Origin of the sequence: Streptomyces sp. NPDC047880 (assembly GCF_040706515.1) — a bacterium.
Classification (GTDB): domain Bacteria; phylum Actinomycetota; class Actinomycetes; order Streptomycetales; family Streptomycetaceae; genus Streptomyces.
Genome location: NZ_JBEZOK010000004.1, coordinates 166,812 through 223,618 on the forward strand (window position 1 = coordinate 166,812; position 56,807 = coordinate 223,618).

The 56,807-nt window shown below is 71.7% G+C and carries 48 protein-coding genes, 1 pseudogene and 1 riboswitch (1 of these 50 only partly in view); of the genes and pseudogenes, 25 read left to right on the top strand and 24 right to left on the bottom strand.

Annotated features, from left to right (window positions below):
- From AB0937_RS08645 to AB0937_RS08655, 3 genes are all read right to left on the bottom strand, one after another.
- The coding region (locus tag AB0937_RS08645) for an NADH-quinone oxidoreductase subunit C (RefSeq protein WP_366710435.1) at positions 1 to 858 on the bottom strand (858 nt) is incomplete at its 3' end.
- Positions 855 to 1,469 (bottom strand): NADH-quinone oxidoreductase subunit B family protein, encoded by a 615-nt coding sequence (locus tag AB0937_RS08650; RefSeq protein ID WP_366710437.1) that lies wholly within the window; start codon positions 1,467 to 1,469, stop codon positions 855 to 857. The genes AB0937_RS08650 and AB0937_RS08645, both read right to left, overlap by 4 nt.
- Positions 1,460 to 1,867, bottom strand: coding sequence for an NADH-quinone oxidoreductase subunit A (locus tag AB0937_RS08655; RefSeq protein WP_104785621.1), 408 nt, complete (start codon positions 1,865 to 1,867; stop codon positions 1,460 to 1,462). The genes AB0937_RS08650 and AB0937_RS08655 overlap by 10 nt, the downstream gene beginning before the upstream one ends.
- A gap of 223 nt (positions 1,868 to 2,090) precedes the next feature.
- On the opposite strand from AB0937_RS08655, the gene AB0937_RS08660 reads away from it, so the two are divergent.
- The 5 genes from AB0937_RS08660 to AB0937_RS08680 all read left to right on the top strand — a co-directional run bounded on the left by AB0937_RS08660 (position 2,091) and on the right by AB0937_RS08680 (position 8,929).
- Complete coding sequence (locus AB0937_RS08660) at positions 2,091 to 3,299, top strand: sensor domain-containing protein (RefSeq protein WP_366710438.1); 1,209 nt, start codon at positions 2,091 to 2,093, stop codon at positions 3,297 to 3,299.
- Positions 3,300 to 3,409: 110 nt separating this feature from the next.
- Positions 3,410 to 4,771 (top strand): sensor domain-containing protein, encoded by a 1,362-nt coding sequence (locus tag AB0937_RS08665; RefSeq protein ID WP_366710439.1) that lies wholly within the window; start codon positions 3,410 to 3,412, stop codon positions 4,769 to 4,771.
- A gap of 282 nt (positions 4,772 to 5,053) precedes the next feature.
- Complete coding sequence (locus AB0937_RS08670; RefSeq protein ID WP_308287393.1) at positions 5,054 to 5,713, top strand: response regulator transcription factor; 660 nt, start codon at positions 5,054 to 5,056, stop codon at positions 5,711 to 5,713.
- Between the two features lie 176 nt (positions 5,714 to 5,889).
- The gene (locus AB0937_RS08675) at positions 5,890 to 7,857 is read left to right on the top strand and encodes a 2-oxoacid:acceptor oxidoreductase subunit alpha (RefSeq protein WP_366710440.1); all 1,968 of its coding nucleotides are present in this window, start codon (positions 5,890 to 5,892) and stop codon (positions 7,855 to 7,857) included.
- Positions 7,850 to 8,929: a 2-oxoacid:ferredoxin oxidoreductase subunit beta gene (locus tag AB0937_RS08680; protein WP_366710441.1), complete on the top strand. Its 1,080-nt coding sequence runs from the start codon at positions 7,850 to 7,852 to the stop codon at positions 8,927 to 8,929. The genes AB0937_RS08675 and AB0937_RS08680 overlap by 8 nt, the downstream gene beginning before the upstream one ends.
- 30 nt (positions 8,930 to 8,959) lie before the next feature.
- Here the strand turns inward: AB0937_RS08680 and AB0937_RS08685 are convergent, their stop codons facing one another.
- Positions 8,960 to 9,352, bottom strand: a complete 393-nt coding sequence (locus AB0937_RS08685; RefSeq protein WP_366710443.1) for a helix-turn-helix domain-containing protein — start codon at positions 9,350 to 9,352, stop codon at positions 8,960 to 8,962.
- A gap of 91 nt (positions 9,353 to 9,443) precedes the next feature.
- Here AB0937_RS08685 and AB0937_RS08690 point away from each other — a divergent pair, with 91 nt between their 5' ends.
- Positions 9,444 to 10,298 carry an SDR family oxidoreductase gene (locus AB0937_RS08690; protein WP_366710444.1) on the top strand — a complete coding sequence of 285 codons (855 nt, stop codon included), beginning with the start codon at positions 9,444 to 9,446 and terminating at the stop codon, positions 10,296 to 10,298.
- Positions 10,299 to 10,421: 123 nt separating this feature from the next.
- Entirely contained in the window at positions 10,422 to 11,435 is a 1,014-nt protein-coding gene (gene rarD, locus AB0937_RS08695) for an EamA family transporter RarD (protein ID WP_366710445.1), read from the top strand.
- On the opposite strand, the pseudogene AB0937_RS08700 reads toward rarD, so the two are convergent.
- A pseudogene (locus tag AB0937_RS08700) lies at positions 11,330 to 12,670 on the bottom strand (MFS transporter); the annotation flags it as partial. The gene rarD and the pseudogene AB0937_RS08700 sit on opposite strands and share 106 nt — an antisense overlap.
- Before the next feature lie 92 nt (positions 12,671 to 12,762).
- On the opposite strand from AB0937_RS08700, the gene AB0937_RS08705 reads away from it, so the two are divergent.
- From AB0937_RS08705 to AB0937_RS08715, 3 genes are all read left to right on the top strand, one after another.
- Positions 12,763 to 13,212 carry a helix-turn-helix domain-containing protein gene (locus AB0937_RS08705; RefSeq protein ID WP_366710447.1) on the top strand — a complete coding sequence of 150 codons (450 nt, stop codon included), beginning with the start codon at positions 12,763 to 12,765 and terminating at the stop codon, positions 13,210 to 13,212.
- 171 nt (positions 13,213 to 13,383) lie between these two features.
- Positions 13,384 to 13,857: a VOC family protein gene (locus AB0937_RS08710; protein WP_366710448.1), complete on the top strand. Its 474-nt coding sequence runs from the start codon at positions 13,384 to 13,386 to the stop codon at positions 13,855 to 13,857.
- Positions 13,858 to 14,009: 152 nt separating this feature from the next.
- Complete coding sequence (locus AB0937_RS08715) at positions 14,010 to 14,960, top strand: M28 family metallopeptidase (protein WP_366710450.1); 951 nt, start codon at positions 14,010 to 14,012, stop codon at positions 14,958 to 14,960.
- Positions 14,961 to 14,975: 15 nt separating this feature from the next.
- Here AB0937_RS08715 and AB0937_RS08720 read toward each other — a convergent pair whose 3' ends face one another.
- Positions 14,976 to 16,433 (bottom strand): tetratricopeptide repeat protein, encoded by a 1,458-nt coding sequence (locus tag AB0937_RS08720; RefSeq protein ID WP_366710451.1) that lies wholly within the window; start codon positions 16,431 to 16,433, stop codon positions 14,976 to 14,978.
- Between the two features lie 159 nt (positions 16,434 to 16,592).
- On the opposite strand from AB0937_RS08720, the gene AB0937_RS08725 reads away from it, so the two are divergent.
- The 3 genes from AB0937_RS08725 to AB0937_RS08735 all read left to right on the top strand — a co-directional run bounded on the left by AB0937_RS08725 (position 16,593) and on the right by AB0937_RS08735 (position 18,981).
- A complete protein-coding gene (locus AB0937_RS08725) occupies positions 16,593 to 17,096 on the top strand; it encodes a DUF6668 family protein (RefSeq protein ID WP_366710452.1) in 504 nt (167 codons plus the stop codon).
- Positions 17,097 to 17,122: 26 nt separating this feature from the next.
- Positions 17,123 to 18,247, top strand: coding sequence for an amidase (locus AB0937_RS08730; protein WP_366710453.1), 1,125 nt, complete (start codon positions 17,123 to 17,125; stop codon positions 18,245 to 18,247).
- 152 nt (positions 18,248 to 18,399) lie between these two features.
- Positions 18,400 to 18,981, top strand: coding sequence for an NAD(P)H-dependent oxidoreductase (locus tag AB0937_RS08735; protein WP_366710454.1), 582 nt, complete (start codon positions 18,400 to 18,402; stop codon positions 18,979 to 18,981).
- Positions 18,982 to 19,002: 21 nt separating this feature from the next.
- Here AB0937_RS08735 and AB0937_RS08740 read toward each other — a convergent pair whose 3' ends face one another.
- From AB0937_RS08740 to AB0937_RS08755, 4 genes are all read right to left on the bottom strand, one after another.
- Positions 19,003 to 19,920, bottom strand: coding sequence for an ABC transporter permease (locus tag AB0937_RS08740; protein WP_366710455.1), 918 nt, complete (start codon positions 19,918 to 19,920; stop codon positions 19,003 to 19,005).
- The gene (locus tag AB0937_RS08745; protein ID WP_366710456.1) at positions 19,907 to 20,896 is read right to left on the bottom strand and encodes an ABC transporter ATP-binding protein; all 990 of its coding nucleotides are present in this window, start codon (positions 20,894 to 20,896) and stop codon (positions 19,907 to 19,909) included. The genes AB0937_RS08740 and AB0937_RS08745 overlap by 14 nt, the downstream gene beginning before the upstream one ends.
- A 41-nt stretch (positions 20,897 to 20,937) precedes the next feature.
- A complete protein-coding gene (locus AB0937_RS08750) occupies positions 20,938 to 22,188 on the bottom strand; it encodes a DUF2092 domain-containing protein (protein ID WP_366710457.1) in 1,251 nt (416 codons plus the stop codon).
- 231 nt (positions 22,189 to 22,419) lie between these two features.
- Positions 22,420 to 23,430, bottom strand: a complete 1,011-nt coding sequence (locus AB0937_RS08755) for a polyprenyl synthetase family protein (protein ID WP_366710458.1) — start codon at positions 23,428 to 23,430, stop codon at positions 22,420 to 22,422.
- A gap of 502 nt (positions 23,431 to 23,932) precedes the next feature.
- Positions 23,933 to 24,108, top strand: a riboswitch (cyclic di-AMP (ydaO/yuaA leader).
- Between the two features lie 5 nt (positions 24,109 to 24,113).
- Here AB0937_RS08755 and AB0937_RS08760 point away from each other — a divergent pair.
- Complete coding sequence (locus tag AB0937_RS08760) at positions 24,114 to 24,893, top strand: transglycosylase SLT domain-containing protein (RefSeq protein WP_366710460.1); 780 nt, start codon at positions 24,114 to 24,116, stop codon at positions 24,891 to 24,893.
- Here AB0937_RS08760 and AB0937_RS08765 read toward each other — a convergent pair.
- Positions 24,857 to 25,705, bottom strand: coding sequence for an HAD family hydrolase (locus AB0937_RS08765; RefSeq protein ID WP_366710462.1), 849 nt, complete (start codon positions 25,703 to 25,705; stop codon positions 24,857 to 24,859). The two genes, AB0937_RS08760 and AB0937_RS08765, sit on opposite strands and share 37 nt — an antisense overlap.
- Before the next feature lie 171 nt (positions 25,706 to 25,876).
- On the opposite strand from AB0937_RS08765, the gene AB0937_RS08770 reads away from it, so the two are divergent.
- The 3 genes from AB0937_RS08770 to AB0937_RS08780 all read left to right on the top strand — a co-directional run bounded on the left by AB0937_RS08770 (position 25,877) and on the right by AB0937_RS08780 (position 29,153).
- Entirely contained in the window at positions 25,877 to 26,962 is a 1,086-nt protein-coding gene (locus AB0937_RS08770) for a GNAT family N-acetyltransferase (protein ID WP_366710464.1), read from the top strand.
- A 20-nt stretch (positions 26,963 to 26,982) separates the two neighbouring features.
- Positions 26,983 to 28,284 (top strand): glycosyltransferase, encoded by a 1,302-nt coding sequence (locus AB0937_RS08775; protein ID WP_366710465.1) that lies wholly within the window; start codon positions 26,983 to 26,985, stop codon positions 28,282 to 28,284.
- Positions 28,285 to 28,397: 113 nt separating this feature from the next.
- Complete coding sequence (locus AB0937_RS08780) at positions 28,398 to 29,153, top strand: polysaccharide deacetylase family protein (protein WP_366710467.1); 756 nt, start codon at positions 28,398 to 28,400, stop codon at positions 29,151 to 29,153.
- Positions 29,154 to 29,165: 12 nt separating this feature from the next.
- Here the strand turns inward: AB0937_RS08780 and AB0937_RS08785 are convergent, their stop codons facing one another.
- The 5 genes from AB0937_RS08785 to AB0937_RS08805 all read right to left on the bottom strand — a co-directional run bounded on the left by AB0937_RS08785 (position 29,166) and on the right by AB0937_RS08805 (position 36,334).
- A complete protein-coding gene (locus AB0937_RS08785) occupies positions 29,166 to 30,215 on the bottom strand; it encodes a glycosyl hydrolase (RefSeq protein ID WP_366710468.1) in 1,050 nt (349 codons plus the stop codon).
- Positions 30,216 to 30,310: 95 nt separating this feature from the next.
- A complete protein-coding gene (locus tag AB0937_RS08790) occupies positions 30,311 to 30,751 on the bottom strand; it encodes a hypothetical protein (protein ID WP_366710470.1) in 441 nt (146 codons plus the stop codon).
- The gene (locus AB0937_RS08795) at positions 30,748 to 32,565 is read right to left on the bottom strand and encodes a glycosyltransferase (RefSeq protein WP_366710472.1); all 1,818 of its coding nucleotides are present in this window, start codon (positions 32,563 to 32,565) and stop codon (positions 30,748 to 30,750) included. The genes AB0937_RS08790 and AB0937_RS08795 overlap by 4 nt, the downstream gene beginning before the upstream one ends.
- A gap of 246 nt (positions 32,566 to 32,811) precedes the next feature.
- Positions 32,812 to 35,082, bottom strand: a complete 2,271-nt coding sequence (locus AB0937_RS08800) for a lipopolysaccharide biosynthesis protein (protein ID WP_366710473.1) — start codon at positions 35,080 to 35,082, stop codon at positions 32,812 to 32,814.
- Entirely contained in the window at positions 35,075 to 36,334 is a 1,260-nt protein-coding gene (locus AB0937_RS08805; RefSeq protein ID WP_366710474.1) for a DegT/DnrJ/EryC1/StrS family aminotransferase, read from the bottom strand. The genes AB0937_RS08800 and AB0937_RS08805 overlap by 8 nt, the downstream gene beginning before the upstream one ends.
- Before the next feature lie 310 nt (positions 36,335 to 36,644).
- Here AB0937_RS08805 and fahA point away from each other — a divergent pair, with 310 nt between their 5' ends.
- The 8 genes from fahA (at position 36,645) to AB0937_RS08845 (ending at position 46,353) form a co-directional block, all read left to right on the top strand.
- A complete protein-coding gene (gene fahA, locus AB0937_RS08810; RefSeq protein WP_366710476.1) occupies positions 36,645 to 37,856 on the top strand; it encodes a fumarylacetoacetase in 1,212 nt (403 codons plus the stop codon).
- 215 nt (positions 37,857 to 38,071) lie between these two features.
- Positions 38,072 to 39,010, top strand: a complete 939-nt coding sequence (locus AB0937_RS08815) for a M48 family metalloprotease (protein WP_366710659.1) — start codon at positions 38,072 to 38,074, stop codon at positions 39,008 to 39,010.
- A gap of 402 nt (positions 39,011 to 39,412) precedes the next feature.
- Entirely contained in the window at positions 39,413 to 40,201 is a 789-nt protein-coding gene (locus AB0937_RS08820) for a GntR family transcriptional regulator (protein ID WP_366710477.1), read from the top strand.
- Positions 40,202 to 40,234: 33 nt separating this feature from the next.
- Positions 40,235 to 40,462 (top strand): ferredoxin family protein, encoded by a 228-nt coding sequence (locus AB0937_RS08825; RefSeq protein WP_003992261.1) that lies wholly within the window; start codon positions 40,235 to 40,237, stop codon positions 40,460 to 40,462.
- Positions 40,463 to 40,477: 15 nt separating this feature from the next.
- Positions 40,478 to 41,824, top strand: a complete 1,347-nt coding sequence (locus AB0937_RS08830; RefSeq protein WP_366710478.1) for an ABC transporter substrate-binding protein — start codon at positions 40,478 to 40,480, stop codon at positions 41,822 to 41,824.
- Positions 41,821 to 42,699 carry an ABC transporter permease gene (locus tag AB0937_RS08835; RefSeq protein ID WP_366710480.1) on the top strand — a complete coding sequence of 293 codons (879 nt, stop codon included), beginning with the start codon at positions 41,821 to 41,823 and terminating at the stop codon, positions 42,697 to 42,699. Before AB0937_RS08830 ends, AB0937_RS08835 begins: the two co-directional genes overlap by 4 nt.
- The gene (locus AB0937_RS08840) at positions 42,683 to 43,528 is read left to right on the top strand and encodes an ABC transporter ATP-binding protein (protein ID WP_366710481.1); all 846 of its coding nucleotides are present in this window, start codon (positions 42,683 to 42,685) and stop codon (positions 43,526 to 43,528) included. The genes AB0937_RS08835 and AB0937_RS08840 overlap by 17 nt, the downstream gene beginning before the upstream one ends.
- An 11-nt stretch (positions 43,529 to 43,539) precedes the next feature.
- Positions 43,540 to 46,353 (top strand): fumarate reductase/succinate dehydrogenase flavoprotein subunit, encoded by a 2,814-nt coding sequence (locus AB0937_RS08845; RefSeq protein WP_366710482.1) that lies wholly within the window; start codon positions 43,540 to 43,542, stop codon positions 46,351 to 46,353.
- Between the two features lie 44 nt (positions 46,354 to 46,397).
- Here AB0937_RS08845 and recQ read toward each other — a convergent pair whose 3' ends face one another.
- The 8 genes from recQ to nuoH all read right to left on the bottom strand — a co-directional run.
- Positions 46,398 to 48,509, bottom strand: a complete 2,112-nt coding sequence (recQ, locus tag AB0937_RS08850; protein ID WP_366710484.1) for a DNA helicase RecQ — start codon at positions 48,507 to 48,509, stop codon at positions 46,398 to 46,400.
- Between the two features lie 197 nt (positions 48,510 to 48,706).
- Positions 48,707 to 50,356, bottom strand: coding sequence for an NADH-quinone oxidoreductase subunit NuoN (gene nuoN / locus AB0937_RS08855; protein ID WP_366710486.1), 1,650 nt, complete (start codon positions 50,354 to 50,356; stop codon positions 48,707 to 48,709).
- Entirely contained in the window at positions 50,353 to 51,924 is a 1,572-nt protein-coding gene (locus AB0937_RS08860) for an NADH-quinone oxidoreductase subunit M (RefSeq protein ID WP_366710488.1), read from the bottom strand. Before AB0937_RS08860 ends, nuoN begins: the two co-directional genes overlap by 4 nt.
- A 5-nt stretch (positions 51,925 to 51,929) precedes the next feature.
- The gene (gene nuoL, locus AB0937_RS08865; RefSeq protein WP_366710489.1) at positions 51,930 to 53,894 is read right to left on the bottom strand and encodes an NADH-quinone oxidoreductase subunit L; all 1,965 of its coding nucleotides are present in this window, start codon (positions 53,892 to 53,894) and stop codon (positions 51,930 to 51,932) included.
- Between the two features lie 15 nt (positions 53,895 to 53,909).
- Positions 53,910 to 54,209, bottom strand: a complete 300-nt coding sequence (gene nuoK, locus AB0937_RS08870; protein ID WP_003992252.1) for an NADH-quinone oxidoreductase subunit NuoK — start codon at positions 54,207 to 54,209, stop codon at positions 53,910 to 53,912.
- The gene (locus AB0937_RS08875) at positions 54,206 to 55,045 is read right to left on the bottom strand and encodes an NADH-quinone oxidoreductase subunit J (protein ID WP_366710492.1); all 840 of its coding nucleotides are present in this window, start codon (positions 55,043 to 55,045) and stop codon (positions 54,206 to 54,208) included. Before AB0937_RS08875 ends, nuoK begins: the two co-directional genes overlap by 4 nt.
- Positions 55,042 to 55,707: an NADH-quinone oxidoreductase subunit NuoI gene (gene nuoI / locus AB0937_RS08880; protein WP_366710493.1), complete on the bottom strand. Its 666-nt coding sequence runs from the start codon at positions 55,705 to 55,707 to the stop codon at positions 55,042 to 55,044. Before nuoI ends, AB0937_RS08875 begins: the two co-directional genes overlap by 4 nt.
- Positions 55,700 to 56,807 carry the 3' portion of an NADH-quinone oxidoreductase subunit NuoH gene (nuoH, locus tag AB0937_RS08885; RefSeq protein WP_366710494.1) on the bottom strand. 266 nt of this gene lie beyond the right edge of the window, so the window shows 1,108 of its 1,374 coding nt (coding positions 267–1,374); the start codon falls outside the window, past its right edge; its stop codon occupies positions 55,700 to 55,702. The genes nuoI and nuoH overlap by 8 nt, the downstream gene beginning before the upstream one ends.

Sequence of the window (56,807 nt, forward strand, 5' to 3'; positions counted from 1 at the left end):
CGAACGGGCCCGACGCGGAGCAGCCGGACCGTCCACTCCGGCTGTCGGGGTCTGCGCACCGGCAGCGGACTGACTCGCCGAACCCTCCGACGCCGAACGGGCCCGACGCGGAGCAGCCGGACCGTCCACTCCGGCTGTCGGGGGCTGCGCACCGGCAGCGGACTGACTCGCCGAACCCTCCGACGCCGAGCGGGTGCGTCGTACGGGGCGTTCTCCCGCTGGGCGTGCGGCGCCTCGGGCCGGGCGTTCGCCTGCTGCGCGGCCTGCGCCTCGGGCGGGGGCCGGTGGGAGTTGGCCCTTGAGGGGGCCCCATTCGTTGGGGTCGGGGACGCCGGGCGGGAGCATCTGGCGTCGCTTGGGGCCACCGTGTTCCGACTCGCCCGGTTCCTTCGCGCCGGGCCAGGCCTTGGCGACGCGGGCGGCCAGGACGAAGTCCTTGCGCAGGGGGTGGCCTTCGAAGTTCTCGGGCAGGAGCAGGTGATCCAGCGCCGGGTGGCCTTCGAAGGTGATGCCGAACATCTCGTGCGTCTCGCGTTCGTGCCAGGCGGCACCCGCGTAGACCTCGATCGCCGAGGGCAGGGTGGGGGCCTCGTGCGGGATGGTCGTGCGCAGCAGGAGGCGTCGTAGAGGGGCGAGCGCGGCGACGTGAGCGGCGACGCGGAAGCCGGTGCCGGGTTCGTCGACTGCGCTCAGCCAGTCGAAGTAGGTGCAGCCGAGGCGGTCGCGGGCGGTCTCCAGGGCGGTGATCCAGGCCGCCGGGGGGACGTCGACCGTCAGGACCTCGTAGGACTCCTCGGCGGTGGCGTCCGCGCCGAAGAGCTCCTCGGCGTCGGCGGGCAGCCAGCCGGCGGCGGTCATCGGCCCTCCCCCGCGGTCGGGCCCGCTGCGGGCGGCTGCACCAGTCCGCTCTGCAGCGCCGCGGCCGAGGGGCGCTCCGAACCGCTGCCGTAGCGCTCCCCCAGCGACTCGCGGGCGATCTTCTCCTGGAGCTTGAGGATGCCCTGGAGCAGCGCCTCGGGGCGGGGCGGGCAGCCGGGGACGTAGACGTCGACGGGGATGATCTGGTCGACGCCCTTGGTGACGGAGTAGGAGTCCCAGTAGGGGCCGCCGCAGTTGCTGCAGGCGCCGAAGGAGATGACGTACTTCGGTTCCGGCATCTGCTCGTAGAGGCGTTTCACGGCCGGGGCCATCTTGTCGGTGACCGTGCCGGAGACGACCATCAGGTCGGCCTGGCGGGGGCCCGGGGCGAACGGGATGACGCCGAGGCGGATGAAGTCGTGGCGGGCCATCGATGCGGCGATGAACTCGATCGCGCAGCAGGCGAGGCCGAAGTTGAAGACCCAGAGGGAGTAGCGGCGGCCCCAGTTGAGGACGACCTTCATCGGCTCGGGGGCCAGGCGGGCCAGGGCGCCCAGCCGCTTGGGCTCCGGCAGCAGAACAGGCTCGGACACCGCGGGGTTCACGTCCATGCCAGGACGCCCTTCTTGTAGGCGTAGAGCAGGCCGACCGCCAGGAAGCCGAGGAAGATGAACATCTCGGCCAGGGTCGTCGCGCCGTAGCCGGGGGCGGCGAAGACGGTCGCCCAGGGGAACAGGAAGATCGAGTCGACGGCGAAGATCACGTAGAGGAAGGCGTACACGTAGTAGCGGACCTGGGTGTGGGCCCAGCCCTCGCCGACGGGGTCCACGCCGCACTCGTACGTCAGGAGTTTCTCGGGGGTGGGGACCACGGGCCGCAGCAGGCGGCCGGCCCCGAAGGCGACGGCGACGAACAGCACGCCGATCACGGCGAGCAGTCCGACGACCGAGTAGGACTGGAAGTAGTCCGCCGCGACGACGGTCGTGGTGACGACGGTCGGTTCCGGCACGTCCGTCCCTCGCTCCCTCAAAATTCGGACTGGATCCTGCGACGATGCTGCGGCTCACGGGGACGCAGCCGTTCGACGATCTGTACGCACGGGAGTCTAGGCCCTGATAAGGGCAGGGTAAGCAGCCCGTCACCGCCCGGCACAAGGGGGTGGGGTTTTCCTCAGTCGATCGTGGCGGTCCCCCTCATGGCGCGGCGGCCCGCCGCCGGGCACGCTGACGCACATGACCCAACACATCCCGTCCCCGGGCACGACGGAGGCCCGGTCGGCCGCAGGGCCGGACGACCGTCCGCCGCCGGCCCGGCTCGCCTATGACCGGCACACCTGGAAGGAGATCGCACACCTGCTCAGCGACCTTCCGGTCGCGCTGTTCGGTTTCACCTATGTCGTGACGATGCTGTCCACCGGTTTCGGGCTGACCGTCACGGTGGTCGGGTTCCCGCTGCTCGCGATCGGACTCGCGGGCGCACGGCAGTTGGGCAGGCTGGAGCGGGCGCGGGCGCGGGCGCTGCTCGGGGTGCGGATCGAGGAGCCGAGCCGGCTGCGGCTGCGCGGCGGGGGCAGCTTCGTCCAGCGGCTGTGGATGCAGCTGAAGGATCCGGTGGGCTGGCGCACGGTGCTGTACGAGTTCATCCGGCTGCCCTGGGGTGTGCTCACCTTCACGGTCACGCTGGTGTCGTTGTTCGTGCTGTGGCCGGTGCTGCCGTTCATCGCGCGGGGGCTGACCAACGCCGACCGGGCCATGGTGCGGGCGCTGCTGTCGCCCTCCGACGAGCTGGAGCGGCGGATCGCCGAGCTGGAGTCGGACCGGGGGGTCGTGGTGGACACGGCCGCGGCCGACCTGCGGCGCATCGAGCGGGATCTGCACGACGGGGCGCAGGCGCGGCTGGTCAATCTGGCGATGGGGCTGGGCCTGGCCAAGGAGAAGGTGATGGAGGACCCCGACGCGGCGGCCGCGATGGTCGAGGAGGCGCACGGCGAGGTGAAGCTGGCGCTCCAGGAGTTGCGGGATCTGGCGCGCGGCATCCATCCGGCGGTTCTGACCGACCGCGGTCTGGACGCGGCACTGTCGTCGGTCGCCACGCGCTGCACGGTCCCGGTGAAGGTGTCGGTCGACCTGCCGGAGCGGCCGGCCGCGGCCATCGAAGGCATCGCGTACTTCACCGTCTCGGAGCTGCTGCAGAACGTCAGCAAGCACAGCGGGGCGAGATCGGCCTCGGTGGATGTGTGGCGGACCAACACCCGGCTGCTCATTCAGGTGTGGGACGACGGGGGTGGGGGTGCGAGCCTCGACGGCGGTACGGGGATGAAGGGCCTGGCGGAGCGGCTGGACGCCGTCGACGGCCTGTTCGTCCTGGAGTCGCCCGAGGGCGGCCCGACGACGGTCACGGCGGAGCTGCCGTGGCGTGACCGGTCGGGGGCCGCGGGGTAGGGAAAACCCCCCGTGCAAGACGCCGACGGACTCCATGGTCCGCCGACCTGCGGCGGAGCAGGGTGGAGGTACGAGAGCACAGCCGCGGGACGAGGAGAAGGACGACGCCGATGGCCACGGAGTACGGACAGGGGTACGGGTTCGACAGCGGGTCCGGGTTCCCGGGGAGCACCGAACGGCGGCACCGGCTGCCGGCCGCGCTGCGGGCGCCGGTCGAGCTCCGCACCTGGCGGGAACTCGCCCATGTGCTGCTCGGCCTGCCGGTCGGCGTCCTGCTGTTCACCTACGCGGTCACGATGGTGTCGCTGGGGGTGGGACTGCTGGTGACGTTCCTCGGCATACCGGTGCTGGCGGCGGGGCTCGCCGGGTGCCGCGGCCTGGGGGCGCTGGAGCGGATGCGGGCGCGGGGGCTGCTGGGTCTGGAGGTGGCCGAGCCGGAGCCGCTGCGGACGAAGAAGCCGGGCGCGATGGCGTGGATGGGGGCCGTCCTCAAGAGCGGCGCCTCGTGGCGGGCCCTGCTGTACGCGGTGCTGCATCTGCCGTGGGCGGTGTTCTCGTTCGTCGTCTCCGTGAACGTGTGGGCGCTCGGCTGGGGGCTGCTGACGTATCCGCTGTGGTTCTGGGTGTTCCCGGTGTACGCCGGTCAGGACGGGATCCAGCTGTACGGCGACGAGGCGCATCTGATCTACCTCGGCAACCCCTTCGAGATCACGGTGACCGCGCTGGTGGGTCTGCTGTTCACGATCGCCACGCCGTGGATCGTGCGGGCGCTGACGACGGTGGACCGGGTGATGGTGCACGGGCTGCTCGGGCCGTCGCGGCTGGCGTCGCGGGTGGTGGAGCTGGAGTCGGACCGGGGGGTCGTGGTCGACACGGCCGCGGCCGACCTGCGGCGCATCGAGCGGGATCTGCACGACGGGGCGCAGGCCCGGCTGGTGGCGCTGGCGATGGATCTGGGGCTGGCGAAGGAGAAGCTGCAGGAGGATCCGCGGGCTGCCGCGCGGATGGTGGACGAGGCGCACGGCGAGGTGAAGACGGCGTTGCAGGAGCTGCGGGACCTGGCCCGGGGGATTCATCCGGCGGTGCTGACGGACCGCGGGCTGGACGCGGCGCTGTCGGCGGTGGCGTCGCGGTGCACGGTGCCGGTTCAGGTAGAGGTGGACCTGGCGGAGCGGCCGGCGCCGGCGATCGAGGGGATCGCGTACTTCACGGTCTCGGAGCTGTTGCAGAACGTCAGCAAGCACGCGCGGGCCACGTGGGCGGGCGTGGAGGTGTGGCGGACGGAGAACCGGCTGATGCTGCTGGTCGTGGACAACGGCGTGGGCGGGGCCGATGTGTCCCGGGGGTCGGGTCTTGCGGGGCTGGCGGATCGGCTCGGCGCGGTGGACGGGATTCTGGTGGTGGACTCGCCGGTGGGCGGGCCGACGCGGGTGACCGCGGAGTTGCCGTGGCGGGGAGCGCATGTGCGGTGACCTCCGGCCAGGGGGCTCCGCCGGGGCGCCGCCCCGGTGACCCCGCCTGGGGGTCCGCCCCCTGGACCCCCCGCCCTCGCCCACCCGCCACGGTCGAACAGGAAGCAAGGCCCCCAGAAAAGCAGGGCCCCTCCCGATTCCGTCGTGCAAGAAACCGCTCCTCCCCCCATCCACCCCCCGGCCCTGGAATGCTGGACCCGTCGCACGGGTGGGCGCGGGGCCGTTGTGGGCCGCGGACGGGCGGCATCGGGCTCTGGGGGGCCGGACATCGTGGAGGACAGGGTGCGGGTGGTCATCGCCGAGGATTCAGTGCTGCTCAGAGAGGGCCTGACCCGGCTGCTGACCGACCGCGGACACGACGTGGTCGCCGGTGTGGGTGACGGCGAGGCGCTGATCAAGACCATCACGGAGTTCGACGCGCAGGGCGAGCTGCCGGACGTGGTCGTGGCGGACGTGCGGATGCCGCCGACGCACACCGACGAGGGGGTGCGGGCGGCGGTGCAGCTGCGCAAGGCGCACCCGGGCCTCGGAGTGCTGGTGCTGTCGCAGTACGTGGAGGAGCGTTACGCCACGGAGCTGCTCGCGGGGTCCAGCCGCGGTGTGGGTTACCTGCTGAAGGACCGGGTCGCCGAGGTGCGGGAGTTCGTGGACGCGGTGGTCCGGGTTGCGGAGGGCGGTACGGCGCTCGACCCGGAGGTGGTCGCGCAGTTGCTGGGCCGCAGCCGCAAGCAGGACGTGCTGGCGGGGCTCACCCCGCGGGAGCGGGAGGTGCTGGGGCTGATGGCCGAGGGGCGGACGAACTCGGCGATCGCGCGGCAGCTCGTGGTCAGCGACGGGGCGGTCGAGAAGCATGTCAGCAACATCTTCCTGAAGCTGGGGCTGTCCCCGAGCGAGGGCGATCACCGCCGGGTCCTGGCCGTGCTGACGTATCTCAACTCCTGACGTTCACGATCGCCGACCCCGGAAACCCGGACAAAGACGGATGCATGGTCAGACCGAAGTCGTGTCCAAGATGCGAATGACCCGCAGAAGGCGGCCCTTGCGGTCGTAGTGTTGATCCTGGGAGGGCCTGCGGGAAGGCCTGTCCCGGACAGCGTCCTCGAGGGAGGTCCAGTTCAGTGACCAGCCAGGTCAGTAGCCCAGCGGAGCAGGCCGACGAAGCAGTCGTAGGAGAGCAGCGCAAAGCGGCGGGGGCGAAGGATGTCCGCCGTCTCGACCGGGTGATCATCAGGTTCGCGGGGGACTCGGGTGACGGTATGCAGCTCACCGGTGACCGTTTCACCTCGGAGACCGCGTCGTTCGGCAACGACCTGTCGACGCTGCCGAACTTCCCGGCCGAGATCCGGGCGCCCGCCGGAACCCTGCCGGGTGTGTCGTCCTTCCAGTTGCACTTCGCCGACCACGACATCCTCACGCCCGGTGACGCGCCGAACGTGCTGGTGGCGATGAACCCGGCCGCGCTGAAGGCGAACATCGGCGACCTGCCGCGCGGCGCCGAGGTGATCGTCAACACGGACGAGTTCACCAAGCGGGCGATGCAGAAGGTCGGCTACGAGACGTCCCCGCTGGAGGACGGGTCGCTGGACGGCTACCACCTGCACCCCGTGCCGCTGACCACGCTCACGGTCGAGGCACTCAAGGAGTTCGACCTCAGCCGCAAGGAGGCCGAGCGCAGCAAGAACATGTTCGCGCTGGGCCTGCTGAGCTGGATGTACCACCGGCCCACCGAGGGCACGGAGAAGTTCCTGAAGTCGAAGTTCGCGAAGAAGCCCGGCATCGCGGCGGCCAACATCGCGGCGTTCCGGGCCGGCTGGAACTTCGGCGAGACGACGGAGGACTTCGCCGTCTCCTACGAGGTCGCCCCCGCGGCCACGGCGTTCCCGCCGGGTGTCTACCGCAACATCTCCGGCAACCTCGCCCTGTCGTACGGGCTGGTCGCGGCGAGCCGGCAGGCGGATCTGCCGCTGTACCTGGGGTCGTACCCGATCACTCCGGCGTCGGACATCCTGCACGAGCTGAGCAAACACAAGAACTTCGGCGTGCGGACCTTCCAGGCGGAGGACGAGATCGCAGGCATCGGGGCCGCGCTGGGCGCGGCCTTCGGTGGTTCGCTGGCCGTGACCACGACGAGCGGTCCGGGTGTGGCGCTGAAGTCGGAGACGATCGGCCTCGCGGTCTCCCTGGAGCTGCCGCTGCTGGTCGTGGACATCCAGCGCGGCGGCCCGTCGACGGGTCTGCCCACCAAGACCGAGCAGGCGGACCTGCTCCAGGCGATGTACGGGCGCAACGGCGAGGCGCCGGTGCCGGTGGTCGCGCCGCGCACCCCGGCGGACTGTTTCGACGCCGCGCTGGAGGCGGCGCGGATCGCGCTGACGTACCGCACGCCGGTGTTCCTGCTGTCCGACGGCTATCTGGCCAACGGCTCCGAGCCGTGGCGGATCCCGGACATCGAGGAGCTGCCGGACCTGCGGGTTCAGTTCGCCCAGGGGCCGAACCACACGCTCGACGACGGCTCCGAGGTGTTCTGGCCGTACAAGCGGGACCCGCAGACGCTGGCCCGCCCGTGGGCGATCCCGGGCACGCCGGGCCTGGAGCACCGGATCGGCGGCATCGAGAAGCAGGACGGCACGGGCAACATCTCCTACGACCCGGCCAACCACGACTTCATGGTGCGCACCCGGCAGGCGAAGATCGACGGCATCGACGTCCCGGACGTCGAGGTGGACGACCCTTCCCCGAGCTCTCAACTTCGTTCGGGCAGGGGAGGCCCCGACGGGGCCAGGACGCTGGTGCTGGGCTGGGGCTCGACGTACGGGCCGATCACGGCGGCGGTGCGGCGGCTGCGCAGAGCCGGGGAGTCCGTCGCACAGGCGCACCTGCGCCATCTCAACCCCTTCCCGCGGAATCTGGGTTCCGTGCTGGAGCGTTACGACAAGGTGGTGATCCCCGAGATGAACCTCGGGCAGCTCGCCACGCTCATCCGGGCGAAGTACCTGGTCGACGCCCACTCGTACACCCAGGTCAACGGCATGCCGTTCAAGGCGGAGCAGCTCGCCGCGGCTCTGAAGGAGGCCATCGATGGCTGAGACGTCCACGCACGGCACGGGCACCATCGAGGCGCTTTCCCTCGTCCCCAAGGCCGAGGGCAGGCAGTCGATGAAGGACTTCAAGTCCGACCAGGAAGTGCGCTGGTGCCCCGGCTGCGGTGACTACGCCATCCTCGCCGCGGTGCAGGGCTTCATGCCGGAGTTGGGGCTGGCGAAGGAGAACATCGTCTTCGTCTCGGGCATCGGCTGCTCCTCACGCTTCCCGTACTACATGAACACGTACGGGATGCACTCCATCCACGGCCGCGCCCCGGCCATCGCCACGGGTCTGGCGAGCTCCCGCCGGGACCTGTCGGTGTGGGTCGTCACCGGTGACGGCGACGCGCTGTCGATCGGCGGCAACCATCTGATCCACGCGCTGCGCCGCAACGTCAACCTCAAGATCCTGCTGTTCAACAACCGGATCTACGGTCTGACCAAGGGCCAGTACTCGCCGACCTCCGAGGTCGGGAAGATCACGAAGTCGACGCCGATGGGCTCGCTGGACGCGCCGTTCAACCCGGTGTCGCTGGCGCTCGGCGCGGAGGCGTCCTTCGTGGCCCGGACGGTGGACTCCGACCGCAAGCACCTGACGGAGGTACTGCGCCAGGCCTCCGCCCACCAGGGCACGGCGCTGATCGAGATCTACCAGAACTGCAACATCTTCAACGACGGCGCCTTCGACGCCCTGAAGGACAAGCAGCAGGCCGAGGAGGCCGTGATCCGGCTGGAGCACGGCAAGCCGATCCGCTTCGGCACGGACCTGGCCAAGGGTGTCGTGAGGGACCCGCTGACCGGCGATCTGAAGGTGGTGGCGGTGACGCCGGAGAACGAGGACCGGGTGCTCGTCCACGACGCGCACTCCCCGTCCCCGACCACGGCGTTCGCGCTGTCCCGCCTCGCCGACCCGGACACGCTGCATCACACGCCGATCGGTGTCCTGCGCTCCGTCGAGCGGCCCGTCTACGACACGCAGATGGCCGACCAGCTGGACACCGCGATCGAGCAGCACGGCAAGGGTGACCTGGGTGCGCTGCTGGCGGGCGGCGACACCTGGACGGTCGTGGGCTGACCTTCCGTCCGCCCACGAGGCCCGGGACCGCTAGGAGGCGGCCCGGGCCTCGTCGTATGCCCGCCGCGCCTTCTCCACGTCGTCCATGCGCCGGTGCGTCCACGCCGCGAGGGCCCGGACCTGTTCGGCGGCCTCGCGGCCCAGGTCGGTGAGGGAGTAGTCGACGCGGGGCGGGATGACGGGTTTGGCGTCGCGATGGACGAGACCGTCCCGTTCCAGGGTCTGGAGAGTCTGGGTCAGCATCTTCTCGCTGACGCCCCGGCTTCCGTAGGCGCTGATCGCGCGGCGCAGTTCGCTGAAGCGGTAGGGGCGGTCCAGGAGCTCGGTCAGGACGAGCACGCCCCAGCGGCTGGTGACGTGCTCCAGGACCAGCCGGTACGGGCACAGGGCCTCGTTGTCACTTACCGAACCACTTACTGCCATGCCAGTACCTTACTTCAAAGTGGGTACTTTCCATTAGTTAGCGCATGCCCTAGCGTTAGTGGCAACGCACCCCACAAGGAGAGACCCCACCATGAGCATCGTCGTCACCGGAGCCACCGGACACCTCGGCCGTCACGTCGTGGAGCAGTTGCTGGAGAAGGTCCCGGCCGGGCAGATCACCGCGGTCGTGCGCAGCGCGGAGAAGGCCGCCGACTTCGCGGACCGCGGCGTGAAGGTCGCCCTCGCCGACTACAACGACCCCGCCTCGTACGACGGCCTCTTCTCCGCCGGTGACAAGGTGCTGCTGATCTCCGGCAACGAGTTCGACAAGGGCCGCGTGCAGCAGCACAAGGTCGTCATCGACGCCGCCGAGGCCGCCGGTGTCGCCCTGCTCGCCTACACCAGCGCCCCCGGCACCCTGACCGCCGCGCTGGCCGACGACCACCGCGGCACCGAGGAGATCCTGCTGGCCTCCGGCGTGCCCTACGCGCTGCTGCGCAACGGCTGGTACCACGAGAACTACACCGAGAACCTCGCCCCGGTACTGGAGCACGACGCGGTCGTCGCCGCGGCCGGCGAGGGCAAGGTCTCCTCCGCCGCACGCGCCGACTATGCCGCCGCCGCCGTGGCCGTGCTGACGGGCGAGGGGCACGAGAACAAGACGTACGAACTGGGCGGCGACACCCCCTGGAGCTTCGCCGAGTACGCGGCCGAGCTGAGCCGGCAGACCGGCAAGGAGATCGCCTACAACGCCGTCTCCCCCGACGCCCTGGCGGGCATCCTGACCGGCGCGGGCCTGCCCGAGCAGTTCGCCCGGATCCTCGCGGGTGTGGACGTCTCCATCGAGAAGGGCGAGCTGGTCGTCTCCTCCGGTGACCTGTCCCGTCTGATCGGCCGCCCGACCACCCCGTTCTCCGAGGCCATCGCCGCCGCGCTCAAGGGCTGACGCCCCCTCCCGCGCTCCCGCCCCCGGATGTCATGACCGTATGCCGATACGGGCATGACATCCGGGGGCGCCCGGCGTTACCGTCGTGAACGCGGACGCATGCCAGGCGCGAAGGAGGGACACGTGAGCGGCAAGCCGAGGGGTGAGCGGCACATAGGACTGCTGAACGGCTTCGCGGCCTACGGGATGTGGGGGCTCGTCCCCCTGTTCTGGCCCCTGCTGAAGCCGGCCGGAGCGGTGGAGATCCTGGCCCACCGGATGGTGTGGTCGCTGGTCTTCGTGGGCGCCGCGCTGCTGGTGCTGCGCCGCTGGGCCTGGGCCGGTGAGCTGTTGCGGCACCCCCGCAAGCTGGTGTTGATCACGGTCGCCGCGGCGGTCATCACCGTCAACTGGGGGCTGTACATCTGGTCCGTGAACTCCGGGCACGTCGTCGAGGCCTCACTCGGGTACTTCATCAACCCGCTGGTCACCATCGCGATGGGCGTGCTGCTGCTCAAGGAACGGCTGCGGCCGGTGCAGTGGGCGGCGGTCGGGACCGGCTGCGCGGCGGTCGTCGTGCTGACCGTCGGGTACGGCCGGCCCCCGTGGATCTCGCTCTGCCTCGCGTTCTCCTTCGCCACGTACGGGCTGGTGAAGAAGAAGGTGGGCCTCGGCGGCATCGAGTCGCTGGCCGCCGAGACCGCGATCCAGTTCCTGCCCGCGCTCGGCTTCCTGATGTGGCTCTCCGCGCGGGGCGACTCCACCTTCGCGACCGAGGGCGCGGGGCACGCGGCGCTGCTCGCCTCGGCCGGCATCGTCACCGCGCTCCCCCTGGTCTGCTTCGGCGCGGCCGCCATCCGCGTGCCCCTGTCCACCATCGGCCTGCTGCAGTACCTGACGCCGGTCTTCCAGTTCCTGCTCGGCATCCTCTACTTCCACGAGGAGATGCCGCCGGAGCGCTGGGCCGGGTTCGCGCTGGTGTGGCTGGCGTTGACGCTGCTCACCTGGGACGCGTTGCGTGCCGCACGCCGGGCCTCCCGGACACTCACCAGTGAGAGCAGCGTGCCCAGCACCACCAGGGCGAGCGGCACGGTCAGTGCCGCGCGGAACGCCGAGAGCGTGGCCTCCGGGCCGGACCCGGTGGACGCCAGGCCGTAGACCGCCGTCACCGCCGAGATGCCGATGGCGGAGCCGAACTGCGTCGCCGTCGTCAGCAGCCCGCCGGCCAGACCCTGCTCCGACTCCGCCACCCCGTCCGTCGCCGCGATCGTCAGCGGCCCGAAGGCCAGGGCAAAGGCGAGGCCGCTGAGCAGCAGGGTCGGGAACATCATGGCGTAGGACCACTCCATGCCGACCGGCAGGAACAGCGCGTACGAGGCCACGGCCAGCAGGAAACCGCCGGTGATCACCCGTGCGTGGCCGAAGCGGGTGACCAGCCGGGGCGTGAGCGTCGGGGCGAGGACGGCGTCGATGCCCGTGACGACCAGGGCCACCGCCGTCTGCAGGGACGACCAGCCGCGCAGTTCCTGCAGGTAGAGCGTGACGACGAACTGGAAGCCGAAGAAGGCGCCGAGGAAGAGCAGCGCCCCGAGGTCGGCGCGTACGGCCGGGCTCCAGCGCAGCAGGCCGAGCCGGACGAGCGGGTCGGGGCAGCGGCGTTCGACCACGACGAAGGCGCCGGCCAGCAGGACGGCCGCGAGACCGGAGGCCAGGGTGAGCGGCCAGTGGTGCAGGCCGTGCTCCAGGCGTACGACGGTGTAGGCGGCCAGCAGCATGGCCCCGGCGGCGGTGATCGCTCCGGGGAGGTCGAAGGTGCGCCGGAGCCGCGGCGGGGCGTCCTGCCGGGGGATCAGGCGTCCGGCGACGACGAGCAGGGCGGCGGCCAGCAGCACCGGCGCGAAGAACACCCAGCGCCAGCCGATCTCGGTGAGCAGACCGCCGATCACCAGGCCGAGGGAGAAGCCGGCCGCGCCCGTCCCGGCGAAGACCAGCACGGCCTTGTTGCGCTGCGGGCCCTCCTCGTACGTGGTGGTGATCAGGGAGAGCGCCGCCGGGGTCATGAAGGCGGCGGCGACACCGGTGACGAACCGGGCGACGATCAGCATCCAGCCGTCCGTGGCGAGGCCGCCGAGCCCCGAGAAGGCGAGGAAGACGGTCAGCCAGAGCAGGAACATCCGCCGCCGTCCGAGGAGGTCGGCGGCGCGCCCGCCCAGCAGGGTGAAGCCGGCGTAGCCGAGCACGTAGCCGCTCATCACCCAGGCCGCGGTGCCGGTGGCCAGGCCCAGGTCGGCGCGGACGGCCGGGATCGCCACCGCCATCATCGCGACGTCGATGCCTTCGAGGAAGATCGTTCCGCACAGAACGAGCAGCAGCGCCCAGGCACGGGTGCCCATGAGTCAACACTCCTCCGGTCGGGGACGGTTACGCAAGCGAGGGTCAGTTCCCTCTTGTAACCAAGGCTCACCCTGCGGCAGCATCGACGGACATGGAAGAAGGCACTTCGAAGTCACCGAGTCACTGCCGGGGCACCGTGGACCACGGCGACGCCGACCCCTTCCAGTGGGACACCCGCGAGGACTGCCAGGTCCGGCAGATCCTCGACCGGATCGCCGACAAGTGGTCACTGCTGGTCATCGCGCTGCTGGAGAACCGGCGGCTGCGCTTCACGGAGCTGCGCCGGGAGATCGACGGGGTCAGCCAGCGGATGCTGACCGTGACGCTGCGCTCGCTGGAGCGGGACGGCCTGGTGAAACGGACGGTGCACCCGGTGGTGCCGCCGCGGGTCGAGTACGAGCTGACCTCCCTCGGCAGGACGCTGCACGCCACGATCCAGTCCCTGGTGACCTGGACGGAGCAGCACCAGGAGGAGATCGCGGCGGCCCGGACCGCGTACGACACCCGTGCGGCCCAGGCCCCGGAGGCCACGGCTCCGTAGGAGCGCGGCGGGCGCAGGGCGGGCGACGAGCGGGTGGTCGCCCGGCCCGGGCGACCAGGCCGGAGGGTTCGCGCAGCACTTCCCGGCGGGTGAGGGCGCCGGGGCCGCCCGTCGTCGTCAGCGCCGGCACAAGACGCCGGGATCGAAGCGGTAGGGCTTATAAGTGGGGACATGACGCAGACACCCGCATCGCCCACGCCCGTGCACTGGAAACTCGTCATCGACGCGAACGACCCGCACGCCCAGGCCGACTTCTGGGCCGCCGCCCTGAGGTACGAGGTCGAGGACAACAGCGCCCTCATCGGGAAGCTGCTCGGCTTCGGCGCCCTGCCCGAGGAGGCCACGGTCGACTTCCACGGCCGCCGCGCCTTCCGGGACCTGGTCGCCGTACGGCACCCCGAGGACCCCTTCGAGGAAGAGAGCGGCACCGGGCTGGGGCGGCGGCTGCTGTTCCAGCGGGTGCCGGAGGCCAAGTCGGTCAAGAACCGGCTGCATCTCGATCTGCACCCGGGCGAGGGCCGGCGCGACCAGGAGGTCGCACGACTGGAGGGACTCGGGGCCAGTGCGCTGCGGCGGGTGAAGGAACAGGGCGGCGAGTGGGTCGTGATGGCGGACCCGGAGGGCAACGAGTTCTGCGTGCAGTGACCCGCGCGGCGGAGGTCGGTGCTCCGTAACGCCCTGGCCGAATACGTACCTTGACGGAGAGTCAGTACCAGCTTCACCATCCAGGCACCCCATTCACTGTGGGCGGCCCGTGGACACCCCACGGGCCGCCCGACGGAATCCGGAGCCCCCACATGAAGCTCTCCGTTTCCGCGCGCGCCGTCGCCGCAGGCGGCATGGCAACCGCCATGCTCCTGACCGGCGGTGCCGTGGCGGACGCCGCGTCATCCGCTCCCTCCAGATCCGCCGCCGCCCCGGACATCCCCGTGGCGAACGTCAAGACCCACCTGTCCCAGCTGCAGTCCATAGCCACCGCCAACGGCGGCAACCGGGCGCACGGCCGGGCCGGGTACAAGGCCTCCCTCGACTACATCAAGGCCAAGCTGGACGCGGCCGGATACACCACCACGATCCAGCAGTTCACCGCCTCCAGCCGCACCGGCTACAACCTCGTCGCCGACTGGCCGGGCGGCGACGCGAACCGGGTCGTGATGGCCGGCTCGCATCTCGACAGCGTCACCTCCGGACCCGGCATCAACGACAACGGCTCGGGCTCCGCCGCCGTCCTGGAGACCGCCCTGGCCGTGTCCCGGGCGCAGTACAAGCCCACCAAGCACCTGCGGTTCGCCTGGTGGGGAGCGGAGGAGCTGGGCCTGGTCGGCTCCCGCTACTACGTCAACCGGCTGGCCACCGGCGACCGTTCGAGGATCAGCGCCTATCTGAACTTCGACATGATCGGCTCCCCGAACCCCGGCTACTTCGTCTACGACGACGACCCGGCGATCGAGAAGACCTTCAAGGACTACTTCGCCGGCATCGGCGTCCCGACCGAGATCGAGACCGAGGGCGACGGCCGTTCCGACCACGCGCCCTTCAAGAGCGCGGGTGTGCCGGTGGGCGGACTGTTCACCGGGGCGAGCCGGACGAAGACGGCGGCGCAGGCGACCAAGTGGGGCGGTACGGCCGGGCAGTCGTTCGACCGCTGCTACCACTCCTCCTGCGACACGACCGCCAACATCAACGACACCGCCCTGAACCGCAACAGCGACGCCCTCGCGTACGCGGTGTGGGGGCTGTCGGAGTAGCCCCCTGCCCCACGGCTACTGCTTGCGGGCGCGTTCGGTGAGTCGGCCCATGCGGGCACGGGCCGACTCCAGCTGCTCGACCTCCTCGGCGGCGGGGCCGTCCTCGGCGGCGAGTTCCGTCCACAGGCCGATCAGGTCGCGCCCGAGCTCCAGCCCGAGCGCCGGGTCGCGCACGGCGCGCCAGGCGGTGGCCGCGCTCTCCACGTTGCCGTACGCGGCCTCCGCGTCGCCCGCGCGGCGATGGGCACCTGCCAGGTCGAGCGACAGCCGGAAGGCGCGGAGCGGGTCACCGGCCAAGTAGGCGATGTAAGCGGTGAGTTCGCCCAGCCGGAGCACCTCCGGGTGCTCCGGCCCCAGCGTCCCCGACGCCTGCACGAGGGTCTGTTCCGCCAGAGCGGCGGCCGCTTCGATCCTGCCCTCCTTCACCGCTTCGTTGATCCGTCCGACCGGCTCCGCGAGGAGCGCGGGCGCGTTGGACTCGCCCGGGGCGGTGAGGGGTTCGTCCCCGAGCACGGCCTCCGCGACGGCGTCGAAGCCCCGGGGAGGGGTGGGCTTGGGGTCGGGGTCGGCGGCCATCAGGACGTCTTCCGGGACCGGCGCGGGGCGCGGAGCCGGCCGGGCGTCGGGGACCGGGAGCGGCCTGGCGTCCATGGGCGGGGGCGGGCCGAAGGCGCCGGTGGGCGGAGCGACGGTGCCGGGCGGCGTCGCCGCGTCCGGGGCCGGGGGCGCGTCCTGCGGCGCGGGTTCCGCCGACTCCGGTACGGCTCGCAGCTCGAAGGTCGGTACGGGTTCGGCGGGCGGCTGCGGCTCGGGCACGGTCCGCAACCGGAACGTCGGGGCGGAGCCGTGGCCGGGCTCGGGCACGGGACGCAGCACGTGCGTGGCCCTGTCGCCCGGCGGGTGCGGCGGCTCGGACGGCGGCGCCGCGATGTCAGCGCCTGGAACCTGCTGCGGCCCCTGTGTGGACGCGGCCTCGGCGACTCGGGCCTGCTGCGGCCCCTGCGCGCTCGCCGTGTCGGTCGCTCGGGCCTGCTGCGGCCCCTGTGTGGACGCGGCCTCCGTGACTCGGGCCTGCTGCGGCCCCTGCGCGGTCGTCGCTTCGGAGCCCCTGGGGTGCTGCTGCCGGGGTGGGGGCGTGGCGATCGGCTCGGACGTGAAGTGGCTGGAGCCGTCCGGGTCGACCTGGAGCGGGACGACGTAGCCGATGCGCTCGTCGCGGATCGTCGCGAGGACGGGATGGCCGGTGGCGAGGGCGATGTGGTGGAGGCGGTTCAGGACGGCCCGCTGGATCTCCTCACCGGGGGCCGCGAAGACCGGGACCCCTCCGACGGAGGCCCCGTCGGTCACCCCGGCCGCTCCCCCGCCCACGTCCGTGCCGGCCCCGGGGACATGGACGTCGATCGGCGCCGCCGGGGTCGCCGCGTGCGCGGCCTGATTCTGTTCCCGCTTCTTCTCGCGGCTGAGTCGCGACATCGTCCCCTCACTGGGCGTCGTACACCTACTGTCGAGTGTGTCCGCTCGCCCCCGTTTCTCACGTCACCACGGTGTCACAGGCTGGTCCCAAGGACCGTCGGCCCCGGCACGGTCGCCGGGGAGGGCATGAGGACCGGACGTACGAGGGAGGAGAGGGGCATGCACACAGGCATGCGACAGGGGCCCGAGATCTGGCTGCGCGGCCCGGTGACCACCCCGGAGCCGGGGCCGCCGGAGCCCGCGCACGCCCATGCCACGGCGCGGCGTTTCTCCTGGGTCGGCACGCACGGCGGCGCGGGCGTCTCCACCCTCGCCGCGGTCTACGGCGGCCATGACAGCGGCCGTTCCTGGCCCGGGCCCGGCGATCCCCCGTCGGTGCTGCTGGTCGCGCGGACCCACACGGCGGGACTCGACACGGTCGCCGGCGCGGTGGAGCTCTTCCGGCGCGGCCAGGCCCCGCCGGGGCTCGACCTGGACGCCGTCGTCCTCGTGGCGGACGCCCCGGGCCGGCTGCCGCGCCCACTCGCCCAGCGGGTCAGAGCCCTGGAGTCGGTCATCGACGTGTACCGCGTGCCGTGGGTGCCGTCCTGGCGGCTCGGTGAGCCGGGCCGCCCGCCACGTGAGACGGAGGATCTGGCCAGGTTGACGGGAGCGGCACGCTGACGGCCCCGCCCCTGTCGGCCGCGCCCATGTCGGCGGGGGAGATCGCGGCGGCCGTCCGGACCCGGGAGCTGAGCGCGACGGACGCGGTGGCGGCGGCCCTGGCCCGCGTCGAGCGGGCCGATCCGCACCTGTGCGCGTTCGTCGAGGTGTGGGGCGAGGAGGCGTTGCGGCGGGCGGGTGAACTGGACACGCGGCTCAACCGGCGGGGCGCGGATCCGTCCCTGCCGCTGGCGGGTGTGCCCATCGCGGTGAAGGGGCGGCACGGGCTGCGCGCGGCGGAACCGCTGCTCGCGGCCGGCTGTGTGGCCGTGGGGGCCACGTCCGTGCCCGGGCCGGGGACGCCCTGGCAGACGTGGGGGCTCGGGGCCCGGGACCGGACCGTCAATCCGTGGCGGGCCGACCGTACGCCGGGCGGTTCGTCGGCCGGGGCGGCGGCGGCCGTGGCGGCCGGGCTGGTGCCGCTGGCGACGGGCAGTGACGGAGCCGGGTCGGTGCGGATCCCGGCGGCGTGGTGCGGGGTGCTGGGTCTGAAGTCGACCGGTGGGCGGCTGCCGTCGGGCGATCGTACGGGGCTGGCCGTTCCGGGGGTGCTCGCCCGCTCGGCGGGGGACGCCGGGCTGTGGTGGGCGGTGGTGTCCGGGGAGCCGGTGCGGCCGGAGGCGGCCCTGCCCGTCACCGCCGTCTGGTCCCCCGACCTCGGATTCGCCGAACCCGACCCGGAGCCCGTCGCGCTGGCGTGGGCGGCCGTGGAGCGGCTGGTGGCGGCCGGGGTCGTACGGCTCGTACGGCCGCGGGTGCCGCTGCGGCTGGATGACCCCGGGCCGGCCTGGCTCGCCCTGCGGACCCCCGGCGCCGATCCGGCCGGGGCAGAGCGCCTCCGGGCGGAGAACGACCGGCACCTCGCCGGGGTCTTCGGCGAAGCCGAGCTGTTGCTGACCCCGACGGCACCGACCGCCCCGCACGGGCACGCGGGGCCCGGGGACCGTTACTCCACCTCTCTCACCTGGGCGTTCAACCTCAGCGGGCACCCTGCGGTGAGCCTGCCGGCGGGCTTCGGCACCGATGGCTGCCCGGCCGGACTGCAGCTGGTGGCTCCGCACGGGCGGGAGGCACTGCTGCTGGCCGTGGCGCGGAGGGCGGAGCGCGGCTGACGGGCACATCCGGAACTGGCTGACGGGCGCTGAAGGAACCGACCGAGCTGACGGGCGCACCTGGCGCCGACGGGCACCCCTGGCACATTTACTTGCGTACGCATATGATGCACACGCGTGTAATTGATGTACGCCGACTTTGAGGGGCACCCATGACCCGCCGTTTCCTTTTCGTCCTGGGCAGCGCTCGCGCCGAGGGCAACTCAGAGCTGCTGGCCCGCCGGGCCGCCGAACAACTGCCCCCGGACGTCGAGCAGGAGTGGCTCGACCTCACCGCGGTTCCGGTGCCGGACTTCGAGGACCTGCGCCACGACAGCGACCACGTCCGCCCGACCGAGGGCAACGTGGCCCGGCTGCTCGACGCCACGCTCGCGGCGACGGACATCGTGATCGTCACGCCCCTGTACTGGTACTCGGTCTCCGCGCAGACCAAGCGCTACCTCGACTACTGGTCGGGCTGGCTGCGCACGCCGGGCCTGGACTTCAAGGCGACCCTGGCCGGCCGCACCCTGTGGGGCGTCACCGCCCTCGCGCACACGCAGGAGGTGGTCGCCGACCCGCTCGTCGGGACGCTGCACAACTCGGCGGCGTACATGGGGATGCGCTTCGGCGGGGTGCTGCTCGGCAACGGCAGCAAGCCCGGTGACGTGCTGACCGACGACGCGGCCCTGACCCGCGCCAAGACCTTCTTCGCGCAGGAGGCGCCCCCGGCCAGGTTCCTGTACGAGGACTGAGCGCCGGGCCGGGCCCGCGGCCTAGGCGGTGATGTCCTTCGTCGTGAAGCGCGCCCACGCCGCCGACCCGAATACCGCCGCGTACAGGGCCTGCAGCTCGAAGTTCTTCGTCAGGTCGTCCCAGTAGACCGGCTCGCGCATGAGGTCGGCGAAGGACAGCCAGTAGTGGGAGAAAAGGCAGGGCTGGAGGGTGTGCAGCTGCGGGATCTGGTCGAGGATCTGGACCGTGATCAGCAGGCCGACGGTCGTCGCCATCGCCGCGATGCCGCTGCCCGTCAGCGTCGAGACGAACAGGCCGAGCGCGGCGACGCCGATCAGCGAGGCTGCGACGGCCAGGGCGATCAGCAGGGCCCTGACCAGGCCCTCGGCGAAGCCGATCCGGGTGCCGGAGATGGTCGTCAGGTCCCCGAGCGGGAAGAGCAACGCGCCCACCGTCAGCGCGGACACGGCGACCACGAGCGTGGCGGCCAGGCAGAAGACGACGACCGTCGCGTACTTGGTGAGCAGCAGGCGGCTGCGGCCGGCCGGGGCGACCAGGATGTAGCGGAGCGTGCCGGAGCCGGCCTCGCCGGCGATCGCGTCGCCCGCGACGACCCCGACCGCCATGGGCAGGAAGAACGGCAGCGTGGCGGCCAGGGCGGTGAAGACGAGGAACAGGCCGTTGTTGGTGATCTGCGAGATGAAGGCCGGTCCCCCGCCCCCGCCTCCGGGGCCCGCCGGGGAGCCGTCGCTGGTCTCGATCCTCACCGCGATGCCCACGAGGACGGGGACGGCCGCCAGCACCGCGAGCAGGGCCAAGGTGCGCCAGCGGCGGAACGTGGTGAGCAGTTCGTTGCGGAGCAGGGTGGCACGGAAGGCCGTACGGCGAGTGCGGGGCGTCGGTGGCCGGTCGCGCGGCTCCCCGCGCCCCTGAGCGGCGCTCGGCTCAGCCCGCGACATCGAAGCCCTCCCCTGTCAGTGCCACGAACGCGTCCTCCAGTGAGGCCCGTTGGACCGTGAAGCCGCGCACCCGGACCCCGGCCGTCACCAGCGCCGCGTTCACCTCGGCGAGGTCGCGGTCCGGTGGTTCGCCGATCACCCGGTCGTCGGTGACGACGACGTCACCCACGCCCTGCTCCTTCAGCACCCGGGCCGCCTCCGCCGTGTCCGGCGTGGTCACGGCCAGCCGGCCGCGCGCCCCGGCGGACAGCTCGGCGACCGGGCCCTGCGTGATCAACCGGCCTTGCGTCATCACGGCCGCGTGCGTGCAGACCTGCTCGATCTCGTCGAGGAGGTGGGAGGAGAGGAAGACGGTCGTGCCGTCCGAGGCCAGTTCCCGTACGAGGGTGCGGATCTCACGCATGCCCTGCGGGTCGAGGCCGTTGGTCGGCTCGTCGAGGACGAGCAGCCGGCGCGGCTGGAGCAGCGCGGCCGCGAGGCCCAGGCGCTGTTTCATGCCCAACGAGTAGGCCTTGGCCTTCTTGCCCGCGGCGGCCGTCAGGCCCACCCGGTCCAGTGCGGCGGCGACCCGGGCGCGCCGGGTGCGCGGATCGGCGGCCGGGTCGGCGCTGTCGTAGCGGACGAGGTTGTCGCGGCCGGAGAGGAAGCCGTAGAGGGCCGGGCCCTCGATGAGGGCGCCGACGTGCGGCAGCACGGCGCGGGTGGCCCGGGGCATGGGCTGCCCCAGGACCCGGGCCGTGCCGGAGGTGGGTTCGATGAGACCCATCAGCATGCGGATGGTGGTGGTCTTGCCGGAGCCGTTGGGCCCGAGGAAGCCGAAGACGCTGCCCGCCGGGACGGTCAGGTCGAGACCGTCGACGGCGAGCTGTCCGCCGCGGTAGCGCTTGGTGAGCGCGCGGGTGGCGATGACCGGTTCGTCGCCGGTCCCGGCCCGGGTCCCACCCTGCTCCGGTTCCGTGGCGGACACCTCGCCCATCGGCTCCCTCGTTCTCTTGAACTCCCGTACGCCTACGGGGCTCACTTTCCGGTGTCGGCCGCCTTCACGAGCGCGTCCTTGGTGACCAGGCCCGCGTAGACCTTGCCGTCGTCGGTGACGAGGGCGTTGACCAGGCGGGTCGAGAAGACCGTGCCCGAGCCGAACTCGCCGTGGACCTTGTCGCCGAGCGAGTCGAGGAAGCCGCCGAACTCGCCTCCGGCCTTGCCCGAGGGCACGCCCTCGCCGCCGGTGTCGAAGGTGGCGATGGCGTTCCACCCCTCGCCGATGGTCTTCATCCCGTCGGGGCCGCCGAGGCCCTTGCCGACGCCCTCCCCGGCCCCGGGGGCGTGGTCCTTCGCACCGCCCTTGCCGAAGTCCTCGCCGAAGCCCTTGTGTTCGCTCTTGGGGGTGTCCTTCTCCTCGGTGACCTTCGCGCCCTTGGGCGGGGTGAAGTCGAAGGTCGAGGCGGCCGGCCCGGCGAAGTCGACCTTCGTGAAGCCGACGTCGACGACGGCGGCGCCGCCACTGGCCGGGGTCAGCGTGAACTTCAGCGGCATGCCGGTCTTCGCGTCCACGGCCACGGTGATCGCGCCGACCGTCGAGCCGGACTGCTTCGGCTGGACGACCAGCTTGTAGGCGTCCCGGCCGGCGACCTGGGCGGTGCCGTCCACGGTCACGGACGTCGTGTCGTCGACCGCCTTCAGGGCCTCCTGGGCGAAGTCCTTCGGCGTGGCCGGCGGCTGCTGGTCCTTGCCGCGCTCCGGGCTCTCGGCGGAGATGCCGTGGTAGACCTCGTTGGACTTGCTGTCGTAGCCCCAGACGTCCTTGCCGTTGTGGATGACGCTGTACTCGGCGGCGTTCTCCAGCAGCGACAGCTTCTGCCGGTCCGGGCCGTCCACGGCGACGCGCAGGGTGTGCGTGCCGGAGGCCAGTTCGGTGAGCTTGGCCGACGGATCGGCGGAGGAGCCTTCCCCGCCCTGGCCCGCGGCGCCGGACAGCAGGCTGGACTCCAGGCCGCCGAGGTTCGGCAGGCCGAGGTCCGTGCTGATCTTCACCGTGCCGGACAGCTGCTGGACGTCCGACTTCGCGATCTTCTCGATGAGCTGCTGTGCGGTGATCTTCGGGAGGTCGGGGTCGCCGGAGTCGGCGAGGGCGGGCACCAGCCCGATCGTCGCGGCCGCCACCCCCACCACCGTGACCGGGACGACGTACCGCGCGGCCTTGCGCCGCCCGGAGCGCTGCTCGTCGACCTCCCCGGCGGTCGTGCTGTCGTCGGATGCGTACGGTGCCATGTGTGCCCTACCTCCGTGGTCGGCGGCGGCTGTCCGTGTCGTGCACGCACTCGTCCCTGAGCCGCCATTCTCACCCGAACAGGTGAGGAGTGGTGTTTTCCGTGCTCACCATCTGACCAAATCGGCCAGGGAGATACGTCAGACCCCGGGCTCAACTGCGCGTACTGCTGGGGTATGACACGGAGGGGCGACTTCTCCCCCGACCCGTAGGGGTCGTACGGGGGAGACGTGCTAGCCGGCCCGGTGCACCACCGCGTCGCACAGCTCCAGGAGGGCCGTCTTCGCGGTGCATTCCGGCAGCGGTGCCAGCGCCGAACGGGCGTCCTGGGCATAGCGGACGGTGTCCCGCCGGGCCTGCTCCAGGGCCGGGTGGGCACGCAGCAGGCGCAGGGCCTCGGTGTGCCGTGCGTCGTCGGTGAGGTCGGAGTCGAGCAGCTCGCACAGGGCGAGGTCCTCGGCGAGCCCGAGCCGGGCCGCGCGCTCCCGCAGCCGCAGCACCGGCAGGGTGGGGATGCCCTCGCGCAGGTCGGTGCCGGGGGTCTTGCCGGACTCGTGGGAGTCGGACGCGATGTCGAGGACGTCGTCCGCGAGCTGGAAGGCGACGCCGAGCCGCTCGCCGTACTGGGTCAGCACGTCCACGACGGTGTCCTCGGCGCCGGACATCATCGCGCCGAACCGGCACGACACGGCGATCAGCGAACCGGTCTTGCCGCCCAGCACGTCCAGGTAGTGCTCGACGGGGTCCCGGCCGTCCTGCGGTCCGGCCGTCTCCAGGATCTGGCCGGTCACCAGGCGCTCGAACGCCTCGGCCTGCACCCGCACGGCCTCCGGGCCGAGGTCGGCCAGGATGTGCGAGGCCCGGGCGAAGAGGAAGTCGCCGGTGAGGACCGCGACGGAGTTGCCCCAGCGGGTGTTGGCGCTCGGGACGCCGCGGCGCACGGCGGCCTCGTCCATGACGTCGTCGTGGTACAGCGTGGCGAGGTGGGTCAGCTCCACGACGACGGCCGACGGCACGATCCCGGGCGCGTGGCGGTCGCCGAACTGGGCGGAGAGCATCACGAGCAGCGGGCGGAACCGCTTGCCGCCGGCCCGCACCAGATGCTGGGCGGCCTCCGTGATGAAGGGCACCTCACTCTTGGTGGCCTCGAGCAAGCCTTCCTCGACAGCCGCCAACCCGGCCTGGACGTCGGCTTCCAGATCCTGGTCCCGCACGCTCAGCCCGAACGGCCCGACGTCGGTCACGAGGGGTCTCCTGTCTGCTGTGTCTGCCGGTGATTACGCGGATTGTCGATAGGTCGCCGCTCTCACTCCAGTCAGCGTATCCGGTCACGTTTCGATCACCGCCAGCGCCCATGGTTACAGGCCGGGTGGTATCCGATCACGACCGCTATGTTTTCGATCAACCTATAAGAACAGATATTTATCGACTTACCCAGTGGTAGTGAACTATGCACGATTTGCCGCGATGAGTCGGTGAATTCCTGTTGGCGGAAATTGCCCTTCCGGCTTGTGATCAGTGAGGTCAATCACTTCTCCCCCCATTCCACCCCTTCTCGGCGCCGGCCCGTACCGCCGTTCCCCGAAAGCCAGTTGAGCCTTGGCTCCCGCAAAGGATCAAGTGACGCAAACTCCCCCGACCAAGGTCAACCGCGCGATATGTGATTGAGGCGCTTGTTCCCGACATGTGCTCTCGCATACGTTCCGGCCCTGTCCGGCGGACGCCTAATCCTGCCGCCGCCCGGACTCCCCACAGGAACCGACTCACTCACGCGTGGCAGGAGCGGGGGACCCAGGTAAGTCGCCGGTCCGCACAGCGGCACGGCTCGGGGTGAAGCCGTGTACGGCACACAGCGCCGTACACGGCCGGGCACCTCCCGGCCCGAACCCGACAGCTCACCTCGCAGGCGCCGGAGAGGAACATCGCCATGGCCGGACGAGGCAAGCACCGTCGCCCCAGAACCAACCCGCTGACCCGAGGCATCGTCGCCGTCGGTACCGGTGGAGCCGCACTCACCCTCCCGCTCCTCGGGGCCACGCACGCGAGCGCCGCCGAGACCCAGAGCGCCCCCGCCGCGCAGTCCGTGAAGCAGGCGGCCCAGCCCGCCAAGTCCCACACGTACACCGTGGTCAAGGGCGACTCGCTCGCCCGCATCGCCGACAAGTTCGACGTCTCGGGCGGCTGGAAGCAGCTCTACAAGGACAACCGCGCCGCCGTCGGCGACAACCCGAAGCTGATCCACCCGGGTCTGAAGCTGAAGGTGAAGACCGCCAGGGCTGCGGACGCCCCGAAGAAGACGGCGACGAAGTCGTCCGCCCCCGCCAAGCCTGCCGCGAAGCCCGCCGGCGGTGTCGCCCAGGCCACCCAGGCGTCCGCGAAGACCTACGCGAACAACCTCGACGGGTGGATCCGCGAGTCGCTGGACATCATGGCGCAGCAGGGGATCCCGGGCTCCTACGACGGCATCCACCGCAACATCATGCGCGAGTCGTCCGGCAACCCCCAGGCGATCAACAACTGGGACTCCAACGCCGCCGCGGGCACCCCGTCCAAGGGCCTGCTCCAGGTGATCGACCCGACGTTCGCCGCCTACCACGTGCCCGGCACCTCCTTCGACCCGTACGACCCGGTCGCCAACATCACGGCGGCCTGCAACTACGCGGCCGACCGCTACGGCTCGATCGACAACGTCAACGGCCCGTACTGAGGCGCCCCGCCCAGCAGTCGCTCGAGGACGACGGCGATGCCGTCGTCCTCGTTCGACAGGGTGACCTCGTCGGCCACGGCCTTGAGTTCGGGATGGGCGTTGGCCATCGCGACGCCGTGGCCGGCCCAGTCGAACATCGGGATGTCGTTGGGCATGTCACCAAAGGCGATGGTGTCCGTCGGCCGCAGCCCCAGATGCTCGGCGGCCAGCGCCAGACCGGTCGCCTTGGTGATCCCGCACGGCTGGAGCTCGACCGTGCCGGGCCCCGACATCGTCACCGTGGCCAGTGAGCCGACCACCGAGCGCGCCGTCGCCGCCAACTCGTCGTCCGTCAGGTAGGGGTGCCGCAGCAGCACCTTGCTGATGGGCTCGCCCCACAGGTCCTCGCGCCGGTCGACCCGGACCGCGGGCAGCGTCGGGTGCGGCATCAGATAGCCCGGCTCGATCAGCGTGAGCCCGTCGACCCCGTCCTGGTCGACCGCCGCGTACACCTGCCCCACCTCGGCCTCGATCTTGCCGAGGGCGGTCTCCGCCAATTCCCGGTCCAAGGTGATGGACCACAGCAGCCGGTCCGCGCCGGCGTCGTACACCTGCGCGCCCTGCCCGCACACCGCGAGCCCCGTGCAGCCGAGGTCGTCCAGGAGCGGCCGCACTCTCGGCGCCGGCCGGCCCGTCACCACGAGGTGCTGGGCACCGGCGTCCGCCACCCGCGCGAGCACGGCTAGGGACCGGTCGGACAGGGTGTCGTCGCCGCGCAGCAGCGTCCCGTCCAGATCGGTGGCGATGAGTGAATATGCGATGGGTGCGGCCATGATCAGAGAATACGGACAGCGCGCCCCTTCGTTTCATCGCACGGAGGACGCCGATTGCCCGGTTGAAGGCCTCTGCACCGATTGGCAACAACATGCTCCGCTACCTACCCGTGGGGCCGCACAGAGCGGTACCTTCCATGTGTCCAGGGGGGACTTGATCGGGGGGTCGGGTTGAGCAGTGGGCGCATTCGCGTGGCCGGGCCCGGGGAGCTCGGCGAAGGAGAGAGGGAGCGCTGGCGGGCGCTGCGCGCCGCCTCGGAGGCACCGCGCAACCCTTTCATGGAGCCGGAGTTCACCGAAGCCGTCGGCCTGGTCAGGCCGGGAGCCCGGATCGCGGTGGTGTACGAGGGGCCGGAGCCGGCCGGTTTCCTGCCCTATGAGCGGGGCCCGTTGGGGCAGGGCCGGGCGATCGGGCTGGGCGTCTCGGACGCGCAGGGCGCGATCCTGCGGCCGGGCCTGGGCGTCGGGACGGGCGAACTGCTGAAGGCCTGCTCCCTGTCGAGCTTCGCCTTCGACAATCTGGAGGCCGAGCAGCGGCTGTTCGTCCGGTACGCGGCCGAGGAGTACGCCACCTACGTCATCGACGTGGAGAAGGGCTACGAGACGTACGAGTCGGTGCTGCGCGCGCAGTCGCCGAAATTCCTGAAGACCACGCTGGCCAAGGAGCGCAAGCTGGGCCGGCAGGCCGGTGAGCTGCGGTTCGTGTTCGACGAACGCGCCCCGGCCGCGCTGCGCACGCTCATGGAGTGGAAGTCCGCGCAGTACCGCAGGACCGGCCGCCGGGACCGGTTCGCCCAGGAGTGGATCACCCGGCTCGTCGGGCGGCTGGCCCGGACCCGGGCCGCGGAGTGCAGCGGCACGCTGTCCGTGCTGTACGCCGGTGAGCGACCCGTCGCCGCGCACTTCGGACTGCGCTCGGCCTCCGTACTGGCCTGCTGGTTCCCGGCGTACGACCCGGAGTTCGCGAAGTTCTCGCCGGGGCTGGTGCTCCATCTGCGGATGGCGGAGGCGGCGGCCGCCGCCGGCATCGGCATGCTCGACCTGGGGCGGGGCGCCGCCGAGTACAAGGACGCACTGAAGACGGGCGAACTGCCCGTGTACGAGGGTGCGGTAACCCGTCCGGGGGTGGGCGCGGCACTGCACTGGCTCAGCCGCGAACCGGCGCGTCGTGCGCACAGCTTCGTCCGCAGCAGGCCGCAGCTCGCGTCGCTGGCCGCGCGGACGCTGAAGGGCGCGGCTCGGCTGCGCCGTACCTGACACACGAGGGGGGTGGGCGCATGGCCCGTTCGGTGCGTGCGCAGGAGGAGATCCGGCGGTTCCTGGACATCGGGGCGGTGCAGGTCGCCGAGCTGGACCTCGACGGTGACGAGGCGGTGCTCAGACCCGGTCCGGGGAGCCCGCCCGTGACGCACGGAGAGGTGTTCGTGCTGGTCAGGAGAGGCGGCCGGCCCGTGGGCACGCTGCTCGGGCGGGTGCCGGAGGGGGCGGATCCGAAGGCTGTGCTGGCACAGCGGGCGCGGGCGGAGTGCGGGCCGGCCGTCTTCGGCGGACCCGTGGAGCCGCCGTTCACGACCGTCGTCGTCGCGACCCGGGAGCGGGCCGGCCAACTGGCCCGGGCGCTGGACTCGCTGCTGGCGCAGGACCACCCCCGGTTCGAGATCGTCGTCGTCGACAACGCGCCCGTCACCGGCGGGACACGGGAGCTGGTCGAGCGGAAGTACGCCGAGCGCGTGCGGTACGTCTGTGAGCCCGTTCCGGGGCTCGCAGCCGCCCACAACGCCGGGCTGGACGCCGTCGGCGGCGAGGTGGTCGCCTTCACGGACGACGACGTGGTCGCCGATCCGCGCTGGCTGACCGAGCTGACCGCGCCCTTCGCCGCCGACCCCGGGCTCGGGTGCAGCACCGGGCTGATCCTGCCCGCGCGGCTGACCACCCCGGCCCAGGTGCTGCTGGAGAGCCACGGCGGTTTCGCCAAAGGCTTCACTCCAAGGACGTACGACCCGGCGCACCCGCCGGGCGACGAGCCGCTGTTCCCGTTCACGGCCGGGCGGTTCGGCTCGGGCGCGAACATGGCGTTCCGCACGGCGGTGCTGCGTTCCGTCGGCGGTTTCGACCCGGCCACCGGGGCCGGGACCGCGGCCCGGGGCGGTGACGACCTCTACGGCTTCGTGCGGGTCCTGGCGCAGGGCCACCGGCTGCGCTACACGCCGTACGCCCTGGTGTGGCACCACCACCGGGAGACCTGGCGGGACCTGGAGACCCAGGCCTACGGCTACGGCGCCGGGCTCACCGCCTACCTCACCGCGGTGCTCGTGAACCGGCCCGCGCTGCTGCCCGCGTTCCTCGCGCGGCTGCCCCGCGGCCTCGCCCACGCCCGTGCGCTGACGGCGGTGCGCGCGACGGACGGGGCGGACGGCACCGGCACGCCCGGTGATCACGACGCGCGCACGCACCCGTGGCCGCGGCGGCTGTCTCGGCTGCAGCGCAGGGGGATGCTGTACGGGCCGGCCGGCTATCTGAAGGCGCGGCGGGTGCTGCGCGCGAACGCTCGTGAGAAGACCGCCCGGGGGGCGAGATGAGGACGGACGGCAAAGGCCGGGCGGAGCGGGGTGCGCGGGAGGGCGAGGGGCCGGTGTCCCCGCCGCGGGCCGGAGGGTCTCCCGCCGTCCCCGTCTTCCTCTACCACTCCGTCATGGACGATCCGCCGGACTGGATCGCCGAGTTCACGGTCACACCGAAGCAGTTCGCCGCGCATCTCGACGCCGTGGTCCGCAGCGGGCGCACGCCCGTCACGATCAGTGCGATCGCCGATCACCTGGCCGGGCGGGCGCCGCTGCCGCCCCGGCCCGTGCTGCTCACCTTCGACGACGGTTTCGCCGATCTGCCCGGCCCCACCGCCGAGGCCCTGGCCGAACGCGCGCTGCCCGCCACCGCGTATCTGACCACCGGCGCCATCGCCCCGGGTGGCCGCAGTCTGCTGCCGCCCGCGCCGATGATGAGCCTGTCCGGCGCGGCGGAGCTGGAACGTTCCGGCATGGAGATCGGCAGCCACACCGTGACGCACGCGCAGCTCGACACCCTGCCCGCCAAGGCCCTGGCGTACGAACTGCGCACGTCCAAGGCCGTGCTGGAGGACGCCCTCGGGCACGAGATCCGGCACCTCGCCTACCCGCACGGCTACAACAGCCCCCGGGTACGGGCCATGTCGGCGCGGGCGGGCTACGAGACGGCGACCGCCGTGCGGCACGCGCTCAGCTCCGACCGCGACGAGCGGTACCGCATCGCCCGGCTCATCGTCCGGCGCACCCACACCGTCGCCGACGTCGAGACCTGGCTGGCCGGCGCGGGCGCACGGGTGGCGCCGTACCGGGACGGGCCGAAGACGATCGCGTGGCGGTGGTACCGGCGGGCCCGCGCGGTCGTGCACGGGCCCGAGTTCGCGGGGTGACCCCGAGCCCTGTCACCTGAGCGGCTGGTTGAGGTACGGGTCGGAGACGGCCTTGCGCAGGCTCCGCCAGGCCGTGTCGTTCGCCACCGCCAGATTGCAGTGCGGGCCGGGGTCGCGGTAGTTCCACTGGAGGGCGGCCTTGACGCCGTCCAGGCCCTTCAGCACGCCCGGCACCTGCGCGTACCACTCGGCCTGCCGCTCAGGGCGGTTCCCGTCCGCGGCGGTGCCGAACTCGGAGAGCATCAACGGCTTGTCGTCGGAGATGTTCGCGCGGATCCAGTCGTGCGTGGCGTGCTGCGTCTGTGCGAAGGAGAGCCAGCCCGCGTCGTGACAGCGGTAGTAGTTGTACTGGTTGTAGCCGATCCAGTCGACGTAGTCGTCGCCCGGGTACATCTGCTTGATCTCGTCGGCGTGGTCGAGGTAACCGGTGGTGATCCACGTCCACACCACGTTGTCCACGCCCAGGGCGCGGAACCGGTCGTGGATGTGCCGGTAGGCCTTCACATAGTCGGCGGGCGTGCCGCTCTGAGGGGTGCGGGTGTCCATCTCCAGGTCGAAGGAGAGGAACACCTTCTTGCCGTAGTCCTTGAGGCGCCGGGCCTGGACGTCGATGACCTTGTCGTCCAGCTCCCCCGATGCGATCTGCTTCCAGGTCGGCTGCTGCCGCTCCGTGCCGCCCCACCACTTGCTCTCCCAGGAGAGCAGCAGCAGGTGGTCCTCGCCGACGCGCCGCTCCTCCGGGGTGAGCAGTTGCCCCTCCCGCCGGGCGCCCGAGGGCAGGGACATGTCGTGGTACGTGTACACGATGTCCAGCTCGCGGCCCACTCGCTTCTCGTAGGCGCGCACCTTCTCCGGCAGGTCGTCGCGCTCGTGCGGCACGAACGCCCCGAACCAGGCGCCGCAGGGCGGCTCCAGAAGAGCCGTCGGGCGGCAGTCCGCCCCGGAACCGGCCGCTCCCTGCTCCTGCGGTCCCGAGGCGTCCCGCAGGGCGAGTACGGCGACCAGGACCGCGCTGACGACCGTGGCCGACGTGAACAGCAGCCGGCGCCGGCTCGACGCCAACGGGCCGGCGGCCTGCGCCTGGTGCGGGTCTTTCCGGTGCTGCCCTCCGGTCGTGCTCGGTGTGCGGCGAAAGGGACGGTCGGGACGGTTGAACCTCACTGAGCGGAACCCTTCGGTGTCCTGGGTGTCGTCCTCGGCGGCGGGGAGGCGCGCAGCGGCGGACAGAACGCGGCGAGTGTGGTCAGCAGCGTCAGCGTCAGCAGCACCCGCTGCGCGCTGAAGGTGTGCGTGGCGATCAGCACGGTCGCGACGAGCATCACGGCGCCGATGCTCAGGAACAGCGTCAGCATCAGCCGCTCCAGCAGGTCGGAGCGGCGCGCGAAGTCCGGGTCCCGGCGCTCCACGGGCCCCTCGGCGGACCGCGCCTCCAGGACAGGGGCGCAGACTCTGACCATGGCGGCGCCCGGCCCCGCCGCAAGGAACAGCACGACCGCGGTGCCCCGCAGCGGCGACCCTCCGGGCAGGGCGAGCGCGGCGAGCGCAAGCCAGCCGCCGAACGGGGGCAGCATCCGGACCACGAGTTCCTGCGGTGTCATCGCTCCGCTCCCCCTGACTGCTTCAGCACGTAGAGCCATCCGGCGCTGTTCTCCGCCACGAGCCGGAACCGCGGCGATGCGGCGACGGACCTCTGAACGCGCCGCAGTTGCGCCTTGTCGAGCTGCCCGTTCATCTCCGAGTTGGCCAGCTGCCCCTGGGTGAGCAGGAAGTAGGCCCGGCCCGGCCGCTCCACTCCGGCCATGTCGCGCGCGAGGGTGGCGGCGGGGCTCCTGACGATCCGGTCGACGTGGCTGCGGCCGTCGTCGAGGAACCAGTAGTGGTCGACGCTCCCGTAGGAGGCGTACGCGTCGGGGTAGTTACGGTTGGCGGCCACGACCAGTGAGCCGTCGGGCGCCTGGTCGAAGAGCTGCCGTACGAGGGCCACTTCCTGCGGTGGGAAGTAGTTGATCCGGTCCTTGCCGGAGTAGGCGGGGACGAACGCCAGGGTGGTGCCGAGCAGCGCGGCCAGCGGCACCCAGGTGGCGATGCCCCACCGGCGGCGCTCGGCGGGGCCGGCGGTCTGCCGTCTGCCGGCTTCCTGCGCGGCGGCGTCGGCGGCCAGGGTGCGGACCTTGGGCAGCAGCGCCGCGGCGGCGAAGAACGCGGCGCCGGGCAGCATGAACAGCAGCACCCGGAAGATCATCTCGCTGCCGTAGCTGCTCGCCGCGAACATCGGCAGCGGGGCCGCCGCGATCAGCAGCAGGGGCCATGCGCGGTGGCGCAGCACCCGCTGGCGCCACACGCCGACGACCGCGAGCAGCAGCACGGAACCGGACAGCAGCCGGGCCGCCCAGGAGGTCGCGATCGCTCCGGTGCCGGTCGGGGTGGCTCCGTACCCCGTCTCGACGTTGGCGCCGACGTCGCCGATGGAGCGGATCATGTCCGGCAGCGCCGCGGACAGGAAGGGCAGCGCGGCCGTGAGGCACCACGCCAGGAAGATCACGACGGTCGTCACCACCGGGACCCAGTCGCGATGGCGGCGGCTCAGGCACAGGGCGAGCAGGCAGACGACCAGCATGCCCGGCGTGAGCTGGTGGGAGATGACGATCGTGACGATCAGGAAGGTGAGCACCACCGTCCACACCGCCTGCCGAGGCTGTCCGCGGCGCACGGCGGACCGGCCGAAGCGGCGCAGGACCACCGCGAGCACACCCACGTGCAGCGCGTACGCCACGGACTGGGGGGAGAAGTAGTCCTGCCCCACCCAGTTGGCGACGTAGAAGAGCCAGACCGCGGTCCAGATCAGCCGCCGGTCCTCGGTGAAGGTGCGGTAGATCAGCAGCAGCGGGAGCAGCAGCATCAGGCTGGAGACCAGGGGCCACCAGGCCATGAACATCGCCGCCGAGTCCACGCCCAGCAGCCGTTGCAGGGCGGCCTGGGCGGCGAAGAAGCCCGGCCACTGGTCGTACACCGCCATGTCGCCGACCTGGTCGGCCGTCTGCAGTCCGCCGGCCGTCAGCAGGTGGTCGATGACCGCTTCGTGCTTCCACGCCCAGGCGTACAGCGGGGTCGGGTAGAGCACGGCCTGCGTGGCCCGCTCCATCACCAGCAGACCGAGCACGTACGCCGCCGACCAGGTGCCCGGGCGGCGCGGGTCGCGGACGGTGAACCAGAAGCCGGTGGTGAGCACTGCCAGTCCCGCCCAGAAGGCCGGGTGCAGCGCGCTGAGCAGCCCGTAGTCGTCGAGCCGCGAGACATCGGTGTGCCGCACGGCGTACGCCCAGAGCGCGAGCGCGACGAGCAGCAATGCGGCGGGCCCGGCCGGTGCGCGGCGCCCGGACCAGACGGGGGGCAGGTCGGACAGATCCGTCACGGGCTCATGGGCGGGGCTCGACGACTCCGAAGTGGACGGACTGGAGGACTGGCTGGCTGTCTCGGGGCCGCCGGCGGGGGTGTTCGAGCCGTCCCGTGGGGGTGTCGGTTCCGGCGTGGATCTCTCCCTCGGTGTGACTGGCGGACGCACGGTGGTTCCCCCCTGGCGGTTGCTCTCTTCGGCTGTGCTCGGCTCTGTCGGCTCTGTCCGGGCCCGGGCCCGGGTCGGTCTCGGCTTCGGGTGTGATCAGTGGCGGGGCCGGCCGTTCGGTAATGCGCCGGCCGTTCGGTTGGCTGTCGGACCTGTCGGGGCTGTGGTGCGGGAGCGCGACCACGCCGACGCGGCGCGGTGCAGCGGCCAGAGCAGCAGGAGGGCGACGAGCAGGGGTGGCGCGAGGGGTGCGAGCGCATCGCGCCACACCCAGCCGCCGACCGCGACGAGATACAGAACCCCCCAGCGCCCCGGCCACGTCAGACGGCCGCCCGCGCTCGCGAGCAGCAGCCCCAGTGGCACGAGGCAGAGCAACTGGCAGACCGGCGGCGCCCAGCGCAGCAACGGCTCGGGCCCCTCGAGCCCCACCGCGTCCGCCAGGAAGCCGGCCGTCTTCTCGTACAACGCCCCGTCCACCGGCCGCGGTTCCCGTCCGAGGGCGACCGGGGCGGCGTACAGGGCGCACAGGACGGCGCCCAGTGCCGTGCCGGGCAACCACGGGTCGCGCCGGGTGCTCAGCGTGACGGCGGCGACGAACACCACGAGCAGCAGGCCGCCCGCGCTGAGGGACGGCAAGGGCAGACCCGCCAGCAGCTGACGCCCGCTCAGGGCCGCTTCGGATGCCCGGTCGAGCCACGGCAGGTCCCGCAGCGGAGCGCAGAAGAAGACGACGGCGACCCCGAGCAGGCTCCACAGGGCGCCTCTCAGCCGGCGCTCCCACGGCTGCGGGTCCGGTTCCCCGGGCTCGTGGAGCGGTGGCTCCCCGGTCGGTCCGTCCGGCCGCACGATCAGCGCCAGGGTGTCCGCCTGCAGCGCCTCACGCTCGTAGCCGGGGCGCCCGATGAACAGCGTGACCGTGTCCTGGTCGCCGTCCTTGGGCTGGTAGGCGGCCCGGCGGGCCCAGGTCGTGCCGTATCCGGCGGTGGCGTTGAGTTTCGCCCAGCGGGTGCCGTAGGCGGTGTCGGCGGCGGCCGTGCGGACGGCGGGGGTGCCCTCGCGGGGGCGCAGGGCCGCGCGCAGCCCGGCCATGGAGACCACGGCGATCAGCGTCATGCTCAGCAGCACCGCCCAGCCGGCGCCGGCGATCCCCGACGGTGTGAACAGCACGGCAGCGCTGCCCAGGACCAGGGCGCACATGGCCCCTTGGAGCGCGGCCAGCACACCGGTGCGCCCCTGCACGCGCAGCACGCCGATGTACAGCTCCACCACGACCCGTGGCAGGGCGCCGAGGGCGAGCAGCCGCAGCACGGTCGAGCCGTGCTCGGCGTAGTCGGGGCTGAACGGCGTGAGGATCTGCGGGGCGAAGACGACCAGCACCGCCACGACCGGGACCAGCAGCAGCGTCATGCGCCGCAGGGCGCCCCGGACGCCGTCAGCGAGCCGGCGCGGGTCGTGCGAGGCGTGTGCGGTGAGCGACGAGGCCATGTTGATGGCCATGAACTCCATCGTGCCGCCGACGGTGTAGGCCACGTAGAAGTAGCCGTTCTCGGCGGCGCTGAAGCGGACCGCGACCATCACCGGCAGCAGGTTGATCATCGCCAGGCTGAACAGGGCGCCCAGCGAGTCCCCGGCGAGGAAGCGGCCCATGTCCCGGATCTTCGGGGGTTCTTTGTCGCGGTCGGCCTCCGCCTGGCGCGGGATGAGCCGGCGGAAGATCAGCCAGCCCAGCGGCAGGGTGGAGAAGGCGATCGCCACCGCCCACGAGACGAAGATGCCGAGGACGGGCAGCGTGCCGGCGAAGACGCCCAGGAGGACCAGCTTGCCGACCGAGAACACCGCGTTGCCGGCGGGCACCCACTCCGCCTTGCGCAGCCCGGTGAGCACTCCGTCCTGGAGGGTGAGCAGCGCCCAGGCCACGCACGCCGCGACGAACACCGCCCCCGCCACCGGCGTGCCCAGGGGTGCGTAGGACGCTCCCCAGGCGTCGAGCGTGAGCAGGAAGACGGCGGCGGCGAGCGCCACGACCAGCGAACTGGCCACGTACGTGCCCCACACGAGCCGGCCGGTCTCCCGTCCCGCGCGCGGGACGAAGCGGACGACGGCGCCGATCATCGTCGTCGCCGTGATGCTGGCGAGCAGCCGCATCGCGGCGATCGCGGCCGAGCCCTGGCCGACGGCCTCCTCCGTGTAGTAGCGGGCGGCCACCAGCCAGAATCCCAGGCCCAGTACGGCGGAGACGCCGGTGCTGAGCATGAGGAAGTAGGCGTTCTTGAACAGCGAGTCGTGGGTGTGGTCGCCGTCGGCAGGCTTCGGCCCGCCGCCATCGGTGCGCGCGGCGGCGGGCTCGTGGACCTGGATCTCAGCCACGGGACCGTCCCAGCCCTCCCGGTGTCGGTTCGTTCCCGGGCAGCTCTCCGGGCGCCCTGACGGGTTGCGCCCCGGACCGCTCCAGCACCTCGATGACCGTCCGCGCCCGCAGCGGGTCCACGGGCAGCGCGTGCCGTGCGAACCAGCGGGCCGCCTCGGGGGCCGGTGAGGGGTCGGTGAACTCCGTACCGGCGTAGTCGTCCAGGGGCGGGTCGTAGAGGTAGCCGACGACGACGCCCTGCCGCGCCAGCGCCGCGATCGCCGCGTCCCGGTCGGCCACGAACAGCGGGACCCGGAACAGCGGCTGCGTCCCGTGGCCGTCGCGCGGCTTGGCCCAGGGCGTGGACAGCAGCAGTTCCGTGCCCGCCCGGCAGGCGTCCAGCACCTCGTCCAGCCGGTCGAGTTTGCGCCCGACGCGGCGCAGCCGCAGCCGGCCGGACTCCAGGCGGTAGTCGTGCATGTCGACACGCACCCACGGGTGGTGGGCGTCGAGCCCGGGTGCCTCGTGTGCGGCGAGGGCGAGTTCGTCCGGGCGCAGCGGCATGCGGATCTCCTCGCGGTCCGCCAGCCCGAGCAGCCGGACCGCCGCCCAGGCGGCGCGCCGCAGCCGCAGTCCGCGCACCGCCGCCTCCGCGTACGGCCGGACCAGGTAGGCGAGTTCGGCACTGGTCCGGCGTGGCGCGAGCAGTCCCTCGCAGGTCTTCTCGACCGCCTCCCGCAGGCCGGGGTCGGCGAGCGAGAGCATGCCTCCGGCCTTGGCCCCGACGTGCTTGGACAGGCTGAACACGGAGGCCTCGCCCCACGCCCCCACCGGCCGGTCCCCCACCCGGCTGCCGATCGCGTGTGCCCCGTCCTCGAACAGCGGGATGCCCAGGGCGTCGCACTTCTGCCTCAGGCGCGGCGCCGGGTCCGGGTTCCCGTACAGGTTCGTCGTGAGCACGGCCGACACCGAGCCCCACACCTCGTCCGGCACGGCATCGATGTCGATGGACGCGTCCAGCGGGTTCAACGGCGCCTGCACCGGGCGCAGTCCGGCCGCGAGCACGACGAAGAAGATCACGTCGTCGTTGACCGGCGACATCAGCACCCGTCCGCCGGGCGGGCACCAGTGGCGCAGCGCCACGTACAGCCCGAAACGGCACGACGGTACGTACACACATTCCCGGCCGAGCCGGACGCGCATGGTCTCTTCCAGCCGCTTCGGCTGTGCACCACGCCGCACCGAACCCGGACCGGCCTCCCCTATGGCCATCCGCCCCCCAGATGTGCCGTGGGAAAGCCCCCTCCCCGAGGCCTTCCGGCACCCGCCCAGAGTCGCCCCGTTCGCACCGCTCCGTCAAGATTGCGTCGCGTCCTGTGGATAACTTCCGGCACGTACGAATGCGGCGTCCCGTCCGGCGCGCCGGAGTCGCCCCGGCCGGTCCCACCCGGGCCCACCTGCCCCGTTCGTCCCTCTCCGTCTCCTCGGACTCTGCCCAGGACGGGTGTGTCACCCGTAACGTGTGGCACGACCACGAATACGTGGCGACGACATGGCACACCCGAGAGCGAGGCAGCACCCGATGCCCCCCTTCGATGTCCCCGAGGGCGACCCCTTCGGCCCGCACAACCTGCCGTACGGCGTGTTCTCCCTGCCCGGCTCGTCCCACCGGACCGTGGGCGTCCGGCTCGGGGACCACGTGCTGGACGCGGGCGCGGCGGCCCACGCGCTCGGCTCGCCCTACGCCTCCCTGCTCGCGCAGCCCACCCTCAACCCGCTGCTGGCCGCCGGCCGCACGGCCTGGTCCGACGTGCGCCGGGCGCTGACGGCCTGGGTGACCGTGCCGTCCCACCGGGAGACCGTCGCACCGCTGCTGCACCCGCTGTCGTCGGTGACCCTGCACCTGCCGTTCGAGGTCGCGGACTACGTCGACTTCTACGCCTCCGAAAACCACGCCCGGAACGTCGGGCAGATGTTCCGGCCCGACGCCGAGGACTCCCTCACCCCCAACTGGAAGCACCTGCCCATCGGCTACCACGGCCGCTCCGGCACGGTCGTCGTCTCCGGCACGGAGATCCCGCGGCCGTCCGGGCAGCGCAAGGCCCCCGCCGACGCCGCCCCCGTCTTCGGGCCGTCCGTCCGCCTGGACATCGAGGCCGAGGTCGGCTTCGTCGTCGGCGTGCCCTCCCGGATGGGCGCGCCGGTGGCCCTCGGGGACTTCCGCGAGCACGTGTTCGGGCTGTGCCTTCTCAACGACTGGTCCGCGCGCGACATCCAGGCCTGGGAGTACGTGCCCCTCGGCCCGTTCCTCGGCAAGTCCTTCGCCACGTCGGTGTCGGCGTGGGTCACCCCGCTGGACGCCCTGGAGGAGGCCCTCGTGGCGCCCCCGGCCCGGACGCACGAGCTGCTGCCGTACCTGGACGACAGCAACGAGGAGCCCGGCGGCTACGACCTGCGGATCAGCGTCGCCGTCAACGGCCACGTGATCTCCGAGCCGCCCTTCTCCACCATGTACTGGACGGCCGCCCAGCAGCTGGCCCACATGACCGTCAACGGTGCCTCCCTGCGCACCGGCGACCTCTACGGCTCCGGCACGGTCAGCGGCCCGGCGGAACGGGAACGCGGCTCCCTGCTGGAGCTGACCTGGAACGGCCGCGATCCGCTCGAACTCCCCGACGGCAAGCGGACGTTCCTGGAGGACGGCGACGAGGTGACCCTCACGGCCTGGGCCCCGGGACCCGACGGTGTGCGGGTGGGGCTCGGTGAGGTGACGGGGCGGGTCATCCAGGGCTGACGCGGCCCGGCCGGGAGCAGGCCGACGGCCGCCCCTCCCGCCCCTTGGGTTGTCGTCCGGACCCTGACGCACACCGCCCGGCCCGTCATACTGGGCGCGGGGCGGTGTGCCCGCACGTCCGCCACGCTCGTGGTGGCCACGGTGCGCACGGCGGCCGCTCTCCCCGCACGACCCGTAGCCGCCCCTCTTGTGACGAGGAACCGGAGCCCGTGGCCATGACCGTCTGCCTGCTCCTGCTGAGCGTCGTCGCCGTGACGGCCGCCGTCCCCGTTCCCCGTGCGCTGACCCGGGCGTCCTGGCCCGAGCGGGAACCGGTGGTCGCGCTGTGGGTGTGGCAGTGCCTGGTCGCCACCGTCCTGCTCGCGTGCGTGACGGCCTTGTCCCTGGGCGCCGCCGCCGTCTTCGGCACGGTCCGCGCGCAGCTCTTCGCCCCGGCACCGGCCGCGGTGACCGCCGCGTACGACCTGTCCGCCGCCCCGCCGTGGGCCACCGCCCTCACCCTGCTGCTGGCCTGCGGCGCCGCCTGGACGACCGCGATGCTCGCGCGGGAACTCGTCGAGGCGCGCCGGCGCCGGGCCCAGGCCCGGGCCCATCTGCGCGAGCGCGCCCCCGATCTGCCGGCCGGCCTGCCCGCGGCGCGGGGTCCGCTGCTGGTCCTGGAGGACGAGTACCCGGACGCCTGGTGGATGCCCGGCCACCCGCCCCAGCTGATCGTCACCACGGGCGCCCTGCACCGCCTCACCGGCCACCAGCTCGACGCGGTCCTCACCCATGAGCGGGGCCACGCCCGGGCCCGCCACGACTGGCTGCTGCACCTGTCCACCGCCCTGGCCACCGGCTTCCCCCGCATCCCGCTGTTCACCCACTTCTGCGACCAGACCCACCGCCTGGTCGAACTCGCCGCCGACGACACGGCCTCCCGTCGCTGCGGCCACCTGACCACGGCCCTGGCCCTGATCGAGCTCAACCAGCACCGGGGTGTGTTGTCCTGCGCCTCCAGCAACCGCCTGCTGGGTGAGCGGGTCGACCGGCTCCTGGAGCCGCCGCCCCGGCTGGGACGCCGGCACCGGGCCCTGACCACCACGACGGCCGCGCTCGTACCGCTGCTGCCCCTGCTGATCGCGTTCGCGCCGGGCCTGACGGCGCTGTCGTAGGGGCACCGGCCGAGCGGGCGACGAGCCGTCGGCGCGGCGGCGTTCGGGCGGTCGATCGTCGGAGCGGCGTCGGCCGAGAGGCAGCCGGCTGTCGGCGCGGCACCGGCTCGGAGGCGGTCGGCTGTCGGAGCGGCACCGGCTCGGAGGCGGTCGGCTGTCGGAGCGGCGTCGGCCGAGAGGCAGCCAGCTGTCTGCGCGGCACCGGCTCGGAGGCGGTCGGCCGTCGGCGCGGCACCGGCTCGGAGGCGGTCGGCCGTCGGCGCGGCAGCGTTCGGGCGGCCGGTGGCGGATCTGGTCCGGGACCGGCCAAAAGGCCAGCTCACCCGTCGAACAGGTCACATTCCCGGTGGCGCAACATTCCCGCAACACCACTTTTCCTATCGGATAGGTATGGTCCGAACCATGCCCAGTGACCGCATCCGAGACCACGCCGGACAGGGAGCCGCGACCACCGTCGCCGCCCACCGCGCGCGGCGACGGCTGCGCGCCGACCGGGCACGGCAACTGGCCGACCTGCTCCGGCGGCTGCTGCTCACCGGCGCCTTCCCCGACGGGGTCCTCCCGCACGAGTCGACCTTCGCCACCGAGTACGGCGCGAGCCGCAACACGGTCCGTGAGGCGCTCGACCTGCTGCGGGCCGAGGGTCTTGTGGAGCGTCAGCCCGGTGTCGGGACCGTGGTCGTGGCCCACAAGTACCCCCACGGCCTCGACCGCCTGATGGGCCTCGCGGAAACCCTCCGTGAGCACGGCCGGGTCACCAACGAGGTCCGCACCATGGGCCCCACCCCGGCACCCACGCCGGTCGCCGACCGCCTCGGGCTCGCGCCCGGCACCGACGTCCTCTACATCGAACGCCTGCGCAGGCTCGGCGGACTGCCCCTGTCCCTCGACCTCACCTACATCCCCCTCGACATCGGCACCGACCTGCTCGGCGCCGATCTGGAGAACACCGACGTCTTCCGCCTCCTGGAAGCCGTCACCGGACAGCGCCTCGGCCATGCCGAGATCACCCTGGAAGCGGTCAGCGCGGACAGCCACTCGGCCTCCGTGCTGGAGGCCCCGCGCGGTGCCGCCGTCCTCATGCTGGAACGCCTCACCCACCTCGCGGACGGCCGCCCGGTCGACCTGGAGTTCATCCGTTTCCGCGGCGACCGCATCACCATGAGCGGCCTGCTGCACCGGAACCGCTAGCCAACCCGCTCGCGCACATCCCTGGAGACAGCCATGCCCTTGGCGCCCCAGCGGGCCGACGTGCCCGTGACCATCGACGAGTCGAAGTGCATCGACGGCTGCACGCTCTGCGTGGACATGTGCCCGCTGGACTCCCTCGCCATCGACGAGCGCAACGGCAAGGCCTACATGCATGTCGACGAGTGCTGGTACTGCGGCCCGTGCGCGGCTCGCTGCCCCACCGGAGCCGTCACGGTCAACATGCCCTATCTGCTCCGGTGAGAGGCCCGAACCATCATGAAGCGCACAGTCGTCGCGATATCCGCAGTCGTCCTCCTGCTCCCGCTCAGCGCCTGCGGCGGTGACGCCGAAGCGGGCGGCGGTTCCACGGTCACCGTGACCGTCGGCTACCAGTCCAGGACGATCAACACCGTCACGGCGGGCACCCTGCTCCGCTCCCTCGGCTCCTTCGAGAAGCAGCTGAACTCCCTGCACGACGGCGTCCACTACAAGGTGAACTGGCAGGACTACGCCACCGGCGCCCCCATCACCGCCCAGATGACCGCCGGGAAGATCGACATCGGTTCGATGGGCGACTTCCCGCTCCTCATCAACGCGGCCCGCGGCAAGCAGCTCAACAGCCCCACCCGACTGGTGTCGGTCACCGGCTACAACCTCCGGGGCGGCCTCAACACCATCGTCACCGCGCCGGACTCCAAGCTGACCTCTCTGAAGGATCTGAAGGGCAAGAAGGTCTCCACGAGTGTCGGCTCGGCCGCCGACGGCACCCTCGTACGGGCCCTGCAGCGCGCCGGCATCGATCCGAACAGCGGCATCGAGAAGCTCAACCAGCAGCCCTCCGTCGGCGCTTCCGCCCTCGCGGCGGGCAGCACGGACGCCCTGTCCCAGTTCGTCGCCTGGCCGGGCCTGCTCGCCTTCCAGGGCAAGGCCAAGGCGATCTACGACGGCGCCCGGCTGAACCTGCCCACCTTCCACGGCGTCACCGCCCGCGAGGACTTCGCGAAGGATCGGCCAGCCGTGCTGGAGGCGTTCCTGAAGGCCCAGGCGGAGGCGACCGGCTACCTGAACGAGCACCCGGTGGACGCCGCCGAGAAGGTAGCGAAGGCGACCGGCCTGCCCGCCGAGGTCGTCTACCTCTACAACGGTGCTCACGGCATCGCCACCTTCGACCCGGCCATCAAGCCCCAGCTCGTCTCCGCGTTGAAGCAGGACGTCTCGATCCTCAAGTCGGCGAAGCTCACCGGCGACGTGGACGTCGACTCCTTCGTCGACGACCGGTACGTGAAGAAGGCCCTCGGAACGACGGCGTACACCGAGCATCTCGCCACGAAGCCCGCACCGGCCGCGAGCGAGGCCTGGCCCAAGGGCGCCTCCAAGACCGTCACGTTCGACTCCCCCTCCAAGCTGCTGCGTCACGTCGCCGGGCACCGTGACGACCTGCGTGCCGCCTACGTCCCCGACACCACCACCGGGACCCTCTGGTTCGCCGACAAGGCCGTGTGGGTGGCCGACGGCGACAGGCTGTTGCCCTTCGTCGCGCCCGACACCGCGCAGGCGTACATCGCCGGGCACGGCGGAGCGCGGGTCGTCTCCTACGCCGACGCTCTGGAGCGGGCCTCGTGAGGCGGTATGTGCTCCGCGTCCTCTCGCTGGCCGCCGCGCTCGGCCTGTGGCAGGCGCTGACCAGCCTGAACGTCGACCTGTGGCTGCGCTTCTCGCAGTTCCCGACGGTCACCGACGTGGGCCGGGCCTTCGCCGGCCGGGTGTCCGGGCCGGACTACTGGACGGACCTCACCGACAGCCTCACCCGGATCCTCACCGGCTTCCTGCTGGCCGCCGTCCTCGGTGTGGCGACGGGCGTGCTCGTGGCGCGCTCGCGTCTCGCCGAGGACCTGCTCGGCCCGGTGCTGGAGGTGATCCGCCCGATCCCGGCCATCGCCCTGGTGCCCGTCGCGATCCTGCTGTTCCCCTCGAACGAGCAGGGCATCGTCTTCATCACCTGCACCGCCGCCTTCTTCCCGGTCCTGGTCTCCACCCGGCACGCGGTGCGGGCCCTGACCCCCGTGTGGGAGGAAGCCGTACGCACCATGGGCGGCGGCCGGTGGCGCATCCTCGGCTCGGTCGTCCTGCCGGGCGCACTGCCCGGCGTGTTCGGCGGACTGTCCGTCGGCATCGGCGTCTCGTGGATCTGTGTGATCTCCGCCGAGATGATCTCCGGCCAGTACGGCGTCGGGTACCGCACCTGGCAGGACTACACCGTCGTCGACTACGCCGGTGTGTTCGTCGGCATGGTCACCATCGGCGTGCTCGGCTGGCTCACCTCCACCGCCGTGGAACTCCTGGGCCGCCGCCTCACCCGCTGGCTGCCCCGCACCGCGTACGTGCCCGGTGCCCGGCCGCCCCGGCCCTACCGGTCCGTGAAGCCGGCACCGGCCGCCCCCGCCGCCGTCCCCGGCAGGGCCCGATCCGAGGAGGCACGCGATGAGCACCTCGTCTGAGACCGTCCCGAACACCCCGCCCGGGGCTGCCCCGGACACCTCGTCCGAGACCGTCCGGAACGCCTCGTCCGAGACCGCCGCCGTCGCCGCCCCGGGGCGCGGCACCCGCCTCAGCCTCACCGGCGCCTCTCTCGGCCGCCCCGGCGCGACCGCCCTGGACAAGGTCGACCTGGACATCGCCCCCGGCGAGATCCTCACCGTCGTCGGCCCCTCGGGCTGCGGCAAGTCGACCCTGCTGCGCACCCTGGCCGGCCTGCTGTCGCCGCTCGCGGGCGAGATCGCCCAGGACGGGCAGCCGCTGACCGGCCCCTCGGCCGACCGGGCCCTGGTCTTCCAGGAGGACGCCCTGCTCCCCTGGCGCACCCTGCGCGCCAATGTCGAACTCCCCCTCGCCATCCGCGGCGTGCCCCGCGCCGAGCGCCGGGAACAGGCCCAGGCCTGGCTGGAGCGGGTCGGGCTCGGCTCGCAGGCACGGCAGTTGCCGCACCGGGTCTCCGGCGGGCAGCGCCAGCGTGTCCAGCTGGCCCGCGCCCTGGCCGGACGCCCGCGCGCCGTCCTGATGGACGAGCCGTTCGGCGCGCTCGACGCGCAGACCCGCGCGGGGATGCAGGACCTGCTGGTGGAGGTGCTCCAGGGCACGGGCGCCACCGTCGTCTTCGTCACCCACGACGTGGACGAGGCCTTGTTCCTCGGCGACCGCGTGGCCCTGCTCGGCGCGGGTGGCCTCGTCGCCGTCCGGGACATCCCCCGCCCGCGTGACCGCGGCGCACACGACGACCCGGCGCGCGTGGCCCTGCGGCGCGACGTCCTCACCTCGCTCGGTACGTGAAAGGCAGCCCGGTGACCACCTCCGTGAATCCCCCTGCGGACGCCCCCCTGGCCGTCCCGTCCCTCGCCGACGCCGAGGAACTGACCTGCGACGTCCTCGTCATCGGCGGCGGCACCGCGGGCACCATGGCCGCCCTGACCGCCGCCGAGCACGGCGCGAACGTGCTGCTTCTGGAGAAAGCGCACGTCCGCCACTCCGGCGCGCTCGCCATGGGCATGGACGGTGTGAACAACGCGGTCATCCCGGGCCGGGCCGAACCCGATGACTACGTCGCCGAGATCACCCGCGCCAACGACGGCATCGTCGACCAGTCCACCGTCCGCCAGACCGCCACCCGCGGCTTCGGCATGGTGCAGCGGCTGGAGTCCTACGGCGTGAAGTTCGAGAAGGACGAGCACGGCGACTACTCCGTCCGCCAGGTGCACCGCTCCGGCTCCTACGTGCTGCCGATGCCGGAGGGCAAGGACGTCAAGAAGGTCCTGTACCGGCAGCTGCGGCGGCGCGAGATGCGGGAGAGGATCCGCATCGAGAACCGGGTCATGCCGGTGCGGGTCCTCACGGCGGACGGGCGGGCTGTCGGAGCGGCCGGTTTCAACACCCGCACCGGGCAGTTCGTCCAGGTCCGCGCGGGCGCGGTGATCCTCGCGACCGGCGCCTGCGGCCGCCTCGGCCTGCCCGCCTCCGGCTACCTCTACGGCACGTACGAGAACCCCACCAACGCGGGCGACGGCTACGCCATGGCCTACCACGCGGGCGCCGAGCTCACCGGCATCGAGTGCTTCCAGATCAACCCACTGATCAAGGACTACAACGGCCCGGCCTGCGCCTACGTCGCCAACCCCTTCGGCGGCTACCAGGTCAACCGGCACGGCGAACGGTTTGTCGACTCCGACTACTGGTCGGGCCAGATGATGGCCGAGTTCGCCGCCGAGGTGGCGTCCGACCGGGGGCCCGTCTACCTGAAGCTGAGCCATCTCCCCGAGGAGTCGGTCTCGGCCCTGGAGACGATCCTGCACTCCACCGAGCGCCCCACCCGCGGCACCTTCCACTCCGGCCGCGGCCACGACTACCGCACCCACGACATCGAGATGCACATCTCCGAGATCGGCCTGTGCGGCGGCCACTCCGCCTCCGGCGTCCGCGTGGACGACCACGCCCGCACGACCGTCCCGCGGCTGTACGCGGCCGGCGACCTGGCCTGCGTCCCGCACAACTACATGATCGGCGCGTTCGTCTTCGGTGACCTGGCGGGCGCGGACGCCTCGCAGTACCAGGCCTACGCGGGCGAGTTGCCCACGGAGCAGCTCCGCGAGGCGCACGAGCTGATCTACCGCCCGCTGCGCAACCCCGACGGTCCGCCGCAGCCCCAGGTCGAGTACAAGCTGCGCCGCTTCGTGAACGACTACGTGGCCCCGCCCAAGTCGGGTGCCCGGCTGTCGCTGGCCCTGGAGGCCTTCGAGCGGATGCACACCGACATCGCCGAGATGGGTGCCCGCACCGCGCACGAGCTGATGCGCTGCGCCGAGGTCACTTTCATCCGGGACTGCGCGGAGATGGCCGCCCGCTCCTCCCTGGCCCGTACCGAGTCCCGCTGGGGCCTCTACCACGAGCGCCTCGACCACCCCCAGCGTGACGACGCGTCCTGGTTCCACCACCTCGATCTGCACAAGTCCCCCTCCGGTGCGATGGAGTTCACGGCACGGCCCGTGGCTCCCTATCTCGTTCCCGTCGACGGTTTCGACCCCGTCGGCGGTCCGTCTCGTGTCCTCGGCGAGGTGCACGCCGAGGATGTGGCCATGGCGGGCTCGCGGGACGTGGCGCCGGTCGCGGCCCCGGCGGGAACGGCGGATCCGGAGCCCACTCCGACGCCGCAGACTTCGGTCACCGCCCCTGCCGGTGAGAAGTCCTCCGCCCGCCTGCTCGAACTCGTCGCCCTCGCCGAGGAGGAGCCCGAACTCGCTGCCCTCCAGCCGTATGTGACGGATCCCGCGCCCGCTGTCCGCCGCGAGGCCGTCGCCGTACTCACCGAGACGCTCCCACCGGGGACGGGCACGGCCCTCGCCGCCGCCCTGCGCGACAACGCCGCCGAGGTGCGGGCCGCCGCCGCCGCGTCACTGCGCGAGCTGGTCGAGACGCTCCCGGCCGAACCGGATCTGCGCGACGGTCTCGCCGCCGCCCTGGCCGAGCCGGACCCGGTGGTGCGTGCCGCGGCCCTGGACGTCCTGCGCGCCCTGCGCCTGGGCGACGCCGCCCTGTTCGCGGACTCCCTCACCGACTCCGACATCGCCGTCCGCATCGAGGCCGTACGCGCCCTGGTGTCTGTCGACGCCGCAGGCGAACTGGCCCGCGCGGCGCTCTCCGACCCCTCCCGCGAGGTCCGGGTCGCGATCGCCAAGGGCCTGGCCACGGTGGGTGCCGAACGGCTCGCGGGTGACGCCCCTGCCGCCGATCCCGCCGCGGGCGCCATCGAAGCGGCCCTCACCGGCCTCCTCGACGACCCCGATGCCCTGGTGCGGGCCGCGGCCTACGGAGCACTCGGCACCACCGGCTGCCCGGCGCCCCTCACCGCGCGCGCCGTGGCCGCCCTAGCCGAGCAGGCCTGGCAGGTACGGGCCGGAGCCGCAACGGCCCTGTCCGTCGCCGACCCCGACGTGGCCGTCCCGGCCCTCGCCAAGACCCTGGCGGACGCCAACGCCGATGTCCGCAAGGCCGCCGTCCTGTCACTGACCCGGCACCGCGCCACCGAGGAAGCCCGGGCGGCCCTCGCCACGGCCACGACGGACTCCGACGCGGATGTCAGGGCGTACGCGGGACGGGCGCTGTGACCGGCCCGGCTTCCGAAGCCGTCTGACCCAGCCGGAGCCCGGCCCTATATCCAGTCGGCGGGCTCCGGCTCCTCGTCCATCTCCGGCCAGTGGTCCGGCTCGCCCGCGTCCTGGCCGGGGGTGTGAGCCGGAGCCTGGCCGGAGGCTGTCGGGGCCGGGGACGAGTCGCCCACGGGGGCGGAGCCCGCCGGCCCGCCCAGTGACGCGAGCACCTCCAGCACACCCTCCCCGTACGTGGTGAGCTTCTTCTCGCCGACTCCGCTGATCCCGCCGAGCTCCCCCACCGACGTCGGCCACACCGTGGCGATCTCCCGCAGTGTGGCGTCGTGGAAGATCACGTAGGCCGGGACGCCCTGCTCACGGGCCTGCTCGGCTCGCCAGGCGCGCAGCGCCTCGAAGGCCGGCAGCAGTTCCTCTGGCAGCTCGGCGACGACAGCCTTGCCCTTGCGCTCGCCCCGCCCGGAGCCGGAGGACGAGGACCCCGACCGGGAGGTCACCGGCTTCTTCGGCTCCTTGCGCAGCGGCACCTCCCGCTCCCGCCGCAGCACCGCCCCGCTGGCCTCCGTGAGCACGAGCGTGCCGTACTCGCCCTCCACGGCGAGCAGCCCCTGGGCGAGCAACTGCCTGATGACGCCCCGCCATTCACCTTCGGTGAGCTCCTCGCCGATGCCGAACACGGACAGCTGGTCGTGGTCGAACTGGATGACCTTGCCGGTCCGCTTCCCCAGCAGGATGTCGATGATCTGCACCGCGCCGAACTTCTGCCCGCGTTCCCGCTGCAGCCGGACGACCGTCGACAGGGCCTTCTGCGCCGCGACGGTGCCGTCCCAGGTCTCCGGTGGGGTCAGGCACGTGTCGCAGTTGCCGCAGCCGGACGGGTCCGGGTCCTGGCCGAAGTAGGCGAGGAGCTGGCCCCGGCGGCACTGGGCCGTCTCGCACAGCGCCAGCATCGAGTCCAGGTGGGACTGGGCCCGGCGCCGGAAGGCCTCGTCGCCTTCACCGGACTGGATCAGCTTGCGCTGCTGTATGACGTCGTTCAGTCCGTAGGCCATCCAGGCCGTCGACGGCAGCCCGTCCCGGCCGGCCCGGCCCGTCTCCTGGTAGTAACCCTCGACCGACTTGGGCAGGTCGAGGTGGGCGACGAAGCGGACGTCCGGCTTGTCGATACCCATGCCGAAGGCGATGGTCGCCACCACGACCAGTCCGTCCTCGCGCAGGAAGCGGGACTGGTGGGCCGCGCGCGTGCCCGCGTCCAGTCCCGCGTGGTACGGCACCGCCTCGACGCCGTTGCGGCTGAGGAACTCTGCGGTCTTCTCCACGGAGTTGCGCGACAGGCAGTAGACGATGCCCGCGTCGCCCGCGTGCTCCTCGCGCAGGAAGCTCAGCAGCTGCTTCTTGGGGTCGGCCTTGGGCACGATCCGGTACTGGATGTTGGGCCGGTCGAAGCTCGCCACGAAGTGGCGGGCCGCCGGCATGTTCAGCCGCTCGGTGATCTCCTGGTGCGTCGCATGCGTGGCCGTCGCCGTGAGCGCGATCCGCGGCACGTCCGGCCAGCGCTCACCGAGCAGGGACAGCGCCAGGTAGTCGGGCCGGAAGTCGTGGCCCCACTGGGAGACGCAGTGCGCCTCGTCGATCGCGAAGAGGGAGATCTTGCCGCGGGAGAGCAGATCGAGCGTGCTCCCCACCCGCAGCCGCTCCGGGGCCAGGTACAGCAGGTCCAGCTCACCGGCGAGGAACTCGGCCTCGACCATCCGCCGCTCGTCGAAGTCCTGCGTGGAGTTCATGAACCCGGCCCGCACGCCCAGCGCCCGCAGCGCGTCCACCTGGTCCTGCATCAGGGCGATCAGCGGGGAGACGACCACACCCGTACCTGGCCTGACCAGGGACGGAATCTGGTAGCACAGCGACTTGCCGCCACCGGTGGGCATGAGCACGACGGCGTCGCCGCCCGCCACCACATGCTCGATGACCGCTTCCTGCTCACCGCGGAAGGCCTCGTACCCGAAAACCCGGTGCAGCGCGGCCAGCGCCTCGCTCGCGTCGGTGCCGAGGGGCCCGGCGGGTCCACTGCCCGCGCCGACCCCGGCCCCGGTCACCCCGGCTCCGGTCACCGCGTCCAGTTCCGTCATCACACCCGTCCCGCCCGTAGCGCCCATTGTTGCGTCCCCCGTGCGTCGCCCTCGACCACTGCGTCCACCATAGGCGCCCGCACCGACAGCCCCGGAGTTGTCCACAGGTCCCGCCCGACGGAGACCGCTCCACACATCCGTACGACCGGGGGCCGGGGCCGGCCGGAGAACGCCGTGGGACCCGGCCCCGAGGAGACCGGGCCCCACCCAGGGCGTCACGCCTGTCAGCGCACGAAGACCCCCGCCTGCCCCGCCAGATCCAGGAAGTACTGCGGCGCCACACCGAGGACCACCGTGACCGCCACGCCCACTCCGATCGCCGTCATCGTCAGCGGTGACGGCACGGCCACCGTCGGGCCCTCCGGCCGTGGCTCGCTGAAGAACATCAGCACGATGACGCGGATGTAGAAGAACGCGGCGATCGCCGACGAGATCACACCGATCACGACGAGCGGTGCCGCCCCGCCCTCCGCCGCCGCCTTGAACACGGCGAACTTCCCGGCGAAGCCGGACGTCAGCGGAATGCCGGCGAAGGCCAGCAGGAACACCGCGAACACCGCCGCCACCAGCGGGGACCTGCGCCCGAGCCCGGCCCACTTGGACAGGTGCGTCGCCTCACCGCCCGCGTCGCGGACGAGGGTGACCACCGCGAAGGCGCCGATCGTCACGAACGAGTACGCCGCCAGGTAGAACAGCACCGACGAGACACCGTCGGGCGTGGTCGCGATGACACCCGCGAGGATGAACCCGGCGTGCGCGATCGACGAGTACGCCAGCAGCCGCTTGATGTCCGTCTGCGTGATGGCGACGATCGCACCGCCCAGCATCGTGACGATGGCCACGGCCCACATCACCGGTCGCCAGTCCCAGCGCAGACCCGGCAGCACGACGTACAGCAGCCGCAGCAGGGCGCCGAACGCCGCCACCTTCGTCGCCGCCGCCATGAAGCCGGTCACCGGAGTCGGAGCGCCCTGGTACACGTCCGGCGTCCACATGTGGAACGGCACCGCGCCCACCTTGAACAGCAGCCCCATGACCAGCAGCGCGGCGCCGATCAGCAGCAGCGTGTCGTTGCCCATGGTGTCGGCGAGCGCCGGGTTGACGTCCTGCACGGTGCCGTCGACGACCTGCGCGATCGTGGCGTACGACATCGAGCCCGCGTAGCCGTACAGCATGGCGATGCCGAACAGGGTGAACGCGGAGGCGAAGGCGCCCAGCAGGAAGTACTTGACCGCGGCCTCCTGCGACATGAGCCGCTTGCGGCGGGCCAGCGCGCACAGCAGGTACAGCGGCAGGGAGAGGACCTCCAGCGCCACGAACAGCGTCAGCAGGTCGTTGGCCGCCGGGAAGATCAGCATGCCGGCGACGGCGAACATCAGCAGCGGGAACACCTCGGTGGTGGTGAACCCGGCCTTGACCGCGGCCTTCTCGCTCTCGCTGCCGGGCACGGACGCGGCCTGGGCGGCGAAGGAGTCGACGCGGTTGCCGTGCGTCTCCGGATCGAGGCGCCGCTCGGCGAAGGTGAACAGGCCCACGAGGGCCGCCAGCAGGATCGTGCCCTGCAGGAACAGGGCGGGGCCGTCGACGGCGATCGCGCCCATCGCCGCGATGCGTGCCTTGGTCGTGCCGTACCCGTCGGCCGCGAGCGCCACGACCGCGGCGAAGGCGGCGGCGAGGGCGACGACGGACACGAACATCTGGGCGTAGTAGCGGGACTTCCGCGGGACGAACGCCTCGATCAGGATCCCGACGATCGCCGCGCCGATGATGATCAGAGTGGGGGCGAGCTGCCCGTATTCGATCTTCGGCGCGTCGATCTTGGCGATCGGGTCGGCCGCGTTTGTCCACAGGCTGTGGACGGCTGTTGCGCTCACTTGGCCGCCTCCACCTCGGGCTGGGGGTCCTTCTTATGGACGTCGGACATGGTCTGCTTGACCGCCGGATCGATGATCTGCGTGACGGGCTTCGGGTAGACGCCCAGGAAGATCAGCAGGACGACCAGCGGGGCGACGACCACGAGCTCACGGACCCGGAGGTCCGGCATCGCGGAGACCGCCGGTTTCACCGGGCCCGTCATCGTCCGCTGGTAGAGGACGAGGGTGTAGAGCGCGGCGAGGACGATGCCGAAGGTGGCGATGATGCCGATCACCGGATAGCGCGTGAACGTGCCGACCAGGACCAGGAACTCACTGACGAACGGCGCCAGCCCCGGCAGCGACAGCGTCGCGAGGCTGCCGATCAGGAACGTGCCGGCGAGCACCGGGGCGACTTTCTGCACACCGCCGTAGTCGGCGATCAGCCGCGAGCCGCGGCGGGAGATCAGGAAGCCCGCCACCAGCATCAGCGCGGCCGTCGAGATGCCGTGGTTGATCATGTAAAGCGTCGCGCCGGACTGCCCCTGGCTGGTCATCGCGAAGATGCCCATGATGATGAAGCCGAAGTGGGAGATCGACGCGTACGCCACCAGCCGCTTGATGTCCCGCTGGCCGACCGCGAGCAGCGCCCCGTAGATGATGCTGATCAGAGCGAGGACGAGGATCGCGGGCGTCGCCCACTTGCTGGCCTCCGGGAAGAGCTGGAGGCAGAAGCGGAGCATCGCGAAGGTGCCGACCTTGTCGACGACCGCCGTGATGAGCACGGCGACCGGGGCCGTCGACTCCTGCATGGCGTTGGGCAGCCAGGTGTGCAGCGGCCACAGCGGCGCCTTCACCGCGAAGGCGAAGAAGAAGCCGAGGAACAGCCAGCGTTCGGTGTTGGTCGCCATGTCGAGCGTGCCGTTGGCGCGGGCTTCGGCGATCTCCTGGAGCGAGAAGTTCCCGGCGACCACGTACAGGCCGATCACCGCGGCCAGCATGATCAGACCGCCGACCAGGTTGTAGAGGAGGAACTTGACGGCCGCGTACGACCGTTGGGTCGCCGCCACCTTCTCGCCGTGCTCGTGGGCACGGTCCCCGAAGCCGCCGATGAGGAAGTACATCGGGATCAGCATGGCTTCGAAGAAGATGTAGAAGAGGAAGACGTCGGTGGCCTCGAAGGAGAGGATCACCATCGCCTCGACGGCCAGGATCAGGGCGAAGAAGCCCTGCGTCGGCCGCCACCGGCTGCTGCCGGTCTCCAGAGGGTCGGCGTCGTGCCAGCCCGCCAGGATGATGAACGGGATGAGCAGCGCCGTGAGCGCGATGAGCGCCACCCCGATGCCGTCCACGCCCAGTTCGTAGCGGACGCCGAAGTCGGCGATCCAGGCGTGGGACTCGGTGAGCTGGTAGCGGTCGCCGTCCGGGTCGAAGCGCACCAGGACGACGATCGCCAGGACGAGCGTGGCGAGGGAGAAGAGCAGCGCCAGCCACTTGGCGGCGGTGCGCTTCGCGGCCGGTACGGCGGCCGTGGCGATCGCCCCGACGGCCGGGAGCGCCGCTGTCGCTGTCAGCAGAGGAAAGGACATCGGTATCAGACCGCCCTCATCAGCAGGGTCGCGGCGACGATGACCGCCGCGCCGCCGAACATCGAGACCGCGTAGGAGCGGGCGAAGCCGTTCTGCAGCCTGCGCATCCGCCCGGAGAGGCCGCCGACCGAGGCCGCCGTGCCGTTGACGACGCCGTCGACCAGGGTGTGGTCGACGTAGACCAGGGACCGCGTGAGGTGCTCGCCGCCGCGGACCAGGACGACGTGGTTGAAGTCGTCCTGGAACAGGTCACGCCGGGCGGCCCGGGTGAGCAGCGAACCGCGCGGGGCGACGGCCGGGACCGGGCGGCGGCCGTACTGGGCCCAGGCGAGGGCCACGCCGATGATCATGCAGGCTACGGTCGCGGAGGTGACCACGCCCGCGCTGATCGGCGGATTGCCGTGGCTGTGTCCGGTGACCGGCTCCAGCCAGTGCATGAACCGGTCGCCGATGCTGAAGAACGCGCCTCCGGCCACCGATCCGACGGCCAGCACGATCATCGGGATCGTCATGATCTTGGGCGACTCGTGCGGGTGCGGCGGGGTGTACTCGCCGCGCGTCTCGGCGGCGGGCTCCACGCCGGGCCGGGCCGGGGACGGCGTCGGGGCGTTGCGCCAGCGCTCCTCGCCGAAGAACGTCATCAGCATCACGCGCGTCATGTAGAACGCGGTGATGGCCGCGCCGAGCAGGGCGCAGGCGCCGAGGATCCAGCCCTCGGTGCCGCCCTTCGCGAACGCCGCCTCGATGATCTTGTCCTTGGAGAAGAACCCTGACAGCCCCGGGAAGCCGATGATGGCCAGGTAGCCGAGGCCGAAGGTGATGAACGTGACCGGCATGTACTTCCGCAGGCCGCCGTAGCGGCGCATGTCGACCTCGTCGTTCATGCCGTGCATGACCGAACCGGCGCCGAGGAACAGCCCGGCCTTGAAGAAGCCGTGCGTCACCAGGTGCATGATCGCGAAGACGTAGCCGATGGGGCCGAGGCCGGCGGCGAGGATCATGTAGCCGATCTGCGACATGGTCGAACCGGCCAGGGCCTTCTTGATGTCGTCCTTCGCGCAACCGACGATCGCACCGAACAGCAGCGTGACCGCACCGACGATGGTGACGACCAGCTGCGCGTCCGGGGCGCCGTTGAAGACGGCCGCGGAGCGGACGATCAGGTAGACGCCCGCCGTCACCATGGTCGCCGCGTGGATGAGGGCCGAGACCGGGGTCGGGCCCTCCATCGCGTCCCCGAGCCAGGACTGGAGCGGCACCTGGGCGGATTTGCCGCAGGCGGCGAGAAGCAGCATCAGCGCGATCGCGGTCAGCTTGTCCTCACCGGCGGCGCCTGCGAGCCCGGCCTCCCCGTGGCCGCCGAGCACCGGCCCGAAGGCGAAGGTGCCGAACCACAGGAACATCAGCATGATCGCGATGGACAGGCCCATGTCGCCGACGCGGTTGACCAGGAAGGCCTTCTTGGCGGCCGTGGCGGCGCTGGGCTTGTGCTGCCAGAAGCCGATCAGCAGGTAGGAGGCGAGACCGACGCCCTCCCAGCCGACGTACAGCAGCAGGTAGTTGTCGGCGAGGACGAGGATCAGCATCGCCGCGAGGAACAGGTTCAGATAGCCGAAGAAGCGGCGGCGCCGCTCGTCGTGTTCCATGTATCCGACGGAGTACAGGTGGATCAGCGATCCGACGCCCGTGATCAGCAGCACGAACGTCATGGACAGCTGGTCGAGCTGGAAGGCGACGTCCGCCTGGAAGCCCTCGACCGGGATCCAGCTGAACAGGTGCTGGCTCAGGACCCGGTTCTCGGCGTCCTGGCCCAGCATGTCGGTGAACAGCACCAGGCCGAGCACGAAGGAGACGGCCGCGAGCAGGGTGCCGAGCCAGTGGCCGACGGCGTCCAGCCGCCGCCCGCCGCACAGCAGGACCGCCGCTCCGAGCAGGGGCGCCGCCACCAGCAGCGCAATGAGGTTCTCCACGATTCTTCCGACCCCTTACAGCTTCATCAGGCTGGCGTCGTCGACCGAGGCCGAGTGGCGGGCACGGAACAGGGACACGATGATCGCGAGCCCGACCACGACCTCGGCGGCGGCGACGACCATCGTGAAGAAGGCAATGATCTGGCCGTCGAGGTTGCCGTGCATCCGGGAGAAGGCGACGAACGCGAGGTTGCAGGCGTTGAGCATGAGCTCGATGCACATGAACACGACGATCGCGTTGCGCCTGATCAGCACGCCGGTGGCGCCGATCGTGAACAACAGGGCCGCGAGGTAGAGGTAGTTGACGGGGTTCACTTGGACGCCTCCTCGGGCTGGAACTTCGCCGGCCCGACCGCCCTGCGCTCCAGACGCTCCTCGGACCGCTGCTCCAGGGCCTTGAGGTCGTTGAGCGCCTCCTGCGACACGTCACGGATCTGGCCGCGCTCGCGCAGGGTCTTGCTGACGGTGAGGTCGGACGGGGAGCCGTCGGGCAGCAGGCCCGCGATGTCGACCGCGTTGTGCCGGGCGTACACACCCGGTGCCGGCAGGGGCGGCAGCTGCTTGCCCGACCGGACGCGCTGCTCGGCGAGCTCCCGCTGCGTCTTGGCGCGCTCGGTGCGCTCGCGGTGCGTGAGCACCATGGCGCCGACGGCTGCGGTGATGAGCAGGGCTCCGGTGATCTCGAACGCGAAGACGTACTTGGTGAAGATGAGGGCGGCCAGACCCTCCACGTTGCCACCGGCGTTGGCCTGGCCGATGCCGTTGAAGTCCGTCAGGGACGCGTTGCCGATCCCGCCGATCAGCAGGACGCCGAAGCCGAGCCCGCACAGCAGGGCCAGCCACCGCTGGCCCTTGATGGTCTCCTTCAGGGAGTCCGCCGCGGTGACGCCGACGAGCATCACGACGAACAGGAACAGCATCATGATCGCGCCGGTGTAGACGACGATCTGGACGACGCCCAGGAAGTAGGCGCCGTTGGCGAGGTAGAACACCGCCAGGATGATCATGGTGCCGGCGAGGCAGAGCGCGCTGTGCACGGCCCTCCTCATGAGGATGGTGCACAGGGCGCCGATCACCGCGACGGTGCCGAGGATCCAGAACTGGAAGGCCTCTCCGGTGGAGGTGGAGTAGGCGGCGAGCTGGGCGGTCATCGGCCGATCACTCCCTCCGACGCGGGTTCCGTCCCGCCGAAGGTCGAGTCGGCCTCCTGGACGACCTCGCCCTTGGAGTGGGCCACCTGCCGCTCGGTGCCGGGCGCGGCCTCCGTCACCAGGCCCCGGTAGTAGTCCTGTTCGTCGGTGCCCGGGTAGATGGCGTGGGGCGTGTCGACCATGCCCTCCTCGAGACCGGCGAGCAGCTGCTCCTTGGTGTAGATGAGGTTGGCCCGGCTGGAGTCGGCCAGCTCGAACTCGTTGGTCATCGTGAGCGCCCGGGTGGGGCAGGCCTCGATGCACAGGCCGCACAGGATGCAGCGGGCGTAGTTGATCTGGTAGACGCGGCCGTACCGCTCGCCCGGCGAGTAGCGCTCCTCGTCGGTGTTGTCCGCGCCCTCCACGTAGATGGCGTCGGCGGGACAGGCCCAGGCGCACAGTTCACAGCCGACGCACTTCTCCAGGCCGTCCGGATGGCGGTTGAGCTGGTGCCGGCCGTGGAAGCGCGGAGCCGTGGTCTTCTGCTGCTCCGGGTACTGCTCGGTCAGCCGCTTCTTGAACATGGCCTTGAAGGTCACGCCGAAGCCGGCCACGGGGTTCTGGAAACCGGGCTTGGTGTCCTTGGGTTCCTCAGCCTTCGAGCGCTCGAGTTCCTCAGCCATCGGACGCCTCCTTTCCATCCGTAGATCCGCCCAGAGATCCGTCACTCTGAGTATCGGGCCCACCACTGACAATCAGCTCCCGCTCCCGGCGCGCGCGGCGCGGGACCGGCGGAAGTTCCTGTCCGGGCAGGGGCGGTACGGGGAATCCGCCCGCCATCGGGTCGAAGGCGGCCGGGGTGTCGGCCGGCTGTTCGGCCTTCTTGGCCTTCTCGCGGAACATGTCGGCGACGAAGGAGAGCAGCAGCAGGGCGAGCACACCGCCGCCCACGTAGAGGGCGATGTCGGCGAAGTCGTAGCCCTCGTTCCGGAAGGCCCGGACGCTCGCGACGAGCATCAGCCACACCAGGGAGACCGGGATGAGGACCTTCCAGCCGAGCTTCATCAGCTGGTCGTAGCGGACGCGCGGAAGGGTGCCGCGGATCCAGATGAACATGAACAGCAGCAGCTGCACCTTGACGGTGAACCACAGGAGCGGCCACCAGCCGTGGTTGGCGCCCTCCCAGAAGGTGCTGATCGGCCAGGGGGCCCGCCAGCCGCCGAGGAACAGGGTGGTGGCGACGGCCGAGACGGTCACCATGTTGACGTACTCGGCGAGCATGAACATCGCGAACTTGATCGACGAGTACTCGGTGTTGAAGCCGCCGACCAGGTCGCCCTCGGACTCGGGCATGTCGAAGGGGGCGCGGTTGGTCTCGCCGACCATCGTCACGATGTAGAGCACGAAGGAGACCGGCAGCAGCACGATGTACCAGCGGTCGGCCTGCTGCTCGACGATCGTCGAGGTCGACATCGATCCCGAGTAGAGGAAGACCGAGGCGAAGGCGGCGCCCATCGCGATCTCGTAGGAGATCATCTGCGCGCAGGAGCGCAGGCCGCCCAGCAGCGGGTACGTCGAGCCGGAGCTCCAGCCCGCCAGCACGATGCCGTAGATGCCGACCGAGGCGACCGCGAGGATGTAGAGCATCGCGATCGGCAGGTCGGTGAGCTGCATCGTGGTGCGCTGGCCGAAGATCGAGATCTCGTTCCCGGCCGGGCCGAAGGGGATCACCGCGATCGCCATGAAGGCCGGGATGGCCGCGATGACCGGCGCGAGGACGTAG

What these genes read in the sequence shown, in the direction of transcription:
- AB0937_RS08830 (WP_366710478.1), top strand. Translation starts at nt 40,478, where the DNA reads ATGAAGCGCACAGTCGTCGCGATATCCGCAGTCGTCCTCCTGCTCCCG.
- AB0937_RS08775 (WP_366710465.1), top strand. Translation starts at nt 26,983, where the DNA reads ATGGCCCGTTCGGTGCGTGCGCAGGAGGAGATCCGGCGGTTCCTGGAC.
- AB0937_RS08705 (WP_366710447.1), top strand. Translation starts at nt 12,763, where the DNA reads ATGGAAGAAGGCACTTCGAAGTCACCGAGTCACTGCCGGGGCACCGTG.
- AB0937_RS08680 (WP_366710441.1), top strand. Translation starts at nt 7,850, where the DNA reads ATGGCTGAGACGTCCACGCACGGCACGGGCACCATCGAGGCGCTTTCC.
- nuoI (WP_366710493.1), bottom strand. Translation starts at nt 55,707, where the DNA reads ATGGCTGAGGAACTCGAGCGCTCGAAGGCTGAGGAACCCAAGGACACC.
- AB0937_RS08715 (WP_366710450.1), top strand. Translation starts at nt 14,010, where the DNA reads ATGAAGCTCTCCGTTTCCGCGCGCGCCGTCGCCGCAGGCGGCATGGCA.
- AB0937_RS08690 (WP_366710444.1), top strand. Translation starts at nt 9,444, where the DNA reads ATGAGCATCGTCGTCACCGGAGCCACCGGACACCTCGGCCGTCACGTC.
- AB0937_RS08750 (WP_366710457.1), bottom strand. Translation starts at nt 22,188, where the DNA reads ATGGCACCGTACGCATCCGACGACAGCACGACCGCCGGGGAGGTCGAC.
- AB0937_RS08825 (WP_003992261.1), top strand. Translation starts at nt 40,235, where the DNA reads ATGCCCTTGGCGCCCCAGCGGGCCGACGTGCCCGTGACCATCGACGAG.
- AB0937_RS08765 (WP_366710462.1), bottom strand. Translation starts at nt 25,705, where the DNA reads ATGGCCGCACCCATCGCATATTCACTCATCGCCACCGATCTGGACGGG.
- AB0937_RS08840 (WP_366710481.1), top strand. Translation starts at nt 42,683, where the DNA reads ATGAGCACCTCGTCTGAGACCGTCCCGAACACCCCGCCCGGGGCTGCC.
- AB0937_RS08805 (WP_366710474.1), bottom strand. Translation starts at nt 36,334, where the DNA reads ATGGCCATAGGGGAGGCCGGTCCGGGTTCGGTGCGGCGTGGTGCACAG.
- AB0937_RS08665 (WP_366710439.1), top strand. Translation starts at nt 3,410, where the DNA reads ATGGCCACGGAGTACGGACAGGGGTACGGGTTCGACAGCGGGTCCGGG.
- AB0937_RS08730 (WP_366710453.1), top strand. Translation starts at nt 17,123, where the DNA reads ATGTCGGCGGGGGAGATCGCGGCGGCCGTCCGGACCCGGGAGCTGAGC.
- AB0937_RS08650 (WP_366710437.1), bottom strand. Translation starts at nt 1,469, where the DNA reads ATGGACGTGAACCCCGCGGTGTCCGAGCCTGTTCTGCTGCCGGAGCCC.
- AB0937_RS08790 (WP_366710470.1), bottom strand. Translation starts at nt 30,751, where the DNA reads ATGACACCGCAGGAACTCGTGGTCCGGATGCTGCCCCCGTTCGGCGGC.
- AB0937_RS08815 (WP_366710659.1), top strand. Translation starts at nt 38,072, where the DNA reads ATGACCGTCTGCCTGCTCCTGCTGAGCGTCGTCGCCGTGACGGCCGCC.
- AB0937_RS08725 (WP_366710452.1), top strand. Translation starts at nt 16,593, where the DNA reads ATGCACACAGGCATGCGACAGGGGCCCGAGATCTGGCTGCGCGGCCCG.
- AB0937_RS08860 (WP_366710488.1), bottom strand. Translation starts at nt 51,924, where the DNA reads ATGTCCTTTCCTCTGCTGACAGCGACAGCGGCGCTCCCGGCCGTCGGG.
- AB0937_RS08745 (WP_366710456.1), bottom strand. Translation starts at nt 20,896, where the DNA reads ATGGGCGAGGTGTCCGCCACGGAACCGGAGCAGGGTGGGACCCGGGCC.
- AB0937_RS08780 (WP_366710467.1), top strand. Translation starts at nt 28,398, where the DNA reads ATGGACGATCCGCCGGACTGGATCGCCGAGTTCACGGTCACACCGAAG.
- AB0937_RS08685 (WP_366710443.1), bottom strand. Translation starts at nt 9,352, where the DNA reads ATGGCAGTAAGTGGTTCGGTAAGTGACAACGAGGCCCTGTGCCCGTAC.
- recQ (WP_366710484.1), bottom strand. Translation starts at nt 48,509, where the DNA reads ATGGGCGCTACGGGCGGGACGGGTGTGATGACGGAACTGGACGCGGTG.
- AB0937_RS08740 (WP_366710455.1), bottom strand. Translation starts at nt 19,920, where the DNA reads ATGTCGCGGGCTGAGCCGAGCGCCGCTCAGGGGCGCGGGGAGCCGCGC.
- AB0937_RS08735 (WP_366710454.1), top strand. Translation starts at nt 18,400, where the DNA reads ATGACCCGCCGTTTCCTTTTCGTCCTGGGCAGCGCTCGCGCCGAGGGC.
- AB0937_RS08720 (WP_366710451.1), bottom strand. Translation starts at nt 16,433, where the DNA reads ATGTCGCGACTCAGCCGCGAGAAGAAGCGGGAACAGAATCAGGCCGCG.
- fahA (WP_366710476.1), top strand. Translation starts at nt 36,645, where the DNA reads ATGCCCCCCTTCGATGTCCCCGAGGGCGACCCCTTCGGCCCGCACAAC.
- AB0937_RS08820 (WP_366710477.1), top strand. Translation starts at nt 39,413, where the DNA reads ATGCCCAGTGACCGCATCCGAGACCACGCCGGACAGGGAGCCGCGACC.
- AB0937_RS08875 (WP_366710492.1), bottom strand. Translation starts at nt 55,045, where the DNA reads ATGACCGCCCAGCTCGCCGCCTACTCCACCTCCACCGGAGAGGCCTTC.
- AB0937_RS08660 (WP_366710438.1), top strand. Translation starts at nt 2,091, where the DNA reads ATGACCCAACACATCCCGTCCCCGGGCACGACGGAGGCCCGGTCGGCC.
- AB0937_RS08710 (WP_366710448.1), top strand. Translation starts at nt 13,384, where the DNA reads ATGACGCAGACACCCGCATCGCCCACGCCCGTGCACTGGAAACTCGTC.
- AB0937_RS08760 (WP_366710460.1), top strand. Translation starts at nt 24,114, where the DNA reads ATGGCCGGACGAGGCAAGCACCGTCGCCCCAGAACCAACCCGCTGACC.